Annotated in this window: 52 protein-coding genes and 2 pseudogenes (2 of these 54 running past the window's edge); 24 read left to right on the forward strand and 30 right to left on the reverse strand. The window is 63.2% G+C overall.

What is annotated here, in order from left to right:
• The 8 genes from OIU19_RS15725 to OIU19_RS15760 all read left to right on the forward strand — a co-directional run.
• Window positions 1–3,057, forward strand: partial view of a bifunctional nitrate reductase/sulfite reductase flavoprotein subunit alpha gene (locus OIU19_RS15725; RefSeq protein ID WP_264235777.1) — the 3' portion only. It extends 972 nt beyond the left edge of the window; the window shows 3,057 of its 4,029 coding nt (coding positions 973–4,029); its start codon lies beyond the left edge, outside the window; the stop codon is at window positions 3,055–3,057.
• A 400-nt stretch (window positions 3,058–3,457) separates the two neighbouring features.
• The gene (gene nirB, locus OIU19_RS15730; protein WP_264235778.1) at window positions 3,458–6,010 is read left to right on the forward strand and encodes a nitrite reductase large subunit NirB; all 2,553 of its coding nucleotides are present in this window, start codon (window positions 3,458–3,460) and stop codon (window positions 6,008–6,010) included.
• Window positions 6,010–6,372, forward strand: coding sequence for a nitrite reductase small subunit NirD (nirD, locus tag OIU19_RS15735; protein WP_264235779.1), 363 nt, complete (start codon window positions 6,010–6,012; stop codon window positions 6,370–6,372). The genes nirB and nirD overlap by 1 nt, the downstream gene beginning before the upstream one ends.
• Before the next feature lie 44 nt (window positions 6,373–6,416).
• Window positions 6,417–7,349 carry a pca operon transcription factor PcaQ gene (pcaQ, locus tag OIU19_RS15740; protein ID WP_264235780.1) on the forward strand — a complete coding sequence of 311 codons (933 nt, stop codon included), beginning with the start codon at window positions 6,417–6,419 and terminating at the stop codon, window positions 7,347–7,349.
• A gap of 255 nt (window positions 7,350–7,604) precedes the next feature.
• Window positions 7,605–8,348: an FKBP-type peptidyl-prolyl cis-trans isomerase gene (locus OIU19_RS15745; RefSeq protein ID WP_186554697.1), complete on the forward strand. Its 744-nt coding sequence runs from the start codon at window positions 7,605–7,607 to the stop codon at window positions 8,346–8,348.
• Between the two features lie 268 nt (window positions 8,349–8,616).
• Window positions 8,617–9,057 carry a YkvA family protein gene (locus OIU19_RS15750; RefSeq protein ID WP_264235781.1) on the forward strand — a complete coding sequence of 147 codons (441 nt, stop codon included), beginning with the start codon at window positions 8,617–8,619 and terminating at the stop codon, window positions 9,055–9,057.
• Between the two features lie 100 nt (window positions 9,058–9,157).
• Window positions 9,158–9,502, forward strand: coding sequence for a helix-turn-helix transcriptional regulator (locus tag OIU19_RS15755; RefSeq protein ID WP_264235782.1), 345 nt, complete (start codon window positions 9,158–9,160; stop codon window positions 9,500–9,502).
• On the forward strand, window positions 9,499–9,867 hold the full coding sequence (locus OIU19_RS15760) for a hypothetical protein (RefSeq protein WP_264235783.1): 369 nt from the start codon (window positions 9,499–9,501) through the stop codon (window positions 9,865–9,867). The genes OIU19_RS15755 and OIU19_RS15760 overlap by 4 nt, the downstream gene beginning before the upstream one ends.
• Before the next feature lie 100 nt (window positions 9,868–9,967).
• Here the strand turns inward: OIU19_RS15760 and OIU19_RS15765 are convergent, their stop codons facing one another.
• Entirely contained in the window at window positions 9,968–12,049 is a 2,082-nt protein-coding gene (locus tag OIU19_RS15765; RefSeq protein WP_264235784.1) for a carboxy terminal-processing peptidase, read from the reverse strand.
• Between the two features lie 140 nt (window positions 12,050–12,189).
• Here OIU19_RS15765 and OIU19_RS15770 point away from each other — a divergent pair, with 140 nt between their 5' ends.
• The gene (locus tag OIU19_RS15770) at window positions 12,190–13,152 is read left to right on the forward strand and encodes an NAD(P)H-quinone oxidoreductase (RefSeq protein WP_264235785.1); all 963 of its coding nucleotides are present in this window, start codon (window positions 12,190–12,192) and stop codon (window positions 13,150–13,152) included.
• Between the two features lie 88 nt (window positions 13,153–13,240).
• Here the strand turns inward: OIU19_RS15770 and OIU19_RS15775 are convergent, their stop codons facing one another.
• From OIU19_RS15775 to OIU19_RS15800, 6 genes are all read right to left on the reverse strand, one after another.
• Window positions 13,241–13,894 (reverse strand): HAD family phosphatase, encoded by a 654-nt coding sequence (locus OIU19_RS15775; RefSeq protein ID WP_264235786.1) that lies wholly within the window; start codon window positions 13,892–13,894, stop codon window positions 13,241–13,243.
• Window positions 13,895–13,906: 12 nt separating this feature from the next.
• A complete protein-coding gene (locus OIU19_RS15780) occupies window positions 13,907–14,896 on the reverse strand; it encodes an ABC transporter ATP-binding protein (protein WP_264235787.1) in 990 nt (329 codons plus the stop codon).
• Between the two features lies 1 nt (window position 14,897).
• The gene (locus tag OIU19_RS15785) at window positions 14,898–15,692 is read right to left on the reverse strand and encodes an ABC transporter permease (protein ID WP_186554705.1); all 795 of its coding nucleotides are present in this window, start codon (window positions 15,690–15,692) and stop codon (window positions 14,898–14,900) included.
• A complete protein-coding gene (locus OIU19_RS15790; protein ID WP_264235788.1) occupies window positions 15,682–16,521 on the reverse strand; it encodes an ABC transporter permease subunit in 840 nt (279 codons plus the stop codon). Before OIU19_RS15790 ends, OIU19_RS15785 begins: the two co-directional genes overlap by 11 nt.
• Window positions 16,518–17,324, reverse strand: a complete 807-nt coding sequence (locus OIU19_RS15795; protein ID WP_264235789.1) for an alkaline phosphatase family protein — start codon at window positions 17,322–17,324, stop codon at window positions 16,518–16,520. Before OIU19_RS15795 ends, OIU19_RS15790 begins: the two co-directional genes overlap by 4 nt.
• A 426-nt stretch (window positions 17,325–17,750) precedes the next feature.
• Window positions 17,751–18,812, reverse strand: a complete 1,062-nt coding sequence (locus tag OIU19_RS15800; protein ID WP_264235790.1) for an ABC transporter substrate-binding protein — start codon at window positions 18,810–18,812, stop codon at window positions 17,751–17,753.
• A gap of 339 nt (window positions 18,813–19,151) precedes the next feature.
• Here OIU19_RS15800 and OIU19_RS15805 point away from each other — a divergent pair, with 339 nt between their 5' ends.
• A complete protein-coding gene (locus OIU19_RS15805; RefSeq protein ID WP_186554709.1) occupies window positions 19,152–19,865 on the forward strand; it encodes a UTRA domain-containing protein in 714 nt (237 codons plus the stop codon).
• An 89-nt stretch (window positions 19,866–19,954) separates the two neighbouring features.
• Here OIU19_RS15805 and OIU19_RS15810 read toward each other — a convergent pair whose 3' ends face one another.
• The 7 genes from OIU19_RS15810 to minC all read right to left on the reverse strand — a co-directional run bounded on the left by OIU19_RS15810 (window position 19,955) and on the right by minC (window position 26,646).
• Entirely contained in the window at window positions 19,955–22,108 is a 2,154-nt protein-coding gene (locus OIU19_RS15810) for a mechanosensitive ion channel family protein (RefSeq protein ID WP_264235791.1), read from the reverse strand.
• A gap of 44 nt (window positions 22,109–22,152) precedes the next feature.
• Window positions 22,153–22,320 carry a hypothetical protein gene (locus OIU19_RS15815; RefSeq protein WP_186554711.1) on the reverse strand — a complete coding sequence of 56 codons (168 nt, stop codon included), beginning with the start codon at window positions 22,318–22,320 and terminating at the stop codon, window positions 22,153–22,155.
• A gap of 181 nt (window positions 22,321–22,501) precedes the next feature.
• A complete protein-coding gene (locus tag OIU19_RS15820) occupies window positions 22,502–23,791 on the reverse strand; it encodes a M18 family aminopeptidase (protein WP_264235792.1) in 1,290 nt (429 codons plus the stop codon).
• A 110-nt stretch (window positions 23,792–23,901) separates the two neighbouring features.
• Window positions 23,902–24,537 carry an RluA family pseudouridine synthase gene (locus OIU19_RS15825; RefSeq protein ID WP_264235793.1) on the reverse strand — a complete coding sequence of 212 codons (636 nt, stop codon included), beginning with the start codon at window positions 24,535–24,537 and terminating at the stop codon, window positions 23,902–23,904.
• Between the two features lie 187 nt (window positions 24,538–24,724).
• Window positions 24,725–24,979 carry a cell division topological specificity factor MinE gene (minE, locus tag OIU19_RS15830; protein WP_119139657.1) on the reverse strand — a complete coding sequence of 85 codons (255 nt, stop codon included), beginning with the start codon at window positions 24,977–24,979 and terminating at the stop codon, window positions 24,725–24,727.
• A gap of 3 nt (window positions 24,980–24,982) precedes the next feature.
• Window positions 24,983–25,795, reverse strand: coding sequence for a septum site-determining protein MinD (gene minD / locus OIU19_RS15835; RefSeq protein WP_186554714.1), 813 nt, complete (start codon window positions 25,793–25,795; stop codon window positions 24,983–24,985).
• Between the two features lie 98 nt (window positions 25,796–25,893).
• Entirely contained in the window at window positions 25,894–26,646 is a 753-nt protein-coding gene (minC, locus tag OIU19_RS15840) for a septum site-determining protein MinC (protein WP_186554715.1), read from the reverse strand.
• Window positions 26,647–26,757: 111 nt separating this feature from the next.
• Here minC and OIU19_RS15845 point away from each other — a divergent pair.
• Window positions 26,758–27,561: pseudogene (locus OIU19_RS15845) on the forward strand (lipid A biosynthesis lauroyl acyltransferase); the annotation flags it as partial.
• Between the two features lie 35 nt (window positions 27,562–27,596).
• The gene (locus tag OIU19_RS15850; protein ID WP_264235794.1) at window positions 27,597–28,739 is read left to right on the forward strand and encodes a patatin-like phospholipase family protein; all 1,143 of its coding nucleotides are present in this window, start codon (window positions 27,597–27,599) and stop codon (window positions 28,737–28,739) included.
• Window positions 28,740–28,824: 85 nt separating this feature from the next.
• Here the strand turns inward: OIU19_RS15850 and OIU19_RS15855 are convergent, their stop codons facing one another.
• Both OIU19_RS15855 and OIU19_RS15860 read right to left on the reverse strand, forming a co-directional pair.
• Complete coding sequence (locus tag OIU19_RS15855) at window positions 28,825–29,640, reverse strand: VacJ family lipoprotein (protein ID WP_264235795.1); 816 nt, start codon at window positions 29,638–29,640, stop codon at window positions 28,825–28,827.
• The gene (locus OIU19_RS15860; protein ID WP_264235796.1) at window positions 29,633–30,931 is read right to left on the reverse strand and encodes a serine/threonine protein kinase; all 1,299 of its coding nucleotides are present in this window, start codon (window positions 30,929–30,931) and stop codon (window positions 29,633–29,635) included. Before OIU19_RS15860 ends, OIU19_RS15855 begins: the two co-directional genes overlap by 8 nt.
• A 232-nt stretch (window positions 30,932–31,163) precedes the next feature.
• On the opposite strand from OIU19_RS15860, the gene OIU19_RS15865 reads away from it, so the two are divergent.
• Together OIU19_RS15865 and OIU19_RS15870 are read left to right on the forward strand one after the other, a co-directional pair.
• Window positions 31,164–31,541, forward strand: coding sequence for a hypothetical protein (locus OIU19_RS15865; RefSeq protein ID WP_264235797.1), 378 nt, complete (start codon window positions 31,164–31,166; stop codon window positions 31,539–31,541).
• A gap of 285 nt (window positions 31,542–31,826) precedes the next feature.
• Entirely contained in the window at window positions 31,827–32,009 is a 183-nt protein-coding gene (locus OIU19_RS15870) for a hypothetical protein (protein ID WP_264235798.1), read from the forward strand.
• Between the two features lie 245 nt (window positions 32,010–32,254).
• Here the strand turns inward: OIU19_RS15870 and OIU19_RS15875 are convergent, their stop codons facing one another.
• The 7 genes from OIU19_RS15875 to OIU19_RS15905 form a co-directional block, all read right to left on the reverse strand.
• The gene (locus tag OIU19_RS15875) at window positions 32,255–32,794 is read right to left on the reverse strand and encodes a DUF2058 domain-containing protein (RefSeq protein ID WP_264235799.1); all 540 of its coding nucleotides are present in this window, start codon (window positions 32,792–32,794) and stop codon (window positions 32,255–32,257) included.
• A gap of 26 nt (window positions 32,795–32,820) precedes the next feature.
• On the reverse strand, window positions 32,821–33,654 hold the full coding sequence (mazG, locus tag OIU19_RS15880) for a nucleoside triphosphate pyrophosphohydrolase (RefSeq protein ID WP_264235800.1): 834 nt from the start codon (window positions 33,652–33,654) through the stop codon (window positions 32,821–32,823).
• Between the two features lie 109 nt (window positions 33,655–33,763).
• A complete protein-coding gene (gene relA, locus OIU19_RS15885) occupies window positions 33,764–36,004 on the reverse strand; it encodes a GTP diphosphokinase (protein ID WP_186554645.1) in 2,241 nt (746 codons plus the stop codon).
• 96 nt (window positions 36,005–36,100) lie between these two features.
• Entirely contained in the window at window positions 36,101–37,459 is a 1,359-nt protein-coding gene (gene rlmD / locus OIU19_RS15890; protein ID WP_264235801.1) for a 23S rRNA (uracil(1939)-C(5))-methyltransferase RlmD, read from the reverse strand.
• Window positions 37,459–38,358, reverse strand: a complete 900-nt coding sequence (gene cysM, locus OIU19_RS15895) for a cysteine synthase CysM (RefSeq protein ID WP_264235802.1) — start codon at window positions 38,356–38,358, stop codon at window positions 37,459–37,461. Before cysM ends, rlmD begins: the two co-directional genes overlap by 1 nt.
• Window positions 38,359–38,492: 134 nt before the next feature.
• Window positions 38,493–39,893: a cell wall metabolism sensor histidine kinase WalK gene (locus tag OIU19_RS15900; RefSeq protein ID WP_264235803.1), complete on the reverse strand. Its 1,401-nt coding sequence runs from the start codon at window positions 39,891–39,893 to the stop codon at window positions 38,493–38,495.
• Window positions 39,894–39,895: 2 nt separating this feature from the next.
• On the reverse strand, window positions 39,896–40,612 hold the full coding sequence (locus tag OIU19_RS15905) for a response regulator transcription factor (RefSeq protein WP_264235804.1): 717 nt from the start codon (window positions 40,610–40,612) through the stop codon (window positions 39,896–39,898).
• 206 nt (window positions 40,613–40,818) lie between these two features.
• Between OIU19_RS15905 and OIU19_RS15910 the strand changes: the two genes are divergently transcribed.
• The 4 genes from OIU19_RS15910 (at window position 40,819) to OIU19_RS15925 (ending at window position 45,599) form a co-directional block, all read left to right on the forward strand.
• A complete protein-coding gene (locus tag OIU19_RS15910; RefSeq protein WP_264235806.1) occupies window positions 40,819–43,575 on the forward strand; it encodes a response regulator in 2,757 nt (918 codons plus the stop codon).
• Window positions 43,576–43,739: 164 nt separating this feature from the next.
• Window positions 43,740–44,729 (forward strand): 2-hydroxyacid dehydrogenase, encoded by a 990-nt coding sequence (locus tag OIU19_RS15915; RefSeq protein WP_264235807.1) that lies wholly within the window; start codon window positions 43,740–43,742, stop codon window positions 44,727–44,729.
• Window positions 44,730–44,760: 31 nt separating this feature from the next.
• Entirely contained in the window at window positions 44,761–45,198 is a 438-nt protein-coding gene (locus OIU19_RS15920) for a hypothetical protein (protein WP_264235808.1), read from the forward strand.
• On the forward strand, window positions 45,195–45,599 hold the full coding sequence (locus OIU19_RS15925) for an META domain-containing protein (protein ID WP_264235809.1): 405 nt from the start codon (window positions 45,195–45,197) through the stop codon (window positions 45,597–45,599). Before OIU19_RS15920 ends, OIU19_RS15925 begins: the two co-directional genes overlap by 4 nt.
• 158 nt (window positions 45,600–45,757) lie before the next feature.
• Here the strand turns inward: OIU19_RS15925 and OIU19_RS15930 are convergent, their stop codons facing one another.
• Window positions 45,758–46,222, reverse strand: coding sequence for a TlpA disulfide reductase family protein (locus OIU19_RS15930; RefSeq protein ID WP_186554637.1), 465 nt, complete (start codon window positions 46,220–46,222; stop codon window positions 45,758–45,760).
• An 87-nt stretch (window positions 46,223–46,309) separates the two neighbouring features.
• On the opposite strand from OIU19_RS15930, the gene arsC reads away from it, so the two are divergent.
• From arsC to OIU19_RS15945, 3 genes are read left to right on the forward strand one after another with little or no spacing between them, the layout of a single operon-like run.
• A complete protein-coding gene (arsC, locus tag OIU19_RS15935; protein WP_186554636.1) occupies window positions 46,310–46,663 on the forward strand; it encodes an arsenate reductase (glutaredoxin) in 354 nt (117 codons plus the stop codon).
• Complete coding sequence (wrbA, locus tag OIU19_RS15940; RefSeq protein ID WP_264235810.1) at window positions 46,660–47,265, forward strand: NAD(P)H:quinone oxidoreductase; 606 nt, start codon at window positions 46,660–46,662, stop codon at window positions 47,263–47,265. The genes arsC and wrbA overlap by 4 nt, the downstream gene beginning before the upstream one ends.
• Entirely contained in the window at window positions 47,258–47,671 is a 414-nt protein-coding gene (locus OIU19_RS15945) for a DUF2069 domain-containing protein (protein ID WP_264235811.1), read from the forward strand. Before wrbA ends, OIU19_RS15945 begins: the two co-directional genes overlap by 8 nt.
• Before the next feature lie 201 nt (window positions 47,672–47,872).
• On the opposite strand, the gene OIU19_RS15950 is transcribed toward OIU19_RS15945, so the two are convergent.
• Both OIU19_RS15950 and ttcA read right to left on the reverse strand, forming a co-directional pair.
• The gene (locus tag OIU19_RS15950; protein WP_264235812.1) at window positions 47,873–48,544 is read right to left on the reverse strand and encodes a DNA-3-methyladenine glycosylase I; all 672 of its coding nucleotides are present in this window, start codon (window positions 48,542–48,544) and stop codon (window positions 47,873–47,875) included.
• Between the two features lie 4 nt (window positions 48,545–48,548).
• Window positions 48,549–49,373: a tRNA 2-thiocytidine(32) synthetase TtcA gene (gene ttcA, locus OIU19_RS15955; protein WP_264235813.1), complete on the reverse strand. Its 825-nt coding sequence runs from the start codon at window positions 49,371–49,373 to the stop codon at window positions 48,549–48,551.
• A gap of 284 nt (window positions 49,374–49,657) precedes the next feature.
• Here ttcA and OIU19_RS15960 point away from each other — a divergent pair, with 284 nt between their 5' ends.
• Window positions 49,658–50,257: a Yip1 family protein gene (locus OIU19_RS15960; RefSeq protein ID WP_186554631.1), complete on the forward strand. Its 600-nt coding sequence runs from the start codon at window positions 49,658–49,660 to the stop codon at window positions 50,255–50,257.
• 127 nt (window positions 50,258–50,384) lie between these two features.
• Window positions 50,385–50,882, forward strand: a pseudogene (locus OIU19_RS15965) (SprT family zinc-dependent metalloprotease); the annotation flags it as partial.
• A gap of 104 nt (window positions 50,883–50,986) precedes the next feature.
• On the opposite strand, the gene OIU19_RS15970 reads toward OIU19_RS15965, so the two are convergent.
• The 4 genes from OIU19_RS15970 to OIU19_RS15985 all read right to left on the reverse strand — a co-directional run bounded on the left by OIU19_RS15970 (window position 50,987) and on the right by OIU19_RS15985 (window position 55,496).
• Window positions 50,987–52,309 (reverse strand): dicarboxylate/amino acid:cation symporter, encoded by a 1,323-nt coding sequence (locus tag OIU19_RS15970; RefSeq protein ID WP_186554629.1) that lies wholly within the window; start codon window positions 52,307–52,309, stop codon window positions 50,987–50,989.
• 390 nt (window positions 52,310–52,699) lie between these two features.
• Window positions 52,700–54,046 (reverse strand): ATP-binding protein, encoded by a 1,347-nt coding sequence (locus tag OIU19_RS15975; protein ID WP_264235814.1) that lies wholly within the window; start codon window positions 54,044–54,046, stop codon window positions 52,700–52,702.
• A complete protein-coding gene (locus OIU19_RS15980) occupies window positions 54,043–54,720 on the reverse strand; it encodes a response regulator (protein WP_186554627.1) in 678 nt (225 codons plus the stop codon). Before OIU19_RS15980 ends, OIU19_RS15975 begins: the two co-directional genes overlap by 4 nt.
• A gap of 170 nt (window positions 54,721–54,890) precedes the next feature.
• Entirely contained in the window at window positions 54,891–55,496 is a 606-nt protein-coding gene (locus OIU19_RS15985) for an outer membrane protein (RefSeq protein ID WP_264235815.1), read from the reverse strand.
• Between the two features lie 144 nt (window positions 55,497–55,640).
• Here OIU19_RS15985 and OIU19_RS15990 point away from each other — a divergent pair, with 144 nt between their 5' ends.
• A protein-coding gene (locus tag OIU19_RS15990) for a dienelactone hydrolase family protein (protein ID WP_264235816.1) crosses the window boundary here: on the forward strand, window positions 55,641–56,087 show its 5' portion. The gene runs 345 nt beyond the window's last position; only the first 447 of its 792 coding nucleotides appear in the window; its start codon is at window positions 55,641–55,643; its stop codon lies beyond the right edge, outside the window.

Genomic DNA, 56,087 nt, shown 5'->3' on the forward strand with positions numbered 1-56,087 from the left:
AGCGGACCGATGTCGTTGACCGGTCAGCCCAATGCCATGGGCGGGCGCGAGATGGGCTACATGGGCCCGGGCCTGCCGGGCCAGCGCTCGGCGTTAGTGGCCGCAGACCGGGCGTTTGTCGAGGTGCAGTGGCAACTGCCCGCTGGCAGCCTGCGCAGTGAGGGTGGCGAAGGCACGGTGGCGCTGTTCGAGCAGATGAAGGCGGGCGAGGTGAAAGCCTGTTGGATCATCTGCAGCAACCCGGTGGCCAGCGTCGCCAACCGCCAGCAGGTGATCGACGGCCTAGGCCAGGCGCAGTTGGTGATCAGCCAGGATGCCTTCCTCGACACCGAGACCAACCGCTATGCCGACATTCTCCTGCCCGCGGCGCTGTGGGCCGAAGGCGAGGGCGTGATGATCAACAGCGAGCGCAACCTGACCCTGATGCCGCGCGCCGTCGACGCCCCAGGTGAAAGCCAGGAAGACTGGCGGATCATCGCCCGCATCGCCTGCGCCATGGGCTACGCGGACGCATTCGATTACGCCGATGCCGAGGCGGTGTACGACGAGATCCGCCGCTTCCACAACCCCACCACGGGGTATGACCTGCGCGGTATCCGCTATGCCGACCTGCGCCAGCGCCCACGGCAATGGCCCAGCGCACCGGGCCGCGAAGATGATCGCAGCCCGCTGCGCTACCTCAATGACGGCAGCAGTCAGCCGCTGCTGCGTGACGCGCAGGGGCTGCAACCGGCGCTGGCATTCCCCACCGCCAGCGGCAAGGCGCGTTTCTTTGCCCGGCCGTGGTTGCCGGCCGCCGAGCTCCCGGACGATGACTACCCCTTCGTGCTCAACACCGGCCGTGTGCAGCATCAGTGGCACACCCTGACCAAGACCGGCAAGGTCGCGAGCCTGAACAAACTCGAGCCGGGTCCCTTCGTCGAGATCAACCCCGTGGACGCCCAGCGCCTGGGGATCGCCGAGCACGATCAAGTTGCGATTCGCTCCCGTCGTGGCCAGGCGCTGTTGCCTGCGCGCGTTACTGACCGGGTCATGGTCGGCGGTTGCTTTGCGCCGTTTCACTGGAACGACCTGTACGGCGAGCAATTGGCGATCAATGCCGTGACCTCTGATGCGCTCGACCCAACCTCACTGCAACCGGCCTACAAGCACTGCGCCGTGGCCCTCGAACGGGTCAGCGGTGCACGCATCGATGCCGTGGACTTGACCACTGCCGCCCCTTCGGAGCCTGCCAGCATGCCGCTAGCCACCCTCAATCGTCTGCTCGGCCTGGATAGCTTGCCAGCCCCGGCCCTGGCCGAGGATGAGCGGCATTATCTGCAAGGTTTTTTGCTCGGCCTGGGCCAGGCGCGCCCGCAAGGGGTGCCCAGCCTGCCCGCCACGGCACCGCTGGCGCCGGCCCGGCGCTTGTTTGTCGATGGCTTGCTGGCCGGGCTGTTCGTCCAGCCCCAGGCGCTGCCGAGCGCCTTGCCCGAAACCGCCCCGCACCGGGTGCTGTGGGCGTCGCAGACGGGTAACGGCGAGGCCCTGGCCGATCGTTGCGCGCAGCGCTTGCGTGCCGCCGGGCTGGCCGTGGAGCTCAGTTGCATGGAAGCGGTCACGCCCAGCCAACTGCAAGGCGCCGCCAGTGTGCTGTTGATCGCCAGTACCTTTGGCGACGGTGAGGCACCCGATAGCGGCGCGGCGTTCTGGCAAGCGTTGCAGGGTGAGCAGGCCATTGATTGCGCTGAACTGCCCTACGCGGTGTTGGCCTTGGGCGATTCGAGCTATGGCCAATTCTGTGGCTTCGGGCGCAAGCTCGATGAGCGCCTGGCGCAACTGGGTGGGCGCCGGCTGCTGGCGCGGGTCGATTGCGAACCGGATTTCGACCAGGCCTTTGCCGCTTGGCTCGACGCGCTGCTGGCCGAGCTGGGCCGTGTCGCGCCGCTGCCAGCGGCCATCGAGCCTGAGCCACTGGCCGCCTATGGCAAGCGCCAGCCTTGGTCGGCGCAGTTGCTGGAGAACCGCCTGCTCAATGGCCCCGGTGCGAGCAAGGAAACCCGGCAGCTGGTATTTGATCTGGCAGGCAGCGGCTTTACCTATCAGGCCGGAGACGCCCTTGGCGTGTGGCCGCGCAATTGTCCGCAGTTGGTCGAAGAGCTGCTGGCCTTGATCAAGCTCGACGCCAGCACCACGGTCGAGTTGCAGGGGCACCCCGCCATGTCATTGGCGAGCGCTCTGGAACAGTATCTGGAGATCGCTCGGGTCACCTCCCAGCAGCTACACGTGTTCAGCGAAACCGCCGTTGATTTGCGTCGTTTGCTACAGCCTGAACACAGCGCCGAGCTCAAGGACTGGTTGTGGGGGCGGCAGTTGGTCGATGTGCTACGCGAGTTTCCCCAGCAATTGCCGTTGGCCACCTGGCTTGAGCTGCTCAAGCCATTGCAACCGCGCCTGTATTCGATCAGCTCAAGCCCCAGGGCTCACCCTGAGCAAGTTCACCTGACCGTGTCGACGGTGCGCTATGGCCAGCGCAAGGGTGTGTGCTCGGCGTTTCTTGCCGATCGCGCCGAAGCGCTCAAGGTGGCAATCTTCCCCCAGGTCTCCAGGCATTTTCGCCTGCCCGAGGATGACGGCGTGCCGATCATCATGGTCGGTCCGGGCACCGGTATTGCGCCGTTCCGGGCTTTTCTGCAAGAGCGCCAGGCCAGGGGCGCGAGCGGGGGGAATTGGTTGTTCTTCGGTGAACAGCACCAGGCCTGCGACTTCTATTACCGCAACGAGCTGCTGGCTTGGCAAGCCAGTGGCCACTTGCGTTTGGACACGGCGTTTTCCCGTGATCAGGCAGAGAAGATCTACGTTCAACAGCGCATGCGCGAACAAGGCGCGGAGCTCTGGCGTTGGCTACAGCAGGGGGCCTATTTCTATGTTTGTGGCGATGCCCAGCACATGGCCAAGGATGTCGATGCGGCGTTGCGTCAGATCGTGGCCGAGCAGGGTGGCCTGAGCGCTGCGGCAGCGGCTGCCTACGTCGAGGCGTTGAGCAAGGACAAGCGCTACCGCCGTGATGTGTACTGAATGCCCCATGATGGGGAGTGATGCACTTTGGCTGTGCGATTTTACGCAGATCGAGGCTGCCCGTACCGGCCTCTTCGCGGCGGTTCGGCGCCCCGACAAGCCCACACACAGGGGCCGGGTCGATTACAGGGACTGAGGCTTGCAGGGCCATGTGGGAGCGGGCTTGCCCGCGAAGAGGCCAGCAGGTGCAACGCATGAAAAATGCTCCCTGCACAGTCAGCACATCAAATTGGCACACTCCCTGCTTTTACTCTTGTACAACACGCCCCGCTGATCAACGGCGATCACTCAGGGGCCTCACACTGATGAGAACAGGCAAAGGCGCCTGGAGCTTCGGCTCCAGGCGTTTTTTTTTGTCTTTACGGCGGCCAACCCCGCCAACCGTGATCGAGGATCGGCTATGAAGGCAACAGCGAGCGGCGAACATCTACAGCGACTGGTCATCGTCGGCAACGGCATGGTCGGTCACCACTGCGTCGAGCAACTGGTCGAGCGTGGCGCCCTGGCCCGTTTCGAGGTGCGGGTGTTTGGCGAAGAGCGCCAGCGCGCTTACGACCGGGTACACCTGTCGGAGTACTTCGCCGGCAGCGATGCTGAAACCTTGGCCATGTGCCCCAGTGATTTCTACAGGGGCCACGGCGTGCACCTGCACCTGGGCGAAGCGGTCGTCGAGATCGACCGCGAGCGCTGCGAGGTGGTCACCGCCGAGGGCCGTTATGGCTATGACCAACTGATCCTGGCTACCGGCTCCTACCCGTTCGTGCCACCCATCGAGGGATCCACCGGCACTGCGCGACTGGTCTACCGCACTTTGGATGACCTCGACGCCATCCGCACGGCAGCCGCTGATGCCCGTCGCGGGGTGGTGGTCGGTGGCGGCTTGCTCGGCCTGGAAGCGGCCAACGCGCTGAAATCCCTTGGCTTGGAAGCGCACGTGGTGGAGTTCGCCCCGCGCCTAATGCCGGTGCAACTGGACGGCGAGGGCGGCGCGGCGCTCAAGGCGCAGATCGAAGCCCTCGGTGTTGGCGTGCACCTGTCGCGTGCCACCCAGTCGATCAGTGCCGGCGAAGCCTACCGCTACCGGATGAATTTCGACGGTGGCGAGTTCCTTGAAACCGACCTGATCGTGTTCTCCGCCGGTATTCGCCCGCAAGATGCCCTGGGCCGCAGCTGCGGCCTGGAAATCGCCCCGCGCGGTGGGGTGGTGATCGACAACGACTGCCGCACCAGCGACTCGCAGATCTTCGCCATCGGTGAATGCGCCTCGTGGAATGGCTGCGTGTTCGGCCTGGTCGCGCCGGGCTACAGCATGGCGCGCAACCTGGCTGCGCGGCTACTCGGGGAGGCCAGCAGCCCGTTCACCGGCGCCGACATGTCGACCAAGCTCAAGTTGCTCGGCGTCGATGTCGGCTCGATCGGCGATGCCCACGGTGCCACGCCCGGCTCGCGCAGCTATCGCTTCATCGACGAAGCCAATGCGGCCTACCGCCGCCTGGTGGTCGATGCCAGCGGCAAGCATGTGCTTGGTGCGGTACTGGTCGGCGACAACAGCTACTACGACACCCTGCTGCAGTACTGCCAGAACGGTATCGCCCTACCTGCCGACCCGGCCGCGCTGATCCTGCCGCAAGGCGCTGGCGCACCCGCCTTGGGCGCCGATGCGCTGCCCGACAGCGCGACCATCTGCTCGTGCCACAACGTCAGCAAAGGCGCGGTCTGCGCCGCCATCGACAGCGGCTGCGCGGACCTTGCCGCAGTCAAGAGTTGCACCAAGGCCGCCAGCGGCTGCGGCGGCTGCGCGGCATTGCTCAAGCAGGTGTTCGAACACGAACTCAGCGCCCGCGGCGTCACTGTCGACAAGAGCCTTTGCGAGCACTTTGCCTACACCCGCCAGGAGCTCTATAGCCTGGTTCGGGTCGAAGGTATCCGCACGTTCAATGAGTTGCTCGAACGCCACGGCAAGGGTCATGTCGGTTGCGACATCTGCAAGCCAGCGGTGGGCTCGATCCTCGCCTCATGCTGGAACCAGCCGATCATGGACCCCGCACTGGTGCCGCTGCAGGACACCAACGACACCTTCATGGCCAACATGCAGAAAAACGGCACCTACTCGGTGGTGCCGCGCATCCCCGGTGGTGAGATCACCCCGGACAAACTGATTGTGATAGGCCAGGTGGCGAAGAAATACGACCTCTACACCAAGATCACCGGCGGCCAGCGCATCGACCTGTTCGGCGCCCAGTTGCACGAGCTGCCGCTGATCTGGGGCGAGCTGATCGAGGCCGGCTTCGAGACCGGGCATGCCTACGGCAAGTCGACTCGCACGGTGAAATCCTGCGTCGGCAGCATCTGGTGCCGCTACGGCGTACAGGACAGCGTCGGCATGGCCCTGCGCCTGGAAGATCGCTACAAAGGCCTGCGTTCGCCGCACAAGCTCAAGTTCGCGGTGTCCGGCTGCACCCGCGAATGCGCCGAAGCGCAGAGCAAGGACATTGGCGTGATCGCCACCGACAAGGGCTGGAACCTCTATGTGTGCGGCAACGGCGGCATGCGCCCGCGCCACGCCGAACTGTTCGCCACCGACCTGGACGACGACGCGCTGATCCGCACCATCGACCGCGTGCTGATGTTCTACATCCGCACCGCCGACAAGCTGCAGCGCACCTCGGTCTGGCGCGAGAGCCTGGAAGGCGGCCTGGATTACCTCAAGGCGGTGATCCTCGACGACAGTCTGCAACTGGGCGCCGAGCTCGAAGCGCAGATGCAGCATGTGGTCGACCAGTATGAGTGCGAGTGGGCCAACGCCCTCAACGATCCCGAGAAACTCAAGCGCTTCCGTACCTTCGTCAATGACCGGCGCGCCGACCCGGACGTGCACTTCGTCCGCGAACGCGAACAACGCCGACCTGCTAGCGCGCTGCACCTGATCCCCACTGTCGAGGAGGCTGTCTGATGAACCTGTCCAATGCTGCTGTTGCGCAACACGCCCACTGGCAGGCGGTGTGCCAGGTGCACGACCTGGTCGCCGATTCTGGCGTAGTGGTGTGGCTCGAAGGCGAGCAGGTCGCGCTGTTCTACCTGCCCAATCAAGAGCAGGCGTTGTACGCCGTCGACAATCGCGACCCGCGCTCGGGGGCGAACATCATCGGCCGCGGCTTGATCGGCAGCATCGGCGGCGAGCTGATGGTCGCCGCGCCGTTGTACAAGCAGCACTTCAGCCTGCACAGCGGGCGCTGCCTTGAGGATCCGCAGCAGGCGCTGCGGGTGTGGCCAGTGAGGATGCGCGGCGACGCTGTGGAGCTGGCGATGCTATAAGATGGCGCATCGACGCTATCGCGGCAGCGGCCGCCCCCCAAGGCATGAATCTCGACACGCGTATCAAGTATCGCCATCTTCTGTGCTTCCTGGAAATTGCCCGCCAGGGCAGTCTGGCCAGGGCGGCTGGGGTGTTGGCGATCAGCCAGCCAGCTATTTCCAAGACCCTCAAGGAGCTTGAAGAGCTGCTTGAAGCGCGCCTGTTCGAGCGCACCCGTCAGGGCGTCGAGCTGACCCCGGCCGGGAGCCGTTTCATGCGCTACGCCGGGCCCAGCGTGCAGGCGTTGCGCGACGGGGTGAGCACGCTGCGCGGCGAAGCGCGAGCGCCTTCGCAGGTGCGCATTGGTGTGCTTTCGACCGTCGAAGGGCTGTTGATGCCGGAGGTGCTGTGTCGCTTGCACCAGCGTCATCAGGATCTGGTGATCAGCGTGGTCACAGGCGTCAGTGCGCAGTTGCTGGGCCAGTTGCATTTGGGTGAGCTGGAACTGGTGGTCGGGCGCATGACGGACAGCCCGCAGATCCAGGGGTTGTCATTCGAGCATTTGTATAGCGAGTCGATGAGCCTGGTGGTGCGCCCTGGGCATCCGCTGCTGGCGCGTCAGCCAGTAGAGCGCGGGCGGGTAGGGGACTATCCGTTGGTGCTGCCGCCGGCGGGCACGACCATTCGCCAGCATGCAGACAGCCTGTTCGTGCAATGTGGCATCCAACTGCCGGCGCAGCGCCTGGAGACGCTGTCGCTGGCGTTGAGCCGGCGCTATCTGTTGGGCAGCGATGCGGTGTGGGTCGCGCCACGCGATGCAGTGCTGATCGACCTGGGCAGTGGCGAACTGGTTGAGCTGGACCTCGGCGTGCAAGAGCCGGGTGGCTCGGTGGGGATCTGTCGCAATGCCGCGTTGCCACAGAGTCTGCCCGCGCAGTGGATGTGCGAGGTGTTGCGCGAGGTGGCCGGGCAGTATCGGGATGGGGTTTATCCTTGAGCGTGCTGGGCATGTCAGCGGCTTCTCAAGTGCCCTGTCACCTGCACTACGAAATAAATAGCCACAAAAACCCGGCAAACCGAGCCTATCCCGTCAATACTGGCCATTGGCTGCAACCCTGGGATGAACAACCTTTCACCCACTGAACTTCCAGCCCGCAACCCGCTCTTATGCCGGTAGCCATTGGTAACGGCCGCCTGATAAGCTCGCGGCTTTACCCTGATTGCCCTTATGGCGCATGAACAAGGAACTAGCATGAAACAACATCGTTTGGCGGCTGCGGTTGCCCTGGTAAGCCTGGTTCTGGCGGGCTGCGATGCCCAGACCAGCAGCGTAGAGCTGAAAACCCCGGCACAGAAAGCCTCCTACGGTATCGGCCTGAACATGGGCAAGAGCCTGGCTCAGGAAGGCATGGAAGACCTTGATTCCAAAGCAGTAGCCCTCGGTATCGAGGATGCGGTCAGCAAGAAAGAACAACGCATCAAGGACGAAGAGCTGGTCGAGGCCTTCACCGCCCTGCAAAAGCGTGCGGAAGAGCGCCTGACCAAGGCCAGCGAAGAAGCCGCTTCCGCTGGCAAGAAGTTCCTGGAAGAAAACGCCAAGAAGCAAGGCGTGGTTACCACTGCCTCCGGCCTGCAGTATGAAGTGGTGAAAAAGGCCGATGGCCCGCAGCCTAAGCCGACCGATGTGGTTACCGTCCACTACGAAGGCAAGCTGATCGATGGCAAGGTGTTCGACAGCTCGGTCGAGCGCGGCAGCCCGATCGACCTGCCTGTCAGCGGCGTGATCCCAGGTTGGGTCGAAGGCCTGCAACTGATGCACGTCGGTGAGAAGTACAAACTGTACATCCCGGCTGAACTGGCCTACGGCGCGCAGAGCCCAAGCCCGCTGATCCCGGCTAACTCGGTACTGGTGTTCGATCTGGAACTGATCGCCATCAAAGACCCGAGCAAGCTTGAAGGCGAAGCGCCGGACGCTGCCGAAGCGCCGGCCAAGTAAGCCTCGGCTGACCGCACAACGCCCCGCCTGCCGGGGCGTTGTCGTTTCAGCGGGGCAGGCAAGACGAACCTTGCGGGCATCGGGCTGTCGGAAAAAGGACTGGCGTTGCGGTTGCCGCAAAACGTTTGCGAAGATGAAACAACTGTGTAAAAAACGCCCGATCTGAGCCAGACCCTTGCCCGCTGGGCGCCCGGCGTCGGAAACTGTGCCCTGTTCACAAGGTTATCCACAATAAATGTGGATAACCTTCTGCCGATCTGGAGGCCTCATGAGCGCACCCTGGAATTTCACCCGTTTCCTGCCCCTGGCCGAGCGCTTGCTCAGCCGTGGTCGGTTGCCGGCTTTGCTGTTCGCCGTTGCCCGTAAAGGACCCAGGCTTGGCCAGCTGCGCGAAGATGTGCGGCTGATGCAGGCGCTGTGCCTGGCGTGGTGGCGGGGTGAGTACCGCGCGGTCAGCCCCAAGGCGCTGGTCACCGTGGTGGCCGGCCTGTTGTATTTCGTCAGCCCATTGGACGCGATTCCCGACTGGCTGCTGGGTGTCGGGTTTCTCGATGACATAGCCGTGCTGGGTTGGGTGCTCAAGACGGTGGCCGATGAGCTGGGCCGCTTCAAAGCCTGGCGTGACAGCCAGGCCCCGGAGCGTCTGCGTGTGGTCGAGCGCCTGCCAGACACCCCTGAAGCGCTACGCCTAGAGCGCCGCACGCCCTGATTTGCACCTGAACTGCACAGACTCCCGCGCTTGGTAATATAATTGGCATAAGGATTATGCCTACGGATTACATGGAGTAATCCTACGTAAGGGGATTGTGATGGAAATTCAGGTCATCAGCCGGGACGGTCAGCCCGAATATGCCGTTGTTCCCTGGGAGCACTACCAGGCTCTGCTCAAGGCGGCTGGTCAAGCGCCTGCCACCGCCAAGGCCGAAGCAGGCCAGGCAGATGCTCCTGCGCCAAGCGCAACCTTGCTCGACCTGGGTGAGCTGGCGCAGTTACGCCAGGCCAAGGGCCTGGCTCCCGAACAACTGGCGCGTACGGTGGGCATCAGTCCGGCGTACCTGGCCATGATCGAAGCAGGCGAGCGTCGGCCTGATGCGGCGATCTTGCGCAGTCTGGCCTGGCACCTGGGTATCGCTGGCTGGAGCGAGCGGTCATGAGCCAGGTGAGGATCAGCCGTCAGCAGTGGCAAAGCCTGCTCGATGAACTTGATCTAGCCCGACGCCAGCGTCATCTGCTTACCTACCGCGCCCTGCTCGAGCGTCTGCAATTGCCCACCCCAGCGATGCAGACGCTGACCGCTGCCCTGGAATACCTGGCGCGTATCGACGCCCAGGCCGAGCAGCCGCTGCGCAGCTCCCTGGTGATCAGCCAGGGCGCCAGCCGCCTGCCGCGCACCGGCTTTTTCGAATGTGTCGAACGCCTTGGACGGTTTTCCGGGCCGGTGGATGGCATGGAGGCGGCGTCCTGGCACGCATCGGAAGTGGTGCGGGTCTTCGAGTACCGCTATCCCGAAGAGGCCTGAGCCAGGCGCTGATACAACCCGTACATAAACCAGAAGGGCCGAACGTTCACACGTTCGGCCCTTCTGGTTTATGTCACACGTTTGAACGGCTGCTCGGCACTCAGTGCTTGGCCACCTGCGAGTTCAGGCTCAGGTAGTCGAGCAGGATGCGCCCAGTCTCGGACAGGTAGGCGTCGTCTTCCGGCTTGGTGTCTTCATCCTCGACCGGCAGGGCGTCTTCGTCTTCCTTCTTCAGCTCCTTGAGCGGCTCTTCGCCCTTGGCCTTGCGACGAATGTTCTCCAGGGCCAGTTGCTTGGCTTCGATCTCATCGTGGCGAGCGCGGCGTTCCTGCTCATTGAGGCTGACGGTCTTTTCGTTCATCAGCTTCTGGGTCAGGGCCAGGCGGTCTCGGATGTAGGCGAACTCGGCGTCCTTGGCGCTGCGCGCGTCATGGCGTGCCTTGAGCTCAGCCAGGAACGGCTTGAACGGGTCGGCCGCCGGTCTGATCACCGGGCGAATGGTGTCCCACGGCATCGCCTCGGGCAGGGCGCTCTCGCCAATTTCCTTGGTGTCGATGATCGACGGGTAGTCGATGTCCGGCAGTACGCCCTGGTGCTGGGTGCTCTGCCCGGAGACCCGGTAGAACTTGGCCAGGGTCAGCTTCAGTTCGCCATGGTTGAGCGGCTGGATGGTTTGCACGGTGCCTTTGCCGAAGGTCTGGCCACCGATGATCAGCGCGCGGTGGTAGTCCTGCATGGCGCCGGCGAAAATCTCCGAGGCTGAGGCCGACAGGCGGTTGACCAGCAGCGCCAGCGGGCCTTTGTAGAAGGCGCCGGTGTTCTCATCTTCCAGCACATCGACGCGGCCATCGGCGTTGCGCACCAGCACGGTCGGGCCTTTGTCGATGAACAGGCTGGTCAGCTCGGTGGCTTCCTGCAGCGAGCCGCCGCCGTTGTTGCGCAGGTCGATGACCACGCCATCGACTTTCTCTTTCTGCAACTCGGTGAGCAGCTTCTTGACGTCGCGGGTGGTGCTCTTGTACTCCGGATCGCCGGCACGGTAGGCCTTGAAGTCCAGGTAGAAGGCCGGGATCTCGATGATCCCCAGCTTGTAGTCACGCCCGTCCTGCTTGAGCTTGAGCACCGATTTTTTCGCTGCCTGCTCTTCAAGCTTGACCGCTTCGCGGGTAATCGAGACCACTTTGCTGGTCTGGTCGTTCGGCGCATTGCTGGCCGGGATGACCTCCAGGCGCACCACCGAGCCTTTCGGGCCACGGATCAGCTTGACCACTTCATCCAGGCGCCAGCCGACCACGTCGACCATTTCCTTGTTGCCCTGGGCGACGCCGATGATCTTGTCAGCCGGGGCAACCTGCTTGGTCTTGGCTGCTGGGCCTGCCGGCACCAGGCGCACGATCTTGACCTGGTCGTTGTCGCTTTGCAGCACCGCACCGATACCTTCGAGCGACAGGCTCATGTTGATATCGAAGTTTTCCGCGTTGTCTGGCGACAGGTAGTTGGTGTGCGGATCGTAGGACTGGGCGAAGGTGTTGATATAGGCCTGGAAGATGTCTTCGGCACGCGTCTGGTTCAAGCGCGCCAGTTGGTTCTTGTAGCGCTTGGTCAGGGTTTCCTGGATCTGCTTGGGATCCTTGCCGGCGATCTTCTGGCGTAGTACTTCGTCCTTGACGCGTTTGCGCCACAGGTCGTCGAGCTCGGCCTCATTCTTCAGCCACGGGGCGTCCTTGCGGTCGACCAGCAAGGATTCCTTGGCAGTGAAGTCGATCTTGTCGACGCCTTTGTTCAGCTCCGCCAGGGCGAAGTCCAGGCGCGATTTGACCCGATTGAGGTAGCGCTTGTAGATGGTGAAACCCGGGTCGAGATTGCCGGCCTTGAGGAAGTCGTCGAACTGGGTCTTCCACTTGTCGAATTCGGCGATGTCGGACGCGGTGAAGTAGCTGCGCGAAGGGTCGAGCAGCTTGATGTAGCTGTCGTAGATGATCACCGAGCGGGCATCATCGAGCGGCGGCTTGCTGTAATGATGGCGCTTGAGCAGCTCCACCACGTTGAGGCTGGCAACAACCTCGTCTCGATCTGGCTGCAGGCTTTCCCACTTGTTGGCGGCCGCCGCATTGCCGCCGAGCGTCAGACTGCCGACGCCGATGAGCAGGGCGAGGGCGGTGCTGGGCAGGAAATGCTTCATGCTGATTCGACGTAAAGGCAATTGATCACGCATAGTAGGCCGTCTATTCCGTTCGCCGGTTCCATGGAGCCGGACAAATACTGCGAAAAGCCCGAGGTAAGCATCCTCGGGCTCAGTCATGACTCAACTATGGAGGCACTGTGAAGGCATTGCAAGGCGTTGACGGACATGTGGAGTGGGTCGAGGCCGAGCGCCCGACCTGTGACGCGGGCCAGGTGCGCATTCGTGTGGCCGCCGCTGGGCTGAACCGCGCTGACCTGTTGCAGCGCGCCGGGCTCTACCCACCGCCGCCGGGGGCCAGCCCTTACCTGGGCCTGGAATGCTCGGGGGTGATCGAGGAGGTTGGCGCTGGTGCCGACTGGCGTGTGGGTGATCGGGTGTGCGCACTGCTCGCCGGTGGCGGCATGGCCGAAGAAGTGGTGGTCGATGCCCGCCATGTGCTGCCGGTGCCCGAGGGCCTGAGCCTGCACGAAGCGGCGGCGATTCCCGAGGTGTATGCCACGGCCTGGTTGAACATCTTCCAGCTCGGCGGCCTGAAGGCCGGCGAGAAGGTGCTGGTGCATGCCGGGGCCAGCGGCGTCGGTTCGGCGGCGATCCAGCTGTGCAAGGCGTTTGGCAACCCGGTGTGGGTCAGTGTTGGCTCGGCCGAGCGGCTGAGCTATTGCCAGGATCTGGGTGCGGCCGGTGGTGTGGTGCGCAATGAGAACCTGGATGATTTGAAGGGGCTGGCGCCGTTTGACGTGATCCTCGACCCGGTGGGCGCTGGTTATGGGCCGCTTAACCTTGAGCTGCTGGCGCGCGATGGGCGTTGGGTGATCATTGGCTTGATGGGCGGGCGCAAGGTCGAGTTGGACCTGGCGGTGGTACTGGGCAAGCGCCTGCAAGTGACGGGCTCGACCCTGCGCAATCGCGATGATGGCTTCAAGGCTGAGTTGCTGCAGGAGTTGGCGCAGCAGGTGTGGCCGCTGTTTACTGAAGGCCGCCTGAAGGCGCAGTTGGTCGATACCTACCCGGTGGCGTTTGCCGAGGCGGCTTATGCGGAGCTGGCCAGCAACCAGGTGTCGGGCAAGTTGGTGTTGGTGATCGACCAGAGCCTTGTGTAGTCCCTGCTGACCCCATCGCGGGGCAAGCCCGCTCCCACCCCAGAGCGATTTACTGGCGTGGGAGCGGGCTTGCCCCGCGAATGCGAGCTCAAGACCAACTCAGAATCGGCCAGCCATTGATCTGGGCATGCTCACGCAACACCGCATCCGGATTGACCACCCTCGGATGATCCACCTTCAGCAACAACGGCAAGTCATTGCGCGAGTCCGAATAGAAACTCGCCCCCTCCAGATTTTCCTGCTCCTGATCCAGCCACGCCAGCAAGCGAATGATCTTGCCTTCGCGGTAGGTCAGCACGCCATGGGTCATGCCGGTATACACCCCGTTGACCGCCTCCAGCTCGATCGCCAGGTACTCATCGACCCCCAACCGCGCAGCGATCGGCCCTACCAGGTGAGTGCCGGAGGCCGAGATGATCAGAATCCGGTCGCCCAGCTTGCGATGCTCGGCGATACAGCGGCAGGCATCGCCATAGATGATCGGCTCGATCACCTCCTCGACCCACGGCTCGACCAAATGCTCGACCTCTTCCAGGGTGCGCCCGGCGATCGGCTCCAGGCTGAAGGCCATGTATTCTTCCATGCGCAGGTGACCCTTGCCGTAAGCCTCCATCAGTTCATGGTCTCGGCGCAAAAACTCCTTGCCGTCGACCCAGCCAAGCCGCGCCATCTGCTCACTCCACAGTGACGCGCAGTCACCGTGAATGAGGGTTTCGTCCAGATCGAAAATTGCCAAAGCCATTGCGCAAATCTCCTAAGCCACTTCTCGTAGCGCGGTGGGGTCGATTGCCAAGGATACCCGCTGGCCGTCCGGATGCAGATCGGCCGATGAGCGGTTGAGCACATCCACCACCAGTTCCACCCCGCGCACCTCGACCCGGTAACGGATGACATTACCCAGCAAGCTATGACTGCGGACCAGGCCGTCCAGCTCGCCATTGAGGCCGAGGCTGATCGACTCGGGGCGGATCGCCAGGCGGCTGGCGATTGGCCGTTGCAGGACGCGGCTGGCGCTGTCGGCATCGAGCAGGTTGTAGTTGCCGATAAAACCTGCGGCAAACAGGTCCACCGGCGCTGTGTAGAGGGTCTCGGCATCGCCGCTCTGGACGATGCGGCCCTGGTTCATCAGGAAGATGCGATCAGACATGGTCAGCGCCTCTTCCTGGTCGTGGGTGACGAAAATAGTGGTCAGGCCCAACTCGCGCTGGATCGCGCGGATCTGCTCACGCAGGTGCTTACGGATGCGCGCATCCAGCGCCGACAGCGGCTCATCGAGCAGCAGCAGGCGTGGGCGAGTGACCAGCGAGCGGGCCAAGGCCACCCGCTGGCACTGGCCGCCCGACAGCTGGTGCGGGTAACGCCCGGCGAAGCTGCCCAGCTCGACCAACTCCAGCACCTCACGCACCCGCGCCTGGCTTTCTTCGGCTTTGGTCTTCTGCATGCGCAGGCCAAAGGCAACGTTCTGCTCCACGGTCATGTTGGGGAACAGCGCATAGCTCTGGAACACCATGCCGATCCCGCGCTTCTGCGGGCTGAGCGGAACGATGTCCTGGCCGTCCAGCAGGATCTGCCCGCTGTCCACCGGGGTCAGCCCGGCGATGCAGCGCAACAGGGTGGACTTGCCGCAGCCGGAGGGGCCGAGCAGGGTGACGAACTCGCCGCGTTGGATCTGGCAGTCGATGTCCTGGAACACCGGGGTGCCGGCATAGCTTTTGTGCAGTTTTTCTACGCTGACGAAGCTCATGTCAGGATTTGTCCTTGTTCAGGCGGTTGGCGACCCAGGTCAGCAGCAGGACGAAGGCGAAGTAGGAAATCACCAGTGCGCTGTTGAAGTGGCCACTGCTGTTGCGCATGTTGTTCAGGTACACCTGGAGGGTCTCGTAGCGGGTGCCGACCAACAGGTTGGCGAATACGAACTCGCCGAACAGGAACGAGAACGACAGCAGCAAGGCGACCATCAAGCCCTTGCGCAGGTTGGGCAGCACCACCAGCAACGCCGCCTGCCAGGTGCTGGCGCCGAGCAATTGGGCGGCGTCCATCAGGTCGCGCAGATTGATCGCCTGCAGGTTGTTGGTGATCGCCCGGTACATGAACGGCAGGGCGACGGTGAAGTAGCAGCCGATCAGGATCCACGGCGTACCCACCATCGCCATCGGCCCGCTGCCATACAGTTGCAGCAAGCCCACCGAAGACACCACCGGCGGCACCGCGAACGGCAACAGGATGAGGATGTTCATCAGGGCGTCCAACCGCGGGAAGTGGTAATGCACCACGAACAACAACGGCAGGATCAGCACCACCGACAACAGCAGGGCGCCAACGCAAACCAGCAGCGATTGGCCGAATGCGGCGAGAAAGCGCGGCTCGCTCCACAGTGCCACGTACCACTTCAAGGTCAGCCCGCTGGGGAGCAGGCTTGCCGACCAACTGGTGGCCAGCGAGTAGAGCAGGGTGCCGGCCAGGGGCAGCAGCAATATAAGGAACAGCAAGTACACCACCACGCGGTGGTACACGCCGCCCTTGCCAGGTTCAGCGCGCATGGTAGCTCCTCTTCAACAGCCATTGATGGACCACGGTCACCAGCGTCATCAAGCCCACCAGCACCATCGCCAGGGCGCTGGCCAGGTTCGGGTCGAGGCTGATGTCGCCCGCCACCAGCGCCGCGATGCGGATCGGCAGCACGTTGAAATTGCCGGTGGTCAGCGCGTAGACGGTGGCGTAGGCGCCCAGGGCGTTGGCCAGCAGGATGACGAAGGTGCCCAGCAGGGCTGGCATCAGCACGGGCAGGCCAATGTGTCGCCAGTATTGCCAGTGGCTGGCGCCCAGCAGCGCGGCCGACTCCCGCCAGTCTTCGCGCAGGGCGTCGAAGGCCGGGTAGAGCAGCAGCACCCCCAGTGGGATCTGGAAATAGGTGTAGACCAGGATCAAGCCGCTCTTGGAATAGATGCTGAAGTCTTCGAGCAGGCCGATCTGCTTGAGCAGCAGGGTCAGCGCGCCGTTGAACCCGAGCAGGATGATGAAGGCGAAGGCCAGTGGTACGCCTGAGAAGTTACTGGTCATGTTGGCGAAGGCGCTGACGAAATCGCGCAGCCGCGAGTCGACCTGGCGCAGCGAATAGGCGCCGAGGATGGCGATCAGGATGCCGAACAGGCTCGAATAGAAGCTGATCTCCAGGCTGCGTTGCAGCGCCTGCAGGTAGAACTTGGAGGCGAATATCTTGCTGAAGTTGTCCAGCCCCCAGCCGCCTTCGGCGTGCAGGCTGTGCACCGCGACCCAGCCCAGCGGGGCGATCTGGAAGATGAAGAAGAACACCGCGAACGGCAGTAGGCAAAGCAGGGCCAGGAAACGGCCGCGGTGGCTGGAGGTCACTTGAGCAGCTCCCGGCAAACCGTTTTGTCGTGGGTCACCCCGAGCAGTTCGCAGATCGTCCCGCATAGCTCGGTTTGCAAGGGCTTGGCCGCAGGGTCGAGGCTGAACGCGTCGCCGAAGACGAACAGCGGCACCTCGCGCTCTTCGGCCAGCAGGCCGTTGTGCGAGCGGTCGTTGTTCATGCCGTGGTCGGCGGTGACCAGGATCTGGTAGCCCTCTTCGAGCCAGCGCGGCAGGTAGTCGGCCAGCAGGATGTCGGCGCTGCGCGCCGCGTTGCGGTACTGGCTGCTGTCCAGGCCATGGCGGTGGCCGGTGTCATCGATGCTCATCGGATGCACCAGGAGGAAATTCGGTGCGTGGCGCCGGCGCAGATATTCGGCATCGGCCAGCAGGTGCGAATCGGGGTAACGGTCGTCCCAGTAGAACAGACCGTGCTGGATCGGCAGTTTGGGCGCGTGGGTATGGCGGTCGCGTTGCGGGTCGAACGGCGAGCGGTTGTACAGCTCGCTCATCCAGTGATAGGCCGCCGCCGCGGTGCCCAGGCCGGCTTCGCGGGCGTAGTGGAACACGCTGCGCTGGTTGGACAGGCGATTGACATTGTTGTGCACGATGCCGCTGTCGATCGGCGGCACACCGGTGAGGATGCATTCGTATAGTGGCCGCGACAGTGACGGCAGTTCGCATTCGACTCGATACAGAGCGGCGCGGTCGGCCTCGACGTAGGCGTGCAGGTGGCCCATGGCGTGATGGGCCACCTGGTGGTTGAGGCCGTCGAGCAGGACCAGGATGACGTTGTGTTGCATGGCGGCTCCAGTGGCGGTGTGTCAGTTACTGCGGTGTCGTCTTCTTCGCGGGCAAGCCCGCTCCCACAGGGTTCGGTACTGCTCTTGAGGTCAGCGTAGTGCCAGTGGTCTGCGCTGGAACAACGCGGCTGTAAGTACAACGCTGATCCCTGTGGGAGCGGGTAAGCCCGCTCCCACAGGGTTGGGTACTGCTCTTGAGTTCAGCGTAGTGCCAGTGGTCTGCGCTGGAACAACGCGGCTGTAAGTACAACGCTGATCCCTGTGGAAGCGGGCAAGCCCGCTCCCACAGGGTTGGGTACTGCTCTTGAGGTCAGCGTAGTGCCAGTGGTCTGCGCTGGAACAACGCGGCTGTAAGTGCAACGCTGATCCCTGTGGGAGCGGGCTTGCCCGCGAAGGGGCCGGTTCAGGCACCGAAGCGTCCTGGCCTTACTCCATTTCGATGATCACTTGCTCTTGCCATTTTTGCGGCAGGGCCTTGGAGGTCGCTTCCCAGGCCTCGGCGTTCTTGATCGGCTGCGCCGCACCATACTGCTCGTTAGGCAGCAACTTGTCCTGCACATCCACTGGCAGCTTCAGGTGCTCGGCACGAATCGGCCGGGCATGGCCCTTGGCCAGGTTGATCTGCCCGGCATCGCTGAAGATGTACTCGCGGGTCAGCTTGGCCGCATTGGGATGCTTGGCGTACTTGTTGATGATGGTGGTATAGCCGGAGGTGATCGAACCGTCCGACGGGATCAGTACCTCGAAGCGCTTCGGATCGATCTGGGCGCGGTAGCTCAAGCCGTTGAAGTCCCACACCACGCCGACTTCCACTTCACCTTTCTCGATGGTCTGGATGGTCGGGTTGGCCAGCGACAGGCGCTTCTGCTGCGCCAGCTTGGTGAACAGCTGCAGGCCCGGTTCGATATTGGTCTCGTCGCCCTTGTAGGCAATCGCCGCAGCCAGCACGCCGTTGGCGGCCTGGGCGGCAGTGCCGACATCGCCAATGGCGACTTTGTATTTGCCTCTTTCCAGGTCGTGCCAGGTTTTCGGCCGATCGCCTTCCTTGACCAGATCCTTGTTGATGATGAAGGCAATGGTGCCGGTATAGGCCAAGGCCCAGTGGCCGTCCTGGTCCTTGGCCCAGGCTGGAACCTGATCCCAGGTGCTCGGCTTGTACGGCTGGCTCACGCCCTTGGCCACGGCGATAGGGCCGAAGGCAGCGCCGACGTCACCGATGTCGGCGCTGGCGTTGTCTTTCTCGGCGTCGAACTTGGCAATTTCCTGGGCCGAGCTCATGTCGGTGTCGCTGTGCTTTAGGCCGTACTTGCTGGCCAGGTCTTGCCAGGTGTCTTTCCAGTTGGCCCAGGCATCGGGCATGCCCACGCTGTTGACGGCGCCTTCCTTGCGGGCGGCGTCTTCGAGGGCCTTGAGATCGTCCGCGGCCCACGCCGAACTACCCAGGGCGATGGCCGAGCCCAGCAGTGACGCCATGAAGAACTTTTTCATCCGAAGCTCCTTTGGTGGGGATGCCTTGCAGTTGTGCTTTGAAATTATGCTTATCGAGCAAACCTTGCTTGCGGTGGTGGTCTAGGTCAGCAAACCTTGAGCCAAGGTAGGCCGCTTGCGTGACAGTTTGATGTAGGAAAGGCGCCAGTACGGGCAACCGGCAGCCCTGGAGATACAGCGTAGACCAAGACCCACGCCTTGATTGGCAAGGGCTGGCCCGTTTCTGGCAGGGGCCTGTGCAGGGCTTTGTCACAGGATGTTCATCGGCTGTGCCTAGGCTTGCACTATTCTCCAAATGCCCTGTTCTGGGGCTGGACTAGTCCAGATAGGTAACCTTTGATGCAAGCGACGCCACCGCGCGCGGTAACAGCTATCTGTCATGCCTTGCAGGAACAGATCGAACACGGTCTGCTGGCGCCGGGCGGCAAGCTGCCGGCTGAACGCAAGCTCAGCGAGGTGTTCGATACCACGCGCATCACCCTGCGCGAGGCATTGGTGCAGCTGGAGGCACAGGGGTTGATCTATCGCGAAGAGCGCCGCGGCTGGTTTGTCGCACCGCAGCGGCTGACCTATGACCTGATCGAGCGCAGCCACTTTCACGCCATGGTCCGTGATCAGGGGCGGCTACCGAGTACCGAGCTGTTGTCGGCGCGGCTACTGCCGGCGTCGGCGGCGATCTGCGCGCGCTTGCGCCTGCCGGGGTTGTCCAGTGTGGTGCAGATCTGCCGGTTGCGCCGCATCGATGGGCGGGCAGTGCTGTATGCCGAGCACTATTTGAATCCGCACTATTTTCCGGGGATTCTCGAACAGGACCTGGCCCAGTCGCTGACCGAGATCTATCAGCGCGAGTATCAGATTCGCTACGGCCAGGTGTGTTTCGAGATTCTGCCTACCGCCTTGCCGGTGGCGGCGGCGCTGGCATTGAAGGTTTCCGCGGGCAGCCCTGGGCTGCACATCACCCGGGTCAACAGCGATCAGCATGGACATTTGATCGACTGTGACCTTGAGTATTGGCGCCATGATGCGATTCGTATTCGGGCTGAGGCAGGGTAGTGCTGCACGCTACGCCATCGCGGGGCAAGCCCGCTCCCACGCTCAATGTAGGGCGCTGCGTGGGAGCGGGCTTGCCCCGCGATGAGGCGTCACCCGGCAGCGCCAGTTTCGGTCAACCCACCACCCCCAGCCGTCACCACCTGCACCGACAGCCTAGGCATGGCCAAATCTACCCCAGCTTCATCCAACTGACGCTTGAGCGCCAGGTTGAACGCCCGCGACACTTCCCACTGCTTGATCGGCGCGGTCTTGAAGCGTGCGCGCAAGATCGCCTGGCCGGATTCGAAGCTTTCCACCCCTTGCAGTTCCAGCGGCGACCAGATGTTGCGGCGCATCAGCGGGTCGCTGCGCAGCTTTTGGCCCACCTCACGGATCAGCGTTATCGCCTCGTCGATGTTCATGCTGTGCGGGATCGCCACACGGAAAATGGCGTAGCCGAACTCGCGCGAGTAGTTCTTGATGCTTTTGATCTCGCTGAACGGGATGGTATGCACGATGCCGTCGATATCGCGCAGGCGCACGGTGCGGATGGTCAGGCCCTCGACCGTGCCCAGGTGGCCGCCGACATCGACGTAGTCATCGATGGCCAGCGAGTCTTCGATGATGATGAACAGGCCCGTGATCAAGTCGGCCACCAGCGACTGCGCGCCAAAACCAATGGCCAGGCCGATCACCCCGGCACCGGCCAGCAGTGGGGTCACGTTCATGCCCATGTTGGCCAGGGCGACGATCACCGCGATGATGAAAATGGCCACGAACAACACGTTGCGAATCAGCGGCATCATGGTCTGCGCGCGGGCGTTGGCCAGCCCGCGGCGCGAACGCACCAGCGCGTGGTGTACGGCGGTGTCGGCCAGGATCCACACCAGCCAGGCGGCGATCAGGGTGCCAGCCAGGCCCAGCAGGCGCAGGCTCACTTCATGCCCTTGGCCTTCGGCGAAGCCAATCATCGACAAGCCCCACACGCGCAGGCCCAGCTCGATGAACACCAGCCAGATGAACAGGTGCACCAAGGCATAGCCGAAGTTCTTTAGGCGCTCGGTATACACCTCCTGGCGGCGATTGGCGCGCTTGGGGTTGGCGGCGTGGCGGCGCACCAGGCCATTGAGCACCATGCACACCACCACCAGCACGGTACACATCAGCGACTGGCGCAAGGCGGTGCTGGTGTCGCCGGCTGAGACGAAGGTGGCGAACAGCGAAATCGCCACCAGGATCAGTGCCGGGATGTACCAGAAACTGCCGAGGATCTCGATGGTGTCGCTCAAGGTGCGCCGGGTCAGGCGCCGCGACAGTGGCTGGTTGCGGATCAGGTGGGCGATCGGCCGGCGGAAACGCAGGATGAACAACCCGGTGCACAGCGCCGCCAACACATTCGTCAGGGTCGCCAGGGCATGCGCCAGGTGCGTGCCCAGGGCCGTGGTCAGGCGCGGGTCGTTCATCGCCTCGCCGAAGGCCGCGAAGCTGCCGATCAGCCACAGCGGGCGGAATGCTTGATGGCGCAGGATGTGCAAGGCGCGGTGGCGGTGCGGGCCGTCGAGCAGGGAGAAGGCGATCACGCAGATCGCCGAGAAACAGGTGCCGACCACCAGCGCATAGGCCAGCACCATCGCCATCGATTTACCCAGCGAGGAGGGCAGGGCAAAGCTCAGGTACACGGTGAACACCAGCGCCACCAGCCAGGGGCCGAGTTTGCGCAGGGCAAAGCGCACCAGGTCCCAGGTGCGCGGGTGCTGGGGCAGTTCTTCACTCAGGCCGAAGCGCAGACGTACGCGGTGGCCGATCCAGTTGAAGGCATAGGCCAGCAGGCTCCACACCGCGATGATGGCGATGAAGCCGAACAGGATCGCCGGCCATTGGTGCACCGGCACCATCAGTGAGGTCAACTCGGCTTGGGCTTGCTCGATTTCCTGCGACCAGCGGCGAAACGGGCTGGCGTCACCGCTGAACTGGCTTTCCAGGTCGTGCAGGGCGCCGCCAATCAGGCCGAGCACGCCTTGTTCAGGGCTGGTCTGGGTCTGTTTGCTGGCGTCGCGCAGCTTCTTCAGGTCAGCCAGCAGCTTGCTCCGTTGCTGGTCGTTCTCAAGGTTCTTGATCACCTCGTCCAGCGACTTGGCCAACGGCTCGCTGGCTTGCGGCTGGGCAGGGGCGCTGGAGCCGAGTATCCCCGGCAGGCCGGCAGCGTGTACGGGCAGGGTGAACAGCAACAGCAGCAGGGTCAGGCAACGCAGGAGGGCAGGCACCGGGAAATCTACCTCAGGTCAAACGATTGACCGAGTGTAGAGGTTTATGTGGGCAGTTTCTCAAGGATCTTCCAGCACATGATGCCGAAAATGCCGAGCGTACCGACCCACATCATCACCACTCCGACATTACGCTCGCGCAGGCTGAAACCGATGGTCAGCAGCATCAGCAGGAGGAAGACCGGCAAGAACAGCGAGATGAACGGGGACATGGACAGAATCCTTCTGCTTTGGGGCCATGTAGTAAGCATAGCGGCTGGGGCGGGGTGGGGCTTGATCCGTGGCAGGTGTTTTGCCTGTACCTGCCCTGTCGCAGGGCAAGCCCGCTCCCACGCTTATGCACAGGCGGTCTGCGTGGGAGCGGGCTTGCCCCGCGATGAGGGCGGTACTGACTCAGGGCAATTCGCGAGTGCGATAGAACGCCGTCAACACCTTCACCAGGTGCGCCAGGTCGTGGCTGCCACACAGCTCGCGGATCGAATGCATGGCAAAGGTCGGCAGGCCGATATCCACCGTGCGCACACCCAGGTGGCTGGCGGCGATCGGGCCGATGGTCGAGCCACAGCCCATGTCGCTGCGCACCACGAAGCTCTGCACCGGCACCTCTTCGGCCATGCACAAGTGGCGGAAGAAGCCCGCGGTCTCGCTGTTGGTGGCGTAACGCTGGTTGTTGTTGACCTTGATCACTGGCCCGGCATTGAGTTTGGGCCCATGGTTGCCGTCGTGCTTGTCGGCATAGTTGGGGTGCACGCCGTGGGCGTTGTCGGCCGAGACCATCAGCGAGCGCTGGATGGTGCGCACATACTCGTCGCCATCGGGCAGCAGACGCTGCAAGGTTTGTTCGAGCATCGGCCCGTCGGCGCCGCAGGCCGAGCACGAGCCGACTTCTTCATGATCGGTACACACCAGCACGCAGGTTTCGTCACTGTCCGAGGCCAGCATCGCTTGCAGGCCGGCGTAGCACGACAGCAGGTTATCCAGGCGGGCACCGGCGATGAAGTCAGCGTTCAGGCCGATCAGTGCGGCGTCCTGGGTGTCGTAGAAGCTCAGCTCGTAATCGAGCACCACGTCGGCGTTCAGCTCGTGCTCACGGGCCAACTGCTCGGTGAGCAAGGCGCGGAAGTCGACCCGCTCATCACCGGCCACCTGGGCGATGATCGGTGGCAATTCGAGCTGCGGATTGATCGGCCAGCCTTCGTTGGCGGTGCGGTTGAGGTGAATGGCCAGGTTGGGAATGATCGCGATGGGCAGCTTGAAATCGACCAGCTGGCTTTCCACCTTGCCATCCCGGCGGAAGGTGACCCGGCCTGCCAGCGACAGGTCGCGGTCGAACCAAGGTGCGAGCAGCGCGCCGCCGTACACTTCCACGCCCAATTGCAGAAAACCATGGCGCTGCAGCTCAGGTTGCGGCTTGACCCGCAGGCACGGGCTGTCGGTGTGGGCGCCGACCATACGGATGCCACTGAGCAGCGGCGAGTGCTTGCCGAGCTTGATAGCGATGATCGAGGAGTCGTTTCGGGTTACGTAGTAGCGCCCGCCAGGCACCGTGGCCCAGCTGTCGCGCTCATCCAGGCGCTGGTAGCCGCCGGCTTCGAGGCGCTGGGCCAGGCTGGCGGTGGCGTGGAAGGGCGTCGGGGAGGCCTTGAGAAATTCGATCAGGCCCTGGTTCAAAGCATCGCGCATAAGTCACTCCAGACAGCAGTGGCGCGAGTTTAGCGTAATTGCCCGGGAATTTGTGTCGGTGCCATCGCGGGGCAAGCCCGCTCCCACGAATCCGCGATGGACCTATGGCTTCAGAATGGTGCCGGGCACTCGAACTTCAGGCGCTGCCCGCTTACCGGGTGGGTGAAGCTCAGCATCGAGGCATGCAAGCACAGCCGCTCATGGGCTGCCAGCGCCTCGGGATTGGCATACAAACGATCACCCAGCAGCGGATGGCCAATCGATAGCATATGCACCCGCAACTGGTGCGAGCGCCCGGTGATTGGCGTCAGCTCGACCCGGCAATAGTCGCCACAGCGCTCGATGATGCGCCAGAAGGTCAGCGCATGCTTGCCCTGTTCATGGTCCACCACATGCCGCGGCTTGGTCGGGGGATCGTAGCGCAGCGGCAGGTCGATGCTGCCGCTGTCCAGCGCGGGTTGGCCCCAGCACAGCGCGGTGTAGGCCTTCTCGGTCTCGCGGTCGTGGAACTGGCGCGACAGCTCGCGGTGGCTGTCGGCATCGCGTGCGAGCAGGATGATCCCCGAGGTTTCCCAATCCAGCCGGTGCACGATGAGTGCGTCGGGGTAGCCGTTTTGCTGCAGGCGGGTGATCAGGCAGTCCTTGTTGTCTTCGGCACGGCCAGGCACCGAGAGCAGCAGGGTCGGCTTGTTGACCACCAGGATGGCGGCGTCTTCATGGAGGATCTGCACGTTCGACAGCGGCATTACGTGTTCTCTGCAAATGCCAACGGCGCCTGCGGACTGGGAGTGGCTGCGTGGGAGGAGGCTTGCCCGGCGATTACCCGACCCGCTGCAACTGAGTTGCTTGGTCTGGCGTAATCGCGGGGTAAACCCGCTTCCACGAGCCACCTGCAAGTCAGCAGGCGCCGTGGCGATTACCCGAAAGCGTGAATCAACGCTCGGGCAGGGTGATGTTCAGCTCGAGGATCGAGCAGCTGCCTTGGTTTTCCAGGGCAACCACCACGTCATCGTTACCGATATTGACGTACTTGCGGATCACCTCGACCAGCTCCTTCTGCAAGGCGGGCAGGTAGTCCGGCGTAGTGCGCTGGCCGCGCTCGTGCGCCACGATGATCTGTAGACGCTCTTTCGCTACCGACGCGCTGGTCTGTTTTTGTCTGCCACGAAAGAAGTCAAAAAGGTTCATGGTTTATTTGCTCCCGAAAAGGCGCTCGAAGAATCCCTTCTTCTGTACATCGATGAACCGAAGTTCTTTCTCTTGGCCCAGCAGGCGGTCGACAGTGTCGCTGTACGCCTGGCCGGCATCGCTCTGGTCGTCCAGGATAACCGGGACGCCTTGGTTGGAGGCCTTGAGCACGGCCTGGGACTCAGGAATCACACCCTTGAGCTTGATCGCCAGGATCTCTTCGACGTCGGCGATGCTGAGCATTTCGCCGTTGTTGACGCGCTCAGGGTTGTAGCGGGTGATCAGCAGGTGTTCCTTGATCGGCTCTTCGCCACGCTCGGCGCGGCGCGACTTGCTCGACAGCAGGCCGAGCATACGGTCGGAGTCACGTACCGAGGACACTTCAGGGTTGGTCACCACGATCGCTTCGTCAGCGAAGTACATGGCCAGGTGGGCACCTTTCTCGATACCGGCTGGCGAGTCGCAGATGACGTAGTCGAAATCCTTGGCCAGCTCTTCGATGACCTTTTCCACGCCTTCGAGGGTCAGCGCGTCTTTGTCGCGGGTCTGGCTGGCCGCCAGGACGAACAGGTTTTCCAGGCGCTTGTCCTTGATCAGGGCTTGCTGCAGGTTGGCTTCGCCGTTGACCACGTTGACGAAGTCGTACACCACGCGGCGCTCGCAACCCATGATCAGGTCGAGGTTACGCAGGCCCACGTCGAAGTCGACGATGACAGTCTTTTTGCCGCGCAGAGCGAGGCCAGTACCGATGGCGGCGCTGGTGGTGGTCTTGCCCACACCCCCTTTGCCGGAAGTAACCACGAGAATCTTGGCCAAGGTGTTTCACCCCTAAAAATAATCGGGACGCGAGTCCCAGCAAATACACAAAATGGCAACGAGGAAAAAGTTGCTCTAAAAATGCCGGCAAGTATCCGTTAAAGACGGGTGATGTTCAACACATCGCCGGACAGGCTGACCTGCACGCCGGCCCCCCACAACGGGTCGCGTCGAAGGTCTTCGCAGACACGGTACTGACCCGCGATGGACACCAGCTCTGCGGTCATCTGCTGGCAGAAGATACGCGCCTTGGTGTTGCCCTTGATGCCTGCCAGGGCGCGGCCGCGCATGGCACCGTACACATGGATGTTGCCATCGGCGAGAAGTTCCGCACCGGGGCTGACCGAGGCGGTCACCACCAGGTCGCCGCCTTGAGCATAGATCTGTTGGCCGCCACGCACCGGAGTGGTGATGATCCGGGTCGGACGGATTTCTGGCTCCGCGGGCGGCGCAGGCACTGGCTCGGGCTTCTTCACCTCAGGTTCGGGCTCCAGCGGCCGCTCACGGGCGCCGGAGGGCGGCAGCACAGGCAGGTCGATGGCGATCGCCGCGGCGATGTCCTCGATGCGGCTGGCGCGAATGGCCAGGGTGCGCAGGCCATGATGGCGGCAGACGCGCATCAGCCCAGGCAAATCGATCGCCCCTTCGTCGGCGGGCAGCTTGTCCAGCGCCAGCACCAGCGGGGTATTGCTGAAGAAATTCGGCGCCTGGGCCACTTTCGCCGCCAGTTGCCGGTCGAGGGACTCGAGGTCGTTGCGCGCCAGTTCCAACACGGTAATGGCAAGCATGCTGCCTTTGAGCTGGAACACGGGGGCGCTTTCGGGGGTCTGGTTTAGGCTCATGGTCTGCATAGACGGCTTATTGCTCAAAAAGTGCCCTGACTTATAACGAGAACGCCGGTTGCCCGCAACCGGCGGCGATCCGTTGTAGAATGCTCGGCCCTTGTCTTGCCGGAAGCTTCAATGGAACGCCCGCGTTTTCGTCCGTATTTTCTCCACCCGCGATTCTGGGGCCTGTGGCTGGGCCTTGGGCTGCTGTGGCTGACCGTCCAGCTGCCGTATCGCGCGCTGCTGTGGCTCGGCCGCGCCTTGGGTGCGCTGATGTACCGGGTGGCCGGCGAGCGTCGGCGGATTGCCGCGCGCAACCTGGAGTTGTGCTTCCCGGAGCTGTCCGCCGACCAACGGCGGCATTTGCTCAAGGAAAACTTCGCCTCCACCGGCATCGCCTTCTTCGAAATGGCCATGAGCTGGTGGTGGCCTAAGGCCCGGTTGGCGCGTTTGGCGCATATCGAAGGCCTCGAGCATTTGCAGGCAGCACAACGCGATGGCCAAGGGGCGATCCTGATGGCCGTGCATTTCACCACCCTGGAAATTGGCGCGGCGCTGCTCGGCCAGGTACATACCATCGACGGTATGTACCGCGAGCACGGCAACCCGCTGTTCGACTTCATCCAGCGCAGCGGCCGTGAGCGGCATAACCTCGATTCACTGGCGGTGGAGCGTGAGGATGTGCGTGGCATGCTCAAGCTGCTGCGCAGCGGCCGTGCGATCTGGTATGCACCGGATCAGGACTACGGCGCCAAGCAGAGCCTGTTCGTGCCGCTGTTCGGCATCCCGGCAGCGACGGTGACCGCCACTACCAAGTTCGCCCGCTTGGGCAAAGCACGGGTGATTCCGTTTACCCAGCGGCGGTTGGACGATGGCAGTGGTTATCGCCTGGTCATTCATCCGCCGCTGGACGACTTCCCGGGCGAGAGCGAAGAGGCCATCACTGAAACACCAACGATTCCAGGGAGGACCACATGACCCCAACCACCGGCCTGATCCTCTCTGGCGGCGGCGCCCGCGCCGCCTATCAGGTCGGCGTATTGGCTGGGATCGCCGAGTTGTTGCCCCCCGGCGCGGCCAATCCCTTCCCGGTCATCGTCGGCACCTCGGCCGGCGCCATCAATGCCGTGACCCTGGCCAGCGGCGCCACCCGCTTTGGCGAATCGGTACAGCGCTTGACCCATTTCTGGCAGAACTTTCGCAGCCACCTGGTGCTGCGCAGCGATTGGCCCGGGGTCATTCGCCAAGCCAGCCGCTTCGTCAGCCACAGCCTGCTAGGCATAGGCGGCCAGCTGCCGGTGGCGCTGCTCGACAGCAGCCCGCTGCGCGGCCTGTTGCAAGCGCACCTGGACCTGGACGGCATCGCCCATTCCTTGGCCAGCGAGCAGTTGCGCGCGGTGGCCATCACCGCCTTTGGCTACGACTCCGGGCAAGCGGTGACGTTCTATCAGGGCCGCGACACCATCGAGCCCTGGCTGCGCCATCGGCGCATTGGCCGGCCCACGGCGCTGACGGTCGAGCACCTGCTGGCCAGCTCGGCGATCCCGCTGCTGTTCGCCCCGGTCAAACTGGGCGAGGAGTATTTTGGCGATGGCGCAGTGCGCCAGTCGGCACCGATCAGCCCGGCCTTGCACCTGGGCGCCAGTCGGGTGCTGGTGGTCGGGGTCAGCGGCAACCCGCAGCGGCCGGCGCCGCCCTTGCCGACCCAGCGGGTGTTCAGCGGTCAGCAGCCCAGCCTGGCGCAGATTGGTGGGCACATGCTCAACAGCACCTTCATTGACAGCCTGGAAGATGACATCGAGCTGCTGCAGCGGCTCAATCACCTCAGCCACCTGTTGCCCGCGCACCTGGACGCGCGGCGCTTGGGGTTGGCGCCGATCGAGGTGCTGGTGGTGGCGCCAAGTCAGCCACTGGATGAGATCGCGGCGCGCCATCGGCGTGAATTGCCGGCGGCGTTGCGCATGTTCTTGCGCGGGCCGGGAGCGACCCGCACCAGTGGGGCAGGGGTGTTGAGTTATCTATTGTTCGAGGCGAGCTATTGCAGCGAGCTGATCGAGCTGGGGCGCAACGACGCCCTGGCCAAGCGCCGCGAGCTGGGGCAATTTCTAGGATTGTGATGCTGTGCAGGGCCCGCCCTATTGCCGAGCAAGCCCAGCACGTGGGAGCGGGCTTGCCCCGCGATAGGGCCGGTATTGACCCTCCCTACTCAGCAATCTGCAACTTGCGCGCCTGGGTATACACGTAGCGTACTTTCTCGTACTCGAACGGTGAGTTCAGCTGCCCATAGCGGAAGGCCGTGGTATAGCGCTTATCCACCGCCCTGACGAAGAAAATCTCCGGATGATCGGTGCTGGCCTCGGCCACATTGAGGAAGTTGATCGCCTGCTCGCCGGCATAATCCACCACCACCCCGGTGGTATCGCGCAGGTTCGACGGGCCCAGGATCGGCAGCATGATGTACGGCCCATCGGGCACGCCATAGAAGCCCAGGGTCTGGCCAAAGTCTTCGCTCTGGCGGGGCAGGCCCATCTTGGTCGCCGGGTCCCACAGGCCGCCGACCCCGATGATGGTGTTGAACATCAACCGCGCGGTGATCTCCGCCGAGCGCTTGCCCTTGAGCTGGAACACGCTGTTGAACAGGTTGGGCACATCACCCAGGTTGTTGAAGAAGTTGCTCACCCCGGTGCGCAAGAAGCGCGGGGTGATGGCGGTGTAGCCCTTGACCGCTGGTAGCAGCACCCACTGGTCGAAGCGATAGTTGAAGTGATAGATGCGCCGGTTCATCGACTCCAGCGGGTCGTAGACGTTGAGCGCAGTCAGGGTCGAGCGTTCGAATTCACGCTGGTCGAGCCCAGGGTTGAATTTCAGCGCGCGCATCGGATCGAGAAAGCCATCGCTTTCTGCTTGGGGGGTAACCACCGGGTCGGCTTCGATCACGCTGGTGCGCGGCGCGATCTCCGCCGCCATGGCATGGCCGGCAGCGAACAGGGCGGTGACGAGCAGCAGTCTTTTAACCACGGAAGAACTCCAGCATGGCGTCGCTGTTGACGCGGTAATTGAGGTTGCCGCAATGGCCGCCGTGCGGGTACAGGGTCAGGCGATCGCCAAACACCTTGCGCAGAAAACCGATATCGCCAGGGCCGAGGATGACGTCGTCGGCGTTGTGCATGACCTCGATTTTCGGCGTGTTGTGCAGGTAATCGGCCAGGGCATACAGGCTGACCTGATCGACCAGCTGCAGGACGCTGCCGCCATCGGTGCGGGCCCGCCACATGGGGATGACTTGCTCGGTCAGGTAGCACTCGAAGTCGCATTGCAAGGCGCGCTTGAACCACGGGGTCAGGGTGCTGCCTTCGGTGATCGGCTGTTTCGGTGGGGTGATCAGGCCGCGGCGATTGATCAGGTCGGAGGTAAACGCGATATCGGCCGCCGAGAAGCGGAACGAAGTGCCGATCAGCATCGCCATCTGCTCGTTGGACAGGTGCTGGCGCGACTTCTGGAAGTCGTACAGCAGGGCGTCATTGAGGTCGATGTAGCCCTTTTCCTGGAAGTACAGGGTGAGCTTTTCCAGCATCAACTCATAGAAGGTGGTGCTGCGGTCGATGCCCTTGACCTGGGTCTGCACCAGTTTGTCCAGGTTGCTGACCGAGGTATAGAGATTGACCGGCGGATTGAGCAGCAGCACCCGCTTGAAGTTGAAGCTGCGCCGGGTTTCATCCAGGTGGCTGACGAACGCCGCATCCAGTGCGCCCAGGCTGTAGCCGGTGAGGTAGAAGTCGCTGACTGGCAAGCGCGGATGCTGGGCGCGTACCGCCTGCATGACCCGGTACAGGTCCTCGGCGTCCTCTGAAGTGATGCCTGGGGTGGCGAAGCGCGAGGCGGCGCTCATGAAGTCCCAGCTGGTCGGTGACGACAGCTGCACGACGTGGAAGCCTTCCTGGTAGTAGAGCTTCTTCAGGTATTCGTTGATGGTGCTGGAGTAGGGGGCGCCGGTGCCGGCGATGATGAACATCAGCGGCGCCTCGCGGTCCTGGCGGGCCAGGCGGTACTTGAGCTTTTTCACTGGCCAGAAATTGTCGGGCAGGGTGAAGGCGCGCTCCGGGCGCAGGTTCAGGCTGTAGTCGGCTTGAGTGATGTCTTCGTCATTGGGCAGGGTCGGCCGTTGTTCGGGCGGAGTGGTAGCAATGGTCGCCTCGAACGGGTTGGTCAAGGGAAAGCCGTAGCTGGCGGCGTCGATGTCCCGCGCCGAGGCGGCCGCAGCCAGTAGCAGGCCACCCAGTAGGGCGGCGAGGCGCATTGATCGAAGCATTGAATCCCCCAGAAAAAATCAGCAAGGCGGTGCGATACCCAGGCTCTGACAATGGCGGCCTGTACAAAGTTGCCCAGTGCACGGTTGTCCGTCACGCTGGATATTGCCGCGCCTTACACCAGCGCGGCAACGGTGCTTCTGTGCAACATAGCTGGTGGCGCGCGTTCTTGCCTTGCACAGATGTTGCACAGGGTTATCCTTGCGCACTGTTATTACCACCCCGGAGATCGTCATGCCCCGTTCAATGTCCGTTATTGTCTTGCTGCTGTGCTTGGCGTTATGGCTGGCGGCGAGCTATGGCGTGCGTTATGGGCTGATGGAGGATGCCCAGTGGGTGGGGCTGTGCGGCGTGCCGGGGGAGTTTTGGCAATGCCAGCTGCGCTCGCTGCTGGGGTTGGCGATTCATTTTCAGGTGATTGCCTGGGCCGGGCTGGGCTTGGCGCTGTTGGCGCAGCTGCTGGCGGGGCGGGCCGGATGGATTCTGGCGGCGCTGGCATTGCTGTTCGGGATCCCGGCACTAGTGCTATACACCGCTAGCATTGCGGTGTTTGCGGTGGTGTTGGCCGGGTTGCGGTTGGTGCGTCAGCCAGTGCCGAGCAAGCTCGGTTAAGCGGAGACTGCGCAGCCCTCATCGCGGGGCAAGCCCGCTCCCACGCAGTTCATCCATGCAGGTCATGGCGAGTTATCGATGCAGGTCATGGCGTGGGAGCGGGCTTGCCCCGCGATAGCGTTGCTTGGTCTGACGCTATCGCGGGGCAAGCCCGCTCCCACGTTTCCACATGCGCGCTTCATTAAACATGTTTCATCGGCAGTTTATTTACTTAGCCTGCTAACAAACTCTATAACTAAGGCCTGCGACACAGTGCCGCAGCCAACGAGAAGTGGAGTTTTAACGATGACAGTCCAAGTAACCGAACGTGACGAATCGAAAATGTCCCACGAAGGCCTGGCCGCCGGTGTGCGGATCTGGGATGTGCATCAGCAAGGTCAGCTGGTCGGCATGTTCCACCAGGAGCATGAAGCCCATCAGTACCGCATGGAGCTTGAGCACCTTGAGAACCAGCGGCACACGCAGTAAACAGTCTTCGATAAAAGAACCCGCCAAGGCGGTAATGTGTTCACTTAAGATTTGGGGCCGCTTTGCGCCCCTTCGCGGCGGTTCGGCGCTCCGACAAGCCCGCTCCCACAGGTACGGCGCCGACCGTCCGAGCGGCGCTATCCCTGTGGGAGCGGGCTTGCCCGCGAAGGGGCGCAAAGCGGCCCCAAAGCAGGCGACAAGGGCCTTAAGTGAACAGCATTACCGCCAGGCGGGTTTTTTCGTGTTTACCACATCAGGTCGTCAGGGATCTTGTAGGCAGCGTACGGATCGTCCTCGTCCGCCTCCTCGACATGGGTATTGAGCAGCAGGATGCGATTAGGGTCGCGCTCCTGGATCTTCACTGCCGCTTCGCGCGGGATCACCTCGTAACCACCGCCGAACGACACCACCGCCAGCGAGCCATTGCTCAACTTGCTGCGCATCAAGGCGTTGACGGCGATGCGCTTGACCTTCTTGTCGTCGACGAAGTTGTAGTAATCCTCGGTGGTCAGCTTGGGCAGGCGGGTGGCTTCGATCAATTGCTTGATCTGCGCGGCGCGGGCTTTGTGCTCGGCCTTTTCCTGCTGCTGGCGGTTCAGCTCCTGATCGCGCTTGGCCTTCTCGGCCATGGCTTCCTTGGCCAGGCGCTGCTGGGTGTCGTCCACCTCGACCTGGCCCTTTTGTTCCAGGCGCTTCTGTTTCTTTTCTGCTTTGTTGGTCTGCTTGACCTGCTTCTGGTTAACCAGACCGGCCTTGAGCAATTGGTCGCGAAGGGAAAGGCTCATGGATGTTCACTCACTTATGCAACAGCTCAGCCGCAGCTGGGCAGGTTCTTTTCCTGACGTTTGGCTTCACCCCAAAGGGCGTCCAGCTGGTCAAGGTTACACTCTTCGATCGGCTTGCCGCTGTCGCGCAAGGCCTGTTCGATGAAGCGGAAACGTCGCTCGAACTTGCGGTTCGCGCGGCGCAGGGCGTTTTCTGGGTCGTGCTTGAGGTGGCGGGCCAGGTTGACGGTGGCAAACAGCAGGTCGCCGATTTCGTCTTCCAGCGCATCGCTGTCGCCGTCGGCCATGGCCTGCAATACCTCATCAAGCTCCTCGCGGACCTTGTCCAGCACCGGCAGTGCTTCCGGCCAGTCGAAGCCGACCGTGGCCGCACGCTTTTGTAGCTTGGCCGCTCGCGACAAGGCTGGCAACGCGGCAGGCACATCGTCGAGCAACGACAGCTGCTCTGGCTCGCTGTGCTCGGCGCGCTCCTCGGCCTTGATCTGCTCCCAACGGGCTTTGACCTCGGCCTCGCTCAGGCGTGGGGTGTCGAGGGCCGCGTAGAGATCGCCGGTGGGGAATACGTGAGGGTGACGACGAATCAGCTTGCGGGTAATGGCATCGACCACACCGGCGAACTCGAAACGGCCCTCCTCGCGCGCCAGCTGGCTGTAGTAGACCACCTGGAACAACAGGTCGCCCAGCTCGCCTTGCAGGTGAACAAAGTCGCCGCGCTCGATGGTATCGGCGACTTCATACGCCTCTTCGAGGGTGTGCTGAACAATGCTGGCGTAGTCCTGCTTGAGGTCCCAGGGGCAGCCGTGCTTGGGGTCGCGCAGCCGGGCCATCAGGTGCAGCAGGTCTTCTAGGGTGTAGGTCATGGGTCAATCCTTCCGGACCGTGTCGCCCCATTCGCGGGCAAGCCCGCGCCCACAAGGACCGCTGAGATCCTGTAGGAGCGGGCTTGACCGCGATGAGGCCGCCGCGATTTCAAGGGGTACGATTACGCCGCGTCTCGATGATGTTAGGCAACTGCGAAATGCGCCCCAGCAAGCGTCCGAGGGCACCCAGGCCCGGAATCTCGATGGTCAGCGACATCAGCGCGGTGTTGTCTTCCTTGTTCGAGCGGGTGTTGACCGCCAGCACGTTGATCTTCTCGTTGAGCAACACCTGCGACACGTCGCGCAGCAAACCTGGGCGATCGTAGGCGCGGATGATGATGTCCACCGGGTAGGTCTGCACCGGCACCGGGCCCCAGCTGACCTGGATGATCCGCTCCGGCTCACGGCCAGCCAGTTGCAGCACCGAGGCGCAGTCCTGGCGGTGGATGGTCACGCCGCGGCCTTGGGTGATGTATCCGACAATCGCCTCACCGGGCAGCGGCTGGCAGCAACCGGCCATCTGCGTGAGCAGGTTGCCAACCCCCTGGATCTGGATATCGGCACGCTTGCCGGTGCGCGAGCTCGACGATTTGCGCGGGGTCAGCTCGATCTGCTCGATGCGCTCAGGTTCGAGCAGCTGCTGCGCGGCGTTGACCAGATGGGCCAGGCGCAAGTCGCCGGCGCCGAGGGCAGCGAACATGTCCTCGGCCGTCTTGACGTTGGCCTTCTCCGCCAGGCGCTCGAAGTCCACCTGCGGCAGGCCGAGCCGGCTGAGTTCGCGTTCGAGCAGGGTCTTGCCGGCAGCGACGTTCTGGTCGCGTGCTTGCAGCTTGAACCAGTGGACGATCTTCGCCCGTGCCCGCGAGGTGGTGACATAGCCGAGGTTGGAGTTCAGCCAGTCGCGGCTAGGGCTGCCGTGCTTGCTGGTGATGATTTCCACCTGCTCGCCGGTCTGCAGGCTGTAGTTGAGCGGTACGATCCGCCCGTTGATCTTAGCGCCGCGGCAGTTGTGGCCGATCTCGGTGTGTACGCGGTAGGCGAAGTCCAGCGGCGTGGCGCCCTTGGGCAGGTCGATGGCGTGGCCGTCGGGGGTAAAGATGTACACCCGGTCCGGCTCGATATCGACCCGCAACTGCTCGGCCAGGCCGCCGATGTCGCCCAGTTCCTCGTGCCACTCCAGCACCTGGCGCAGCCAGGAGATTTTTTCTTCGTAGTGGTTGGAGCTGGCCTTGACGTCGGTGCCCTTGTAGCGCCAGTGGGCGCAGACGCCGAGCTCGGCTTCCTCGTGCATGCCGTGGGTACGGATCTGCACTTCCAGTACCTTGCCCTCAGGGCCGATCACCGCCGTGTGCAGCGAGCGGTAGCCGTTCTCCTTGGGGTTGGCGATGTAGTCGTCGAATTCCTTGGGGATGTGCCGCCACAGGGTATGCACGATGCCGAGCGCGGTGTAGCAATCGCGGATTTCCGGCACCAGCACGCGCACGGCGCGCACGTCGTAGATCTGGCTGAACTCCAGGCCCTTGCGCTGCATCTTGCGCCAGATCGAATAGATGTGTTTCGCCCGGCCACTGATATCGGCGTTGACGCCGGTGGCCAGCAGCTCGTTCTGCAGCTGGTTCATCACGTCGCTGATAAACCGCTCGCGGTCCAGCCGGCGCTCGTGCAGGAGCTTGGCGATCTGCTTGTACTGATCGGGTTCGAGGTAGCGGAAGGACAGGTCCTCCAGCTCCCACTTGATATGACCGATACCCAGGCGATGGGCCAGCGGCGCATAGATGTCGAACACCTCACGCGCCACGCGCAGGCGTTTTTCATCGTCGGCGGCCTTGACCGCACGAATCGCGCAGGTGCGCTCGGCGAGCTTGATCAGTGCCACGCGCACGTCGTCAACCATGGCCACGAGCATCTTGCGCAGGTTTTCCACCTGCGCCTGGGAGCCGAGTACCAGCGACTGACGCGGGCTGAGACTGGCACTGATGGCCGCCATGCGCAGCACGCCGTCGATCAGCTTGGACACCACCGGACCAAAGCGCTGGCCGACCTCGGCCAGGGTCACCTTGCCTTCGCGCACCGAGCGGTAGATCACTGCGGCAACCAGCGAATCCTGGTCAAGCTTCAGGTCTGCAAGAATTTCGGCAATTTCCAGACCGGCCTGGAAGCTGGACGTACCGTCCGCCCAGGAATGCTTGGCCGGGTTGCCCTTTTTCTCGACTTCCTGGGCGAACTCACAAGCCTCTTTCAGGGCCACGCGGTCCAACGCCGAATCGACGCTGACCACATGATCCAACCACGCTTCGAGATTGATACTGCCGTCGGTGTTGACCGGCTGGTGCACTCTCACCTGTACCATCTTTGCTTTACCTTTCCATACAGTGCACCACGCAGGTGCACTGACAATCACCGTGTGACCTCCAATCCATGGAAGCCGCACCAAGGGGCCAGCTGGCTAGCCCGCTTCGAATAACGCCATGGCTTCGACATGCGCCGTCTGAGGAAACATGTCGAGAATCCCGGCCCTTGTTAACCGGTACCCTTGAGCGACCAGCACCTGGGCGTCTCGCGCCAGCGTCGCTGGGTTGCAGGACACATAGACCAACCGCTTGGCCTTGAGGCGTGCGATGTCTTGCACCACCTCGAAAGCACCGTCGCGCGGTGGATCCAAGAGTACCGCAGAAAAGCCCTCGGCGGCCCATCCGGCGCCTGCCAAAGGCTGCGATAAATCGGCCTGAAAAAACCGTGCGTTATGCACATTATTTTCCCGGGCATTGGCCGCGGCCCGATCGACCATGGCCTGTACACCTTCCACCGCAACCACTTCGCGGGCCAGCCTGGCCAGCGGCAGGGCAAAGTTGCCCAGGCCACAGAACAGATCCAGCACCCGCTCATCGGCTTGCGGCGCGAGCCAGGCCAGGGCCTGCTCGATCATCATCGTATTGACCTGGGCATTGACCTGGACGAAGTCGCCCGGCCGCCAGGCCAGTTGCAACGCCCACGGCTCCAGGGTGAAGCCCAAGGTTTGCCCGGCCTCGACTGGCGCCGGCTCACCGTCCCCTTGCAACCATAGCTGGGCACCGGCTTCTTTGCAGAAGGCCTGCAGGCGCGCCAGGTCGTCTTCCGGCAGTGGCGCCACATGCCGCACCAGCAACGCTTCGGCGCTACCACTGAAGAGCTCCACATGGCCCAGGGCCTGAGGTTTGCTCAAGCTGCGCAGCACAGTCGGCAAATGCCGCATGATCGTTTGCAAGGGCTGTACCAGCACCGGGCAGTCGTCGATGGCGATGATGTCCTGGCTGGCTTCGGCACGAAAGCCTACGTCCAGTTGCCGCGCCTTGGCGTCCCAGCGCACGGCGATACGCGCCCGCCGGCGGTAGCCAAACTCCGGACCGAACAGCGGCGCGGCCCAGGCCTGCGGCTGGATACCGGCCACCCGCTGCAACTGCTCGGCGAGCAGGCGCTGCTTGAGTACGAGCTGGTCTTCATGCGCCAGGTGCTGCAAGTTGCAGCCGCCGCAGCGGTCGAAATGCCGACACGGCGCCTGGCGCCGTTCGGCGCTGGCCTGCAACACCCGCTCAAGACGCGCTTCGACAATTTTGCCGCGGGCATTTAGCACCCGCGCCTCGACCGCTTCGCCGGCCAGCGCACCACTGACGAACCAGGTGCGCCCGTCATGGAAGGCGATACCTCGGCCATCAGCGGACAGCCGCTCGATGTCCAGGCGCTGCTTCTTGCCCACCGGGACTTGGGGTGCACGGTTGCCGCCAGCCGGTTGGAAGCGCAGGCCGCCTTTGCTTTTCTTGCTGGTCATCAGGTCGCGTCAAACAGGCCGGTGGAGAGATAACGATCACCGCGATCACAAATGATCGCGACCATCACGGCGTTTTCCACTTCCTGGGACAGGCGCAGCATGGCCGCTACCGCACCACCGGAAGACACACCGCAGAAAATGCCCTCTTCACGGGCAAGGCGACGGGTGACGTTTTCGGCCTCGGCCTGGGACATGTCCACGACCCGATCAACGCGGGTGGCATCGAAGATCTTCGGCAGGTATTCCTGCGGCCAGCGGCGGATGCCGGGGATGGCCGAGCCTTCCATCGGTTGCAGACCGACGATCTGCACCGCTGGGTTTTGCTCCTTGAGGTACTGCGAGCAGCCCATGATGGTCCCGGTGGTGCCCATGGAGCTGACAAAATGAGTGATGGTGCCTTGCGTCTGTTGCCAGATTTCCGGGCCGGTGCTGGTGTAGTGGGCAATCGGGTTGTCGCCGTTGGCGAACTGATCCAGGACCAGGCCACGGCCTTCGGCCTGGAGCTTCTCGGCCAGATCGCGCGCACCTTCCATGCCCTCTTCCTTGCTGACCAGGATCAGCTCGGCGCCATAGGCCGTCATCGCCGCCTTGCGTTCGGCAGTGGAGTTGTCCGGCATGATCAGGATCATCTTGTAACCCTTGATCGCCGCCGCCATGGCCAAGGCGATACCGGTGTTGCCGGAGGTCGCTTCGATCAGGGTGTCACCGGGCTTGATCTGGTTGCGCAGCTCAGCGCGGGTGATCATCGACAGCGCCGGGCGGTCTTTGACCGAGCCTGCGGGGTTGTTGCCTTCGAGCTTGAGCAGCAAGGTATTGCTGGTTTCGCCGGCTAAGCGCTGCAGGCGAACCAGAGGCGTATTGCCGACGCAATCGGCGATGGTTGGGTACTGCAGGGTCATGGCGTATTTCGCAATCCGGACGGCAGGGGCGCCTATCATACCGGCAAACCTTTCGCGGCCATATCACGCAATCTGCGGTTGCTATAGCTAACCGCTATATAGGCGTTGGATACGCTTCCCCGGGCACGCGCAGTTCAGGCTCCAGCGTATGACGTTGGCTCTACAGCGGCCTCGTGCGAGCGGGCTTGCCCCGCTATATGCGCGGGCAGGCGCATGCACAAGCGCAGGCCGTGCTTGCCATTCTCCGCCCACAAGGTGCCGCCCTGGCGCTGGATGGCGCCGCGCGCGATGCTCAGGCCCAGGCCAAAGCCTCCGTCCCCCGGCCGCGATCCGTCCAGGCGCGAGAAAGGCGCGAAGATCCGCTCCAGATCGTCCTCGGCCACACCCCCGCCTTGATCCTCCAGCCAGATCCGCCAGTAATTGCCCTCACGCTTTGCGCCGAGGCTGATCAAGCCCTGATCAGGCGAATGACGAATGGCATTGCGCAGCATGTTCTCGAAGGCCTGGGCCAAGTGATTGAGGTTGCCCTGCACCCAGCAGTTTGCCGGCACCTCGCAGCGCAGCCGCGCCGGGCACCAGCCACTCTCGTAGCAGGCGTCCTCAGCCAGCATCTCCCACAACGCCTGGAGCTGGATCGGCTCAAGGTTCATCGGCGCTCGCTCGGCGTCCTGCCAGGCCAGTTGCAAAGTATCCTCGACCAGTTGCTGCATGCAGTCGACTTCACGGGTCAGGCGCTCACGCAGACGCTCCAGGTCGCTCTCGCCATCGCAGGCCACGCGCAGACGGCTCAGCGGAGTACGCATTTCATGGGACAAATCGCGTAGCAGTTGCTGCTGCAGGGCAACCGTACCCTGCAAGCGTTCGGCCATTTGGTCGAATGCCCGCGCCAACTCGCCCAACTCGTCATGCCGGCCGATGGTGCGCGAATCGAGACGTGCCGAGAGCTGATCGGCGCGCCAGGCAGTGGCCTGTTCGCGCAGCTGGTTCAGCGGCACGATCAGCATGCGATACAGACCAACGCACAACAACAAGGTGAACAGGCCCGGAATCACGCCATTGGTCACGACTTGCCAGAGCAGGCGGTACTTGCCGGGATTGAGCCGCTCGGGCAACTCGATGACCAACATGCCCTGCTCGGGCAGCGTGGGAAACGCCAGGCGCACCCAGGGCTGATCGACACTGCGCCGGCTCATGGGCCAGTCGACGCCGCGCAAGCGCGTCATGCGCTGGCGCTCGGCGGTGACCAGCGGCGTGCTGCTCAGTGATTGCAGGTCGGCATCGAGCACGCCGACCCAGCCTGGTTCGCGCTGGCGCCTCTCGGCCAACCAGCGATCGACCCCAGCCTGGCCGCCTTCGCGCCAGGCCCGCTCGGCCTCGGCGGCGTAATTGCGCAGCTCTTGGCGCGCCGACTCGGAGAGAAACGCATTCTGGGTTTCCATGTGCCGGCCCCAGGTGTAGCTCAGACCGATCATCAACAGGCAGAAACCCACCAGCAGGATCGCCAGCCGCCAGAACAGCGAGTGTCGGTCAAGCATGATCAATCGGCCTCAGCGGCACTGAGCACGTAGCCCTTGCCCCAAACGGTGCGAATCTGCTGATCGTGATACCCCACGCTCTTGAGCTTGCGGCGGATCTGGCTGACATGCATGTCCAGGCTGCGATCGTGACGCGAGTAGCCGCGCTGGAGCACCTGCTGATAAAGGAAGGGCTTGCTGAGCACCTCCTCCTGGCTGCGCTTGAGGGTATCGAGCAGGCGGTATTCGCTGGGGGTGAGCCCAGCCCATTGACCGTTCAGGCAGACATCGCTGGCGGCCTCGTCGTACTGCAACTGGCCCGGCTCGACCTGCGGCTGGACTTTGCGCCGGCGCTCAAGATCGACCCGGCGCAGGATCGCCTCGATGCGTACCTGCAATTCGGCCATGCTGAACGGCTTGGGCAGGTAGTCGTCGGCACCACGCTGGAAACCGGTGATGCGATCGGCTTCGGCACCGAGCGCCGACATCAGGATCACCGGCGTAGTGCTGCGCCTGCGCAGTTGGGCGAGCGCGTCCAGGCCATTGAGGCCAGGCAGCAGGATGTCCATGAGCACCACATCGAACACCTGACGGCCTGCCGTTTCCAAGCCTTCCTGGCCATTGCGGCACCAGGTCACCTGGAAGCCGCCACGCTGCAATTCCTCATGCAGGTAGGCGCCAAGGACCGGATCGTCCTCGATGGCGAGAATGCTCGAATTGTGAATAGCTACAGGATTCATTGGCTTCTGACATTTATTCTCAGTTGCGCGATTATTGGCCATGTGGCCGGGCCAGGCAACCCAATTGCGACCGGTGAGGTGATGAGGCCAGCCCAGGCGACAAAAATCGTCTGCAATGAGTGCATTAGCGCCAGACCCGGAGTAACGTTCCGAGATTATTCCGTCCCGCTCGGCGACGGCCGCAAGGCACATCACAGGAGGCGAGTGTGCTCGATCGTTTGGGAATCAGAAGCCGGGTGCTGTTGCTGGCCTTGTTGCCAGCCAGCCTGATGGCACTGGTGCTGGGCAGCTATTTCACCTGGTTGCAGCAGAACGAGCTGCGCAGCCAACTGCTGCAGCGCGGCAAGATGATCGCCGAACAGCTGGCGCCGCTGGCCGCACCGGCGATGGCCCAGCACACCGCGCCGCAGCTCGAACGCATCGCGGCCCAGGCGCTGGAGCAGGCCGACGTGCGCGCCGTGGCGTTCCTCGCGCCCGACCGCTCGCGCCTGGCCCACGCCGGCCCGAGCATGCTCAATCAGCCGCCCAGCGGCGGCACTGGTACCCAACTGCTGCAACGCAGCGGCAACGATGCCACGCGCTACCTGATGCCGGTGTTCGGTCATCATCGCGACCTGGCTACCGATGCCATCCCCGCCGAGGCCGAGCGGCTGCTTGGCTGGGTCGAGATCGAGCTGTCCCACGACGGCACCCTGCTGCGCGGCTATCGCAATCTGTTCACCAGCGTACTGTTGATCCTGGGCTGCCTGATCCTGACGGCCCTGCTCGCCCTGCGCATGAGCCGCACGATCAACGACCCGATCAGCCGCATCAAGCAAGCGGTCACCCAACTCAAGGACGGCAACCTCGAAGCGCGGCTGCCGGCCATGGGTAGCCACGAGCTGGACGAATTGGCCGCCGGCATCAACCGCATGGCCGAAACCCTGCACAACGCCCACGAAGAGCTGCAGCACAGCATCGACCAGGCCACCGAAGATGTGCGCCAGAACCTTGAGACCATCGAGATCCAGAACATCGAACTGGACATGGCGCGCAAGGAGGCCCTGGAGGCCAGCCGGATCAAGTCCGAGTTCCTCGCCAACATGAGCCATGAGATCCGCACCCCGCTCAATGGCATCCTCGGCTTTACCCACCTGCTGCAAAAGAGCGAGTTGGCGCCGCGCCAGCTCGACTACCTGAGCACGATCGAGAAATCGGCCGACAACCTGCTGGGGATCATCAACGAGATCCTCGACTTCTCCAAGATCGAGGCCGGCAAGCTGGTGCTCGACAGCATCCCGTTCAACCTGCGCGACCTGATCCAGGACACCCTGACCATCCTCGCCCCAGCGGCCCACGCCAAGCAGCTGGAGTTGCTCAGCCTGGTCTATCGCGACACGCCATTGTCGTTGGTCGGCGACCCGCTGCGACTCAAGCAGATCCTCACCAACCTGGTCAGCAACGCTATCAAGTTCACCCGTGAGGGCACCATCGTCGTGCGCGCCATGCTCGAGGACGAGCAAGAAGACAGCGTGCAACTGCGCATCAGCGTGCAAGACACCGGTATCGGCCTGTCGCCACAAGATGTGCGCACCCTCTTCCAGGCTTTCAGCCAGGCCGATAACTCGCTGTCGCGCCAGCCCGGCGGCACCGGCCTGGGGCTGGTGATCTCCAAGCGCTTGATCGAGCAAATGGGCGGCGAGATCGGCGTCGACAGCACGCCGGGGGAAGGCTCGCAGTTCTGGATCAGCCTGAACCTGCCCAAGGCCCACGACGATGCCGAGGATTTGCCGCTGCAACCCTTGCTCGGGCGACGCGCGGCGATCGTCGACGGCCACGAACTGGCGCGCCAGGCCCTTGAGCACCAACTGGAAGATTGCGGCTTGAGCGTGAGCCTGTTCGCCTCCTTCGATCAGCTGCTGCAAGGCGTTCAGGCGGCGCACCTGGCAGGCCAGCCATTCGAGTTCGCCGTGCTCGGGGCCAACCTGGGCAACCTGTCGCCGGAACAACTCGCCCAGTACCACCAACAACTGGAGCGCCTGGATTGCCAGTGCGTGGTGCTGTGCCCGACCACCGAACAGGCGCTGTACCACCCTTACCTGCCCAACGCCCATGGTCAGCTGCTGTCCAAGCCGACCTGTACGCGCAAGCTGCGCCGGCTGCTGGTCGAGCTGATTCAGCCACGACGGCAAACCAGCGAAGTCAGGGTTGCCGGCAGCCAGCGGGTGCCGAAGATCCTCTGCGTCGACGACAACCCGGCCAACCTGCTGCTGGTGCAGACCCTGCTCGAAGACCTCGGCGCCGAGGTGCTGGCGGTCGACAATGGCTTTGCGGCGGTGCAAGCCGTGCAGGATGAGCCGTTCGACCTGGTGCTGATGGATGTGCAGATGCCCGGTATGGACGGGCGCGCCTGCACCGAGCAGATCCGCCTGTGGGAAAACAGCCAGAGCGGCAATCCGTTGCCGATCGTCGCGCTCACCGCGCATGCCATGGCCAATGAAAAACGCGCCCTGCTGCACAGCGGCATGGACGATTACCTGACCAAGCCGATCAGTGAACGGCAACTGGGCCAGGTGGTGATGAAATGGACCGGGCTGAACCTGGGCACCCCGCAACAGGAACGCATCACCGAGCGCCTGCCTGACAGCATCGAACTGAAGGTGCTCGACCCGGAGGAAGGCTTGCGCCTGGCCGCCGGCAAACCGGACTTGGCAGCGGACATGTTGAGCATGCTGCTGGAGTCGCTGGAGGCTGATCGCCAGGCGATTCGCAGCGCACGTGAAGCGGGCGATCGTGAGGCGATGATCGAGCGGGTACACCGCTTGAATGGCGCCTCGCGCTACTGTGGAGTGCCGCAGTTGCGGGCGGCGTGCCAGCGTAGCGAGACCCTGCTCAAGCAGGATAATCCCCAGGCCTTGCAGGCGCTGGATGAGCTGGATCAGGCGATCAGCCGGTTGGCCGAACAGGCGCAGCAGAGTGCTTGAGTGCGTTTACTGATGCTCCCACGGGCTTCTCGACACCTCGGACCCCGTGGGAGCGGGCTTGCCCGCGAATAGGCCGGCACTGACTGAGCCTCCCATGGCACCGATCAAAGTCCGCCAAGCCAATCGGGCTAAACTCACCTCGCCTCATTGCCAAGGAATCCGCCATGCGCACTCTGTTGTTCAGCAGCCAACACTACGACCAGGAAAGCTTCACCCGGGCCAGCACCGACAACAACCTGGAACTGCACTTCCAGTCGGCCCGCCTGACCCTGGACACCGCCGCCCTGGCCAGTGGCTTCGAGGTGGTCTGCGCCTTCATCAACGACGAACTGGACCAGCCGGTGCTGGAGCGCCTGGCCGCCGCTGGCACGCGCCTGATCGCCCTGCGCTCGGCGGGCTACAACCACGTCGACCTGGCCGCCGCCAAGCGCCTGGGGCTGGCCGTGGTGCGGGTGCCGGCCTACTCGCCGCATGCGGTGGCCGAGCACGCGGTGGCGCTGATCATGGCTCTCAACCGCCGCCTGCATCGCGCCTACAACCGCACCCGCGAAGGCGACTTCACCCTGCACGGGCTGACCGGCTTCGACCTGCATGGCAAAACCGTCGGGGTGGTCGGCACCGGCCAGATCGGGGTGGCCTTCGCCCGCATCATGGCCGGCTTTGGCTGTCAGTTGCTGGCCTACGACCCCTATCCCAACCCCGACATGCTGGCCTTGGGCGCACGCTACCTGGAACTGCCTGAATTGCTACGCCAGTCGCGGATCGTCAGCCTGCACTGCCCGCTGACCGAGCACACCCGCCACCTGATCAACGCCCACAGCCTGGCAGCGCTGCAACCGGGTGCGATGTTGATCAATACCGGTCGCGGAGCGCTGGTCGACACCCCAGCCCTGATCGATGCGCTCAAGAGCGGCCAACTCGGCTACCTGGGCTTGGACGTGTATGAAGAAGAAGCCCAGTTGTTCTTCGAGGACCGCTCCGACTTGCCCCTGCAAGATGATGTGCTGGCCCGGTTGCTGACCTTCCCCAACGTGATCATTACCGCCCACCAGGCGTTTCTGACCCATGAGGCGCTGGATGCGATCGCTGCGACCACCCTGGAAAATATCATCCGCTGGGTGGCAGGCAATCCGCAGAATCTGGTCGAGGGTTGATGCTAGGATACGCGGCATTTCTGGAGGACCCATGGTCGAGCACGATTTCCGCTACACCCTATTCAACCCGCAACACACCCTGATCGAATGCCGCGCGCTGGTGCCGGGTCGCTATCAGGTGACCGGCAATGGCGGTTCGATCCAGAAGGACGACGTCCTGCTGGTCACCCTCAAAGGCAGCAAGGATTTGTCCATGCGCCTGACCGTGGAAAGCGTACGCCACCTGATCAACCCGCGCGGCCAGTGGGTCGCGGTGGCCAGCGGCCCGGCGTTCAAAGAGCTGGAGATCCTCAACTGGCAGGTCAAGTGCGACAGCTGCCAAGCCGTGCTCGACTTCGAGTTCGCCGTCGACGGCAAGCTGGGCAACAAGGCGCACAAGCCGGCCGCCACTGCCCGCGTCGCTGAATTGGGCTGGACCAGCAAGGGTGACAAGCACCTGTGCCCACACTGCCAGGAGAGCGCTCAGTGAAAAACATGCTGACCGGCGTGCTGATTGCCACCGGCCTGCTGGGCTGCGCTGCGCAGCCGTCGAAGTTGCAACAAGAGCAGAGCTATGTGCTTGAGTGGATTGGCGAACGCCCGCTGATCGATTACAGCCACCTCACCCTGACCTTGGCCGAAGACGGCCGCGCCTATGGCAATGGTGGCTGCAACCATTGGTTTGCGCCGTATACGCTTGAGGGTCAGCGGATCCGCTTCGGCAAAGTCGGCAAGACTCGCAAGCTGTGCGCGCCGGCGTTGATGGAGCAGGAGAAGCGTTTCCTCGAGGCGCTGGAGACCGTGCAGCGTTGGGATGTTTCGGCGATCGAACAGATTCGGTTCTGGCCGGCGCAAGGCAAGCCGTTGCGATTCTGGCCTGAAGAAGGCTGATCACCTCTGTTGGGGTCGCTCTGCGGCCCTTCGCGGCGGTTCAGCGCCCCGCCAAGTCCGCTCCCACAGAGTGTGTACCGGGTACAAGCTCGGTCCCTGTGGGAGCGGGCTTGCCCGCGAGGGGCTGTAAAGCAGCCCCAGCTATCAAGTCAACATCGTTAGGCGCCTTTGAGGGCCTTGATCTTCTCCTGCAGCCCTTCCAGGGTCTGCTCGCCCATCAGTTGCTCACGGACCTTGCCTTTGTCATCGATGATGTAGGTCACCGGCAACGCCTCGCTGCGCGGCAGCTCATAACGCTCTGCCGGATCCTGGGCCAGTACCGTGAAGCCAATCCCGAGGGTCTCGGCAGCTTGCTTGAGGTCCTGCCCTTGCAGGCCATCGAAGTTCACCCCGACCACCTTGATACCCTGGCTGTCCCACTGCTTGGCCGCCGCGTTCAACTCAGGGATTTCAGTGCGGCACGGCCCGCACCATTCGGCCCAGTAATTGAGCACCAGCCAGTGCCCCTCGATCTGTTCAGCCTTTACCGTATTGCCGTGCTGGTCCACGCCGTAGTCCGCACCGCAACCGCCGAGCAACAGGCTCGCAGTGATGGCCAGTGCAGCTGCCAAACGCTTTGCCATGGGTCAATCCTTCTCGAAGTTTTCTAAACCTGTAATTCAGTCGCTGCGGTTAGAATAGCCGCCACACCCTGCTGGATGCGACCCGTCATGACTGATCTGACTCTCTATCATAACCCGCGCTGCTCGAAATCCCGCGGCGCCTTGGAGCTGCTCGAAGCGCGCGGCCTCAGCCCGACCATCGTGCGTTACCTGGAAACCCCGCCCGATGCGGCGACCCTCAAGGCATTGCTGGGCAAGCTGGGCATCGCCCCGCGCCAGCTGCTGCGCACCGGTGAAGACGAATACAAGACCCTGGAGCTGGCCAACCCGGCGCTCAGCGACCAACAGTTGATCGAAGCCATGGCCCAACACCCGAAACTGATCGAGCGGCCGATTCTGGTGGTCGGCGACCAGGCGGTCATCGGCCGCCCACCCGAGAAGGTGCTGGAGATCCTGCCGTGAGCGATCCATTCATCTTGGTGCTGTATTACAGCCGCCATGGCTCGACCAGCGAGATGGCCCGGCACATTGCCCGCGGCGTCGAGATGGCCGGCCTGGAAGCGCGCCTGCGCACCGTGCCGGCGATCTCCACCGAATGCGAGGCAGTGGCCGCGGATATCCCCGCCAGCGGGGCGTTGTACGCCACCCTCGACGACCTGCGCCACTGCGCCGGGCTGGTCCTGGGCAGCCCGACCCGCTTCGGCAACATGGCCGCGCCGCTCAAGTACTTCCTCGATGGCACCAGCAGCCTGTGGCTGGGCGGTGAGCTGGTCGGCAAGCCGGCGGCGGTGTTCACCTCCACCGCCAGCCTGCACGGCGGCCAGGAGACCACCCTGCTGTCGATGATGCTGCCGCTGATGCACCACGGCATGCTGGTCATGGGCCTGCCCTACAGCGAGTCGGCGCTGCTCGAGACCCGTGGTGGCGGCACCCCGTACGGGGCGAGCCATCATGCCGGGGCAGATGGCAAGCGCGAGCTGGACAGCCATGAGATCGCCCTGTGCCGCGCGCTCGGCCAACGCCTGGCGAGCACTGCCAAGGCTTTGGGTGGTGAACGTGGCTAGGAAGCCCAAGGTGCTGCCGCCGCTGGAGTGGTTGAGCCCGCGCCTGCGCTTGACGCGGGCCATGAGCCTGGGCTGTTTCTTCGGCCTGATCGCCCTGCTGGTGATCAATAACTTGTGGTTCGCTAACCTGCACGGGGCGCGGGTCGAGGTCATCCTGGCGATCGAGCTGATCCCGCTGCTGCTGTTGCTGCCGGGGATGCTCATGGGCAGCGCCCGGGCGCATGCCTGGACCTGCTTTGTGGTGAACATCTACTTCATCAAGGGCGTGTTGGCGGCGTTCGATCCGGCGCGCGCGGTGTTTGGCTGGATCGAGGTGCTGGTGAGCCTGGGGCTGTTTGTCAGCGGGCTGCTGTTCGTGCGCTGGAAGTTTCAGCATGAACGGCGGCTGGCCGGCGAAGGAAACTAGAACAAGCTACGTGGACTGCGTGGGCTACCTGGGCTAGGTGGGGGCTAGGTGGGAGCGGGCTTGCCCCGCGATAGCGAAACTGAGGCCGACATCGCTATCGCGGGGCAAGCCCGCTACCACGCAGTTCGCTCCAACCAGTTCGCTGCCACGCAGTCCGCTCCCACGCCCCTTCCGACAAGGGGCCACCGCCGAGGGGCCGAATCAGTGGTTGACTGTGTGCGCCAGCATCACCGAGAGCTGACACAGCGGCCGGCCACTCTCGGCATGCCACTGATTGAACACCTCCTGCACCAATGCCCGATCGCGCTGGCTGGTCGGCGCCTTGTCGATGATGCCCTGGGCAATCAACGCCGCCGCCATGTCATCGGTTGGGATGAAGGTGTCTTTGCCGACCATGCGCAAAAAACGCGGCGCCGACAACCCGCCGAGCTGGTTGCCATGCTTGGCCAGGTACTTCCACAAGCCCACGATATCGGTCACCGGCCAGTCGGCAATGAACGCACCGAAACTGCCCTTTTGCTGCTCGATATCCAGAATCATCTGGGCATTGCGCGGCACGCTCTTGAGCTTACCCAGGTGGCGGATGATTCGCTCATCCTGCATCAGCCGCTCCAGATGCTCGGCGCCCATGAGTACCACTTTCTCAGGATCGAAACCGAAGAACACCTGCTCGAAGGCCGGCCACTTGGCGTCCACCAAGCTGTGCTTGAGACCAGCGCGAAACACCCGCAGCGACAGGGTCGACAGGTAGCGGTCATCGCCGATATCGCGTAACTGCGCCGGGGTTTTCGGCTGCGGCAGGAAGGCCTCGAGGGCTTTGGCCGAGCCGAAGCGGTTCAGGCAGTACTCATGCAGCCACTGATAATCGCGCATGGGCTCAGATGTTCAGCACGTCGAGGAAGCGCGGCGCGGCGTTTTCGTCGATCTTCAGGCTGTTGAAATCGAACAGGTTGCGGTCGGCCAACTGCGACGGGGCAACGTTCTGCATGGCGCGGAAGATGCTCTCGGTACGCCCCGGGTGCTTGCGTTCCCACTCCACCAGCATCTCCTTGACCACCTGGCGCTGCAGGTTTTCCTGCGAGCCGCAGAGGTTGCACGGGATGATCGGGAATTGCTTCATGTCCGAGTAGGCCTGGATGTCCTTCTCATGGCAGTAGGCCAGCGGGCGGATCACCACGTTACGGCCGTCATCGGCACGCAGCTTGGGCGGCATGCCCTTGAGCGCGCCGTTGAAGAACATGTTGAGGAAGAAGGTCTCGACGATGTCATCGCGGTGATGACCGAGGGCCATCTTGGTCGCGCCGATCTCGTCGGCGAAGGTGTACAGGGTGCCACGGCGCAGGCGCGAGCACAGCGAGCAGGTCGTCTTGCCCTCGGGCACCAGCTCCTTGACCACCGAGTAGGTGTCCTTCTCGACGATGTGGTACTCGACCCCCAGTTCCTTGAGGTAGGCCGGCAGCACATGCTCGGGGAAGCCTGGTTGCTTCTGGTCCATGTTCACCGCGACGATCTCGAACTTGATCGGCGCCACCTTCTGCAGGTGCAGCAGAACATCGAGCATGGTGTAGCTGTCCTTGCCGCCGGACAGGCAGACCATGACCTTGTCGCCATCCTCGATCATGTTGTAGTCGGTGATGGCTTCGCCAGCGAGACGACGCAGGCGTTTTTGCAGTTTGTTCTGGTTGACCGAGAGGGTGCCCATAGCGCTTGAATCCGCGAGGTGTGACAAAAGCCGGCTATTTTACGCACAAACCGCACCTGGGCGTAGGGCCTGGGCACAATTAACGGCCGTATTCCGATCAAAGACTGCAAGGGAATCAGCAAGCCGATTGACAGCGCAATTTGCTCTAAAAAGCAGGTATTAAGCGGGGATCTGCTTCCTATACTGCGACATAAGGCCACATTACCGCATGCATCGGTGCCTGGCCTCGGGCCGCAAGCGCTCCACTTGGGGGGCGTTTGGCAACGACGATAGGAGTGACCCGCATGATCCATCACGTTCTGGGGCTGTTTACCCATCCCGATCAGGAGTGGAAGGAGATTCGTGGCGAGGACGAAACCATCAGCCACATGTACCTGACCCACACGCTGATACTGGCGGCGATCCCCGCGGTCTCGGCATTTATCGGCACTACCCAGGTGGGCTGGGTAATCGGTAATCGACCGGCAGTGATGCTGACCATGGAAAGCGCGCTGTGGATGAGCGTGATGTCCTACCTGGCCATGCTCGCCGGGGTGGCGGTGATGGGCGCCTTCATTCACTGGATGGCGCGCACCTACGATGCCACGCCGTCCATGGCCCAATGCATCGCCTTTGCCACCTATACCGCCACCCCGCTGTTCATCGGCGGCCTGGCGGCGCTCTACCCACACCTATGGCTAGGCATGCTGGTCGGCACAGCGGCCATTTGCTACACGGTTTACCTGTTGTATGTGGGCTTGCCGACGTTCATGAACATCCCATCGGATGAAGGCTTCCTGTTCTCCAGCTCGGTGCTGGCAGTGGGCCTGGTGGTGTTGGTGGCTATCATGGCCGCTACCGTGATCATCTGGGGCTTGGGCGTGGGGCCTGTGTATACCAACTAGATCCAAACCAACACTGGGGCATCAAGTCACGGGCCGCCGCAAGGCGGCCTTTGGCTGCCTGCTGACCGGTGGCTCGGCAGGCCAAAGGTGGTTACGGCATAATGCCCGGCTCAGGAGACTATTCACCGCCATGCCCGAGTTGCTCGAATCCCGCGTCGAAACCTGCTACCAGCAAGCCGAAGCCTTCTTCAAGCGCCCCTTTGCCCGCCCGCAGGTCAGCTTCAAGCTGCGCGGCCAGAAGGCCGGAGTTGCCCACCTGCATGAGAACCTGCTGCGCTTCAACCTGCAGCTGTACCGCGACAACCAGGAAGACTTCCTGCGCCAGACCGTGGCCCATGAAGTGGCCCACCTGGTGGCGCATCAGCTGTTTGGCGACAGCATCCAGCCGCATGGCGAGGAGTGGCAGCTGATCATGCGTGGGGTGTATGAGCTGCCGCCCAATCGCTGCCATAACTATGAAGTGAAGCGGCGCACGGCAACACGCTACATCTACCAGTGCCCTTGCCCGCAGAGTGATTTCCCGTTCAGTGCGCAGCGACACAAGCTGGTGCGCCAGGGGCGGCGTTATCTGTGTCGGCGCTGCCGGCAGATCCTGGTGTACAGCGGCCAGACGCGCGTCGAATAGACCACCGTTATCGCGGGCTTGCCCCGCGATAAGGCCGACGCTGCATCACAATTCCCAGCGACAAAAAAGGCGACCCGAAGGTCGCCTTTTTGCTTACGCCTGAATCAGCGAGCTGGGCCTTCAGCCACGCCCAGGTCGTCAGTCGGACGGGTGTCTTCCAGCGGCGAACCACCGGAAGCCAGTTCGGCTTGCAGTTTGTCTTCGTCCAGCTCCTTGACCCACTTGGCCACGACGATGGTAGCCACGCCGTTACCAATCAGGTTGGTCAGAGCACGCGCCTCGGACATGAAGCGGTCGATGCCGAGGATCAGCGCCAGGCCGGCAACCGGCAGATGGCCGACAGCCGACAGGGTCGCAGCCAGGACGATGAAGCCCGAACCGGTAACGCCTGCAGCACCTTTGGACGCGACCAGCAGCACCAGCAGCAGGGTGATCTGGTGGGTGATGTCCATGGTGGTGTCAGTGGCCTGGGCGATGAACACCGCAGCCATGGTCAGGTAGATCGAGGTACCGTCGAGGTTGAACGAGTAGCCAGTCGGGATGACCAGGCCAACCACGGATTTCTTCGCACCCAGACGCTCCATCTTGGCCAGCATGCGCGGCAGGGCCGACTCCGAAGAAGAGGTACCCAGCACGATCATCAGCTCTTCACGGATGTAGCGGATCAGCTTGAGCACGCTGAAGCCGTGGGCGCGGCAGATACCGCCGAGCACGATCAGGATGAACGCCAGGCAGGTGACGTAGAAGCAGGCCATCAGGTAGCCCAGCTGCACCAGCGAACCGACGCCGTACTGGCCGATGGTGAAGGCCATGGCACCGAAGGCACCGATCGGGGCCAGCTTCATGATCATGTTGATGATGTTGAACATGACATGGGCGAAGCGGTCGATCAGGTCCAGCACCGGCTTGCCGTAGCTACCCAGGCGGTGCAGGGCGAAGCCGAAGATCACCGAGAACATCAGCACTTGCAGGATGTCGCCGTTGGCGAAGGCACCGACCACAGTGTTAGGGATGATGTTGAGCAGGAAGCCGACGGTGGTCTGCTGCGCGCCTGCGGCGGCATAGGCGGCCACGCTGCTGGCGTTCAGGGTGCTGACGTCAATGTGCATGCCAGCGCCAGGCTTGACCACGTTGACCACGACCAGGCCGATGATCAGGGCGATGGTGGAAACGATTTCGAAGTACAGGAGCGCGTAGCCGCCGGTCTTGCCGACCGATTTCATGCTCTGCATACCAGCGATGCCGCTGACCACGGTGCAGAAGATGATCGGGGCGATGACCATTTTGATCAGTTTGACGAACCCGTCACCCAGGGGTTTGAGCGCGACGCCGGTTTCAGGGTAGTAGTGACCGAGCAGAATACCGATGGTGATGGCAACCAACACCTGGATATACAGGGATTTGTACAGCGGCTGACGTGTCGTCATGGCTAATTTTCCTCAAGTGTGCCGGTTTCCACCCTTCCCAGGGCGGGGGCACCTGAATCGCTAACCCTCCTGCACCTGGAGGGATTTGTCGTTGTGTTCGAGCCGCCTGGGCAGGTCTCTGCCAAGTCAATAGCAAGGGCGATGCCAAAATGCCCGGATTGGGTGCAGGAGCCGGATTTGAAGGGTTTGCTTGCCCAATGAGGGGGCAATGGTGGGGGAATCGCTGGCGGATTTCCGCCCGCTGGCGGGAATTGAACAGGGTCGATGGCGGGAATCCGCCCGGAGTGTGCCCTGCTGGCCTCACTGCGGGACGAGCCCGCTCCTACAGGATTAGCGGTGACCTTGTAGGCGCGGGCTTGCCCCGCGATGAGGTCGGTACTGACGAAGCACTCAATCGAGGTTGAAGATGATCCGGAACGCCGCCCCGCCCAGTGGCGAATCATCCAGGCTCAGGTGCGCGTCATAGCTGTCGATGATGTCCTTGACCACCGCCAGGCCGATGCCCTGCCCCGGATGCTGGCGATCCAGCCGCTCACCGCGCTGCAGAATCCGCTCGCGCTGATCCGCCGGCACCCCTGGCCCATCATCCTCGACGCACAACACCAGGTGCCCGGGCGTTTCCTGCAGGCTCACCCGCACCTGCCCCAGGCATAGCCGATAGGCGTTCTCCAACAGGTTGCCCAGCAACTCGAGCAAAGCGCCCTGCTCCATCGGCACCTGGGCGTGCTCTGGAACATCCACGTCGACGGCCACGCGCTTGTCGCGATAGACCTTGGCCAATGTGCTGCACAGGCTGTCGAGCAGCGGCTTGAGCTGCACCCGGTGGCGCACCAGGCCGCTCTTGCGCAAGCTGGCGCGCTGCAATTGATAGTCGATCTGCTGGCTCATGCGCTCGATCTGGCTCTGCAGCACCCGCGCCTGCTCACGCTCGCCGCTGCCTTGGCCCATGCTTTCGCCTACCCCTTGCAGCACTGCCAGCGGCGTTTTCAGGCTGTGCGCCAGGTCATCGAGCGAATCGCGGTAGCGCTGGCGCTGCTCGCGCTCGCTGTGCAGCAAGCGGTTGAGCGAGCCCGTCAGGCGCAGCAGCTCACGTGGGTGCTCGCGACTCAGGCCGTCGCGGGCGCCGGTTTCCACTTCGTCGAGCTCAAGGCTGAGCCTGCGCAACGAGCGCAGCCCCCAGGTCAGGCCGGCCCAGAGCAGCACCATTAACGCCAGCAAGGCTGCGCCAAAGCCCAGGTAGAGCTTCTCCCGCAGGCCGTTGATGGTGTCTTGGTACTCACGCACCGGCTGCAGGGCGACGATACTGTAGGCGGCGTTCTTGCCGCCGAGCAGCTTGACCTCGACGTCATAGACGAAGAACTCCTCACCGTCGTCCTGGCGAATGCGCGCGAACTCGTTGCCGCGCCCGTCGTAGCGGGGGTGATAGTTGATATTGCGGTCGGTGGTGGCCCGCGAGCGCCAGACCTGATTGCCCTGGCGATCGAAGATGTAGCCCATCAGGCCGGTATAAGGCAGGTTGTAGCGCTCATCCGGCAGCAGCTCGGGCATCTGCAATTGGCCATGCTCGATGCGCGCTGCGGAAATCAGCGTGGTGACGTCGGAAGCCAGGCGCTGCTCGATCGACTCCTGCAACGCCATGCTGAAGGCTTTTTGCAGGGCCGGCAGCAGCGCCAACATGAACAGCAAGGCAAGCAACGCCGCCGCCAGCATCAGGCGCACGCGCAGCGAGCGAATCATCGGCAGCGCTCGGTGAACAGGTAACCCAGGCCGCGCACGGTGTCGATCGGCTTGAAGCCATGCTCACCTTCGAGCTTACGGCGCAGACGGCCGACCAGCACTTCGATGACATTCGGATCACGCTCCTCGTCATCGGGATAGAGCTGCTCCATCAAGCGATCCTTGGCGACCACCTGCTGGTGATGACGCATGAGGTATTCCAGGATGCGGTATTCGTAGGCGGTCAGCGCCAGCGGCTGCTCGTCCAGGGTCGCCTGCTTGCGGTTGAGGTCGAGCACCAGCGGTCCGGCAGCGATGGTCGACTGGGTGAAACCACTGGAGCGGCGCAGCAGGGCATTGAGGCGGGCCTCCAGCTCTTCGAACTGGAAGGGTTTGACCACATAGTCGTCGGCCCCGGCGGCCAGGCCCTCGACTTTGTCCTGCCAGTTGCCGCGCGCGGTAAGGATGAGGATCGGGAAGCTCTTGCCCTGGTTGCGCAACTGGCGGATCAGGTCCAACCCGCTCATGCCAGGCAAGCCCAGGTCGACCACTGCCAGGTCGAAGTGGTACTCCTCGACTTGATACAGGGCTTCCTCGGCATTGGCGACCGCCTGGACCACATGACCCGTTTCGCTCAGGCGCGTGAACAGGTGGTGACGCAGCAGCGCCTCGTCCTCGACCACCAGCAGTTTCATGCCGCTCTCCTTCCTTATATTTGCTGGCCTCATCGCGGGACGAGCCCGCTCCTAGCGCAACTGTGTGCGTCGATACCTGAGCGGGCTTGCCCCGCGATGAAGCCGGAACTGACGAAAAGCATAACAGCGAACCGGCCCCTTCAGCGGGCCGGTCCGGCTTAGCCATCACCTCAGAACTTGTAGTTGGCCGACAGGTAGGTCTGGGCGCTGCTGGTAAGGCGCAGGGTGCCGACCTTTGGACCGCCGTGTTCGACCAGCTCGGTGCTGGCGTTGCTGCGCAGGTAACGGTAGCCCAGCTCGACCGAGGCGTTGTCGGTGATGTCCTGGATCACACCGGCCTGCAGGCCGACAGCGTAGCCATAGTCGGTATCGCGACCGTAGCCGGAGGACTCCTGGGACAGCTTGGTCATGCCCAGGCTACCGCCACCGAACAGCTTGGTGGTGTCAGTCACGGGCAGGAACACGTCGTAGCTGCCGAGCAGGTTTTCTTGACGCAGCTTGAGGCCGCTATGGTCGTTGGACACATTGTCGTAGGTCAGGTAGTAGCGACCTTGGTCGTTGATCTTACCTACGCGCACGCCCCAGGTGCCGTCCTTGCTGATGATGCCATCGGCGTTGAGATGGTCGGTGTTGCGATCGAGCAGGCCGGACTTGCGGATCTTATCGCTGGTCTGGCCGTAGGTGAGGCTGGCGAAGGTGTCGTCGGCTTGGGCGCTGACGGTGAAGCCTGCGGCGCAAACGGCCATGGCGGCGATCAGGGTATTGAGTGTTTTCATAGCTTCGTACTCCAGTTGGATGCGCTGTTTCGGTCTGGAAGCTAGAGTAAGCAAGACGCCCTGAACCGCTGCTGAACCCAGGCTGAACCTTCGCTGAACGAGTCGCACCGATTGTCGAAACGCCATGTCCAAGGAGCTACGACCATGCGTTTTCTGCTTGCCCTGACCCTGATGTGCAGCGCCGCCGTTACCCAAGCGGCCGTGCAAACCCGCGAGATCGCTTACCAGGACGCCGACGGCAACCGTCTGGTGGGTTACTACGCCTACGATGACGCCATCGAGGGCAAGCGCCCCGGCATCGTCGTGGTGCATGAATGGTGGGGGCTGAACGACTACGCCAAGCGCCGTGCCCGCGACCTTGCTGCGCTCGGTTACAACGCGTTGGCGATCGATATGTACGGCGATGGCAAGAACACCGAACACCCGGCTGACGCCAAGGCGTTCATGGCCGCCGCCCTGAAGGATCCCAAGGCAGCTGCCGCACGCTTCGATGCAGGTCTTGAGCTCTTGAAGATCCAGCCCAACATTAATAAGCATCAACTGGGCGCGGTGGGTTACTGCTTCGGCGGCAAAGTGGTGCTCGATGCCGCC

The sequence above is a fragment of the Pseudomonas sp. BT-42-2 genome (assembly GCF_025847435.2).
Classification (GTDB): domain Bacteria; phylum Pseudomonadota; class Gammaproteobacteria; order Pseudomonadales; family Pseudomonadaceae; genus Aquipseudomonas; species Aquipseudomonas urmiensis.

Excerpts from the sequence above, each read along its gene's own strand:
- OIU19_RS15795 (WP_264235789.1), bottom strand. The coding sequence starts at position 17,324 with ATGCAACACAACGTCATCCTGGTCCTGCTCGACGGCCTCAACCACCAG.
- OIU19_RS15970 (WP_186554629.1), bottom strand. The coding sequence starts at position 52,309 with ATGACGACACGTCAGCCGCTGTACAAATCCCTGTATATCCAGGTGTTG.
- pcaQ (WP_264235780.1), top strand. The coding sequence starts at position 6,417 with ATGAATCTCGACACGCGTATCAAGTATCGCCATCTTCTGTGCTTCCTG.
- OIU19_RS15800 (WP_264235790.1), bottom strand. The coding sequence starts at position 18,812 with ATGAAAAAGTTCTTCATGGCGTCACTGCTGGGCTCGGCCATCGCCCTG.
- OIU19_RS15950 (WP_264235812.1), bottom strand. The coding sequence starts at position 48,544 with ATGCGCGATTATCAGTGGCTGCATGAGTACTGCCTGAACCGCTTCGGC.
- OIU19_RS15870 (WP_264235798.1), top strand. The coding sequence starts at position 31,827 with ATGACAGTCCAAGTAACCGAACGTGACGAATCGAAAATGTCCCACGAA.
- OIU19_RS15760 (WP_264235783.1), top strand. The coding sequence starts at position 9,499 with ATGAGCCAGGTGAGGATCAGCCGTCAGCAGTGGCAAAGCCTGCTCGAT.
- OIU19_RS15900 (WP_264235803.1), bottom strand. The coding sequence starts at position 39,893 with ATGCTTGACCGACACTCGCTGTTCTGGCGGCTGGCGATCCTGCTGGTG.
- OIU19_RS15815 (WP_186554711.1), bottom strand. The coding sequence starts at position 22,320 with ATGTCCCCGTTCATCTCGCTGTTCTTGCCGGTCTTCCTCCTGCTGATG.
- OIU19_RS15745 (WP_186554697.1), top strand. The coding sequence starts at position 7,605 with ATGAAACAACATCGTTTGGCGGCTGCGGTTGCCCTGGTAAGCCTGGTT.
- OIU19_RS15825 (WP_264235793.1), bottom strand. The coding sequence starts at position 24,537 with ATGCCGCTGTCGAACGTGCAGATCCTCCATGAAGACGCCGCCATCCTG.
- OIU19_RS15780 (WP_264235787.1), bottom strand. The coding sequence starts at position 14,896 with ATGAGCTTCGTCAGCGTAGAAAAACTGCACAAAAGCTATGCCGGCACC.
- minE (WP_119139657.1), bottom strand. The coding sequence starts at position 24,979 with ATGAACCTTTTTGACTTCTTTCGTGGCAGACAAAAACAGACCAGCGCG.
- OIU19_RS15980 (WP_186554627.1), bottom strand. The coding sequence starts at position 54,720 with ATGAAACTGCTGGTGGTCGAGGACGAGGCGCTGCTGCGTCACCACCTG.
- OIU19_RS15775 (WP_264235786.1), bottom strand. The coding sequence starts at position 13,894 with ATGGCTTTGGCAATTTTCGATCTGGACGAAACCCTCATTCACGGTGAC.
- arsC (WP_186554636.1), top strand. The coding sequence starts at position 46,310 with ATGACTGATCTGACTCTCTATCATAACCCGCGCTGCTCGAAATCCCGC.
- OIU19_RS15915 (WP_264235807.1), top strand. The coding sequence starts at position 43,740 with ATGCGCACTCTGTTGTTCAGCAGCCAACACTACGACCAGGAAAGCTTC.
- ttcA (WP_264235813.1), bottom strand. The coding sequence starts at position 49,373 with ATGGGCACCCTCTCGGTCAACCAGAACAAACTGCAAAAACGCCTGCGT.
- minC (WP_186554715.1), bottom strand. The coding sequence starts at position 26,646 with ATGCAGACCATGAGCCTAAACCAGACCCCCGAAAGCGCCCCCGTGTTC.
- OIU19_RS15930 (WP_186554637.1), bottom strand. The coding sequence starts at position 46,222 with ATGGCAAAGCGTTTGGCAGCTGCACTGGCCATCACTGCGAGCCTGTTG.
- OIU19_RS15865 (WP_264235797.1), top strand. The coding sequence starts at position 31,164 with ATGCCCCGTTCAATGTCCGTTATTGTCTTGCTGCTGTGCTTGGCGTTA.
- OIU19_RS15905 (WP_264235804.1), bottom strand. The coding sequence starts at position 40,612 with ATGAATCCTGTAGCTATTCACAATTCGAGCATTCTCGCCATCGAGGAC.
- nirB (WP_264235778.1), top strand. The coding sequence starts at position 3,458 with ATGAAGGCAACAGCGAGCGGCGAACATCTACAGCGACTGGTCATCGTC.
- OIU19_RS15920 (WP_264235808.1), top strand. The coding sequence starts at position 44,761 with ATGGTCGAGCACGATTTCCGCTACACCCTATTCAACCCGCAACACACC.
- OIU19_RS15805 (WP_186554709.1), top strand. The coding sequence starts at position 19,152 with ATGCAAGCGACGCCACCGCGCGCGGTAACAGCTATCTGTCATGCCTTG.
- OIU19_RS15765 (WP_264235784.1), bottom strand. The coding sequence starts at position 12,049 with ATGAAGCATTTCCTGCCCAGCACCGCCCTCGCCCTGCTCATCGGCGTC.
- OIU19_RS15755 (WP_264235782.1), top strand. The coding sequence starts at position 9,158 with ATGGAAATTCAGGTCATCAGCCGGGACGGTCAGCCCGAATATGCCGTT.
- OIU19_RS15850 (WP_264235794.1), top strand. The coding sequence starts at position 27,597 with ATGACCCCAACCACCGGCCTGATCCTCTCTGGCGGCGGCGCCCGCGCC.
- OIU19_RS15960 (WP_186554631.1), top strand. The coding sequence starts at position 49,658 with ATGATCCATCACGTTCTGGGGCTGTTTACCCATCCCGATCAGGAGTGG.
- mazG (WP_264235800.1), bottom strand. The coding sequence starts at position 33,654 with ATGACCTACACCCTAGAAGACCTGCTGCACCTGATGGCCCGGCTGCGC.
- OIU19_RS15975 (WP_264235814.1), bottom strand. The coding sequence starts at position 54,046 with ATGATTCGCTCGCTGCGCGTGCGCCTGATGCTGGCGGCGGCGTTGCTT.
- OIU19_RS15860 (WP_264235796.1), bottom strand. The coding sequence starts at position 30,931 with ATGCTTCGATCAATGCGCCTCGCCGCCCTACTGGGTGGCCTGCTACTG.
- OIU19_RS15875 (WP_264235799.1), bottom strand. The coding sequence starts at position 32,794 with ATGAGCCTTTCCCTTCGCGACCAATTGCTCAAGGCCGGTCTGGTTAAC.
- relA (WP_186554645.1), bottom strand. The coding sequence starts at position 36,004 with ATGGTACAGGTGAGAGTGCACCAGCCGGTCAACACCGACGGCAGTATC.
- cysM (WP_264235802.1), bottom strand. The coding sequence starts at position 38,358 with ATGACCCTGCAGTACCCAACCATCGCCGATTGCGTCGGCAATACGCCT.
- OIU19_RS15750 (WP_264235781.1), top strand. The coding sequence starts at position 8,617 with ATGAGCGCACCCTGGAATTTCACCCGTTTCCTGCCCCTGGCCGAGCGC.
- OIU19_RS15785 (WP_186554705.1), bottom strand. The coding sequence starts at position 15,692 with ATGCGCGCTGAACCTGGCAAGGGCGGCGTGTACCACCGCGTGGTGGTG.
- rlmD (WP_264235801.1), bottom strand. The coding sequence starts at position 37,459 with ATGACCAGCAAGAAAAGCAAAGGCGGCCTGCGCTTCCAACCGGCTGGC.
- OIU19_RS15820 (WP_264235792.1), bottom strand. The coding sequence starts at position 23,791 with ATGCGCGATGCTTTGAACCAGGGCCTGATCGAATTTCTCAAGGCCTCC.
- nirD (WP_264235779.1), top strand. The coding sequence starts at position 6,010 with ATGAACCTGTCCAATGCTGCTGTTGCGCAACACGCCCACTGGCAGGCG.
- OIU19_RS15985 (WP_264235815.1), bottom strand. The coding sequence starts at position 55,496 with ATGAAAACACTCAATACCCTGATCGCCGCCATGGCCGTTTGCGCCGCA.